Origin of the sequence: Mycobacterium sp., assembly GCF_002863225.1 — a bacterium.
Lineage (GTDB): Bacteria > Actinomycetota > Actinomycetes > Mycobacteriales > Mycobacteriaceae > Mycobacterium.
In genome coordinates, this window is sequence record NZ_PKEK01000006.1 from 1 (window position 1) to 42492 (window position 42492).

Sequence of the window (42492 nt, forward strand, 5' to 3'; positions counted from 1 at the left end):
GCGGCCGGTTCGGATGCCGGCTGTCGGATGAGGGCGTTGCGCTGGGCATTGCGATGCCGTGGCGGTGAGGTGCGGGATTCGGCGAGAAATCGCGTCGGCGCATATGCGGTGATGCGGTATGCGCATCGGTTGTCAAGCAAATGCGGATGGGGGAGGCGCTCGCCCTTAGCTTCCGCCTGGCGGCTTCAGCACGGCCGAGCGTATTCCCCCTGTCAAGCATTGGGCGAACATCGCGATGGCATACCCGCATATGCGTTATCAATTCGTTACATATGCGGATGTCGGGGAATCGGCGATTCACCCCGCATAGGGGGGTGTCCACAACGCCGTTTCCCCAGGAGGCCTGGCCGATGCCGCCCCAGCCGCTACGCCGTACCTACGCCGCAGTGCGCGCCTACTCCGATCAACTGCGCGAACTCATGGATCAGCTCGCCGCCGACCCCCTCGACGAGGCCAAGTCCGTGGCCGTGGTCGCTCACATCGTCAACAACCGGGGCATCGCGGCGCATCTGTTCGACGTCGTTGAAGACCACCGGTTGGGTGCCGCATGCTGACCCGAGCGTTCGGTCGGCTGACCGAAGACATCTTCCTCAAAGTCAGTGGCGGCGACGCCATCCGCGCCGACGAACTCCGCTCGCGCGCGACCGGCCTGTTTCTGAGCTTCGTGATGCTCAGCTACGTCCCACTCGTTGCGGCCGTTCCGCTGCTGGTGGTGAACCGGCCGGCGTCGGTTGATCAGACCGCCGCCGAGGATCAACTCACCGCAGTGTCGGCCTACGCAGTCCAGTACGTCGACGTCTACTTGAAAGACCCGTCCAACAGCGACGCGATCAAGGCGTTCTACACCGGAGAGGTACCGACCTCGGCCCTCGCGCCGGGGGGCCGTGCCCTGCGCGCCGCATCGTGTCTGCCGGGGGTGTTCAGCGACGGCTACCAGACCTACTCGGTGCTCGTCGACGCTGAAGTTCCCAAGGCCGCCCATGCCGCGGCGATGGTGGCGATGAAGTTGCAAGTCGACATCTCCGCCGACGCCGACAACCGGTTCCGCGCGTTCACCCTTCCGCATGCCCGCCCGGCGCGTAAGCCGGGTCGCAGTGTCGAGCTGGCCACACAGATGACGGTGTCCCCCGATCGGCCGGTGTTCATGACCGTCCGGGGATTCCTGGGAGCACTGCTGACACGGCAGGGTGATCTCGCACCGTTCGTCGCCGCCGGCTCCACGCTCACTCCCGAACCGGAGGGCCTGTACGCGACGTTGTCCGTGGAACGGGTCGCGGTCAATTCTGAGGCCGGCGCCGCCCAGGACGTACCCCAACACGCGGACGGACTTGAGGTGACCGCGCGCGCAATTGTGCAGACCGCCAGCGGGGTGTCGATGCCGATGGACTTTCCGCTCGTGATGTCGGTGGCCGGCGGTCACTGGCAGGTCGACCGGATCAACGACGCCCCGGGCATCGTGCCGCCTCCGCCCTCTGATTCCGCGCCCACGGATACGCCGTCGACGACGTCGTCACCGACCAGCTCTGTGTCGCACAACTACTCCAGCACCACAACGGAAGGAAATTGACAATGATCACCACACTGGCACCCTTGATGGCCGACCAGCTCGCCGCCGGCGGCGGCGCTCACGTCCGCGTCGTGGCGTCCCCAATCTGGGACATCGGCGCGGACCTCAAGAACCACGGCATCACCCTGGCGGTCTATCTGCTCATGGGTGGCACCGCGTTGGTCTCGGCGTTCGAGTTCTTCGTGACCAAGAACCGGACTGCCGCCTTGCGAGTCGCAGCGATTGGTGTCGTGCTGATGGGCATCGTCGGTGCCCTGCCGTCGCTGGGGGTGGTGTCCAAGGACACCCTCAACTCCGCGGTCCACGGCGGAACTCGCTGAGCCGCCATGTTTGTCGCGAAGTGGTACACCCGGGCCAGCCGTGTTCGCATCGTCATCGCCAAGTTCGACGGTCGCTGGACCATCCCCGGCGGGCCCTACCCGATTCCCGAACTGGTCGCCCTCGTCGGCGGGCTGCTGTGCACGCTGATGCTGCTCCCCCGGTTCGGTCATCCGTTTCTGACTCTGATCGTCGGCGTCGCAGGCACTGTCTGTGGAGTCGGCGCCATGCGTCTGATGCCGTACTCACCGGTCAGCTTCGGGACCCGCGTGCACCGCGTGATGCGGCTCTACACCAGCCCGATCAGCGCCACCGGCGCACTGGCCGGCGCCGCGGCCAACACCGTGTCCACGGTGCGGCCCGCCATCACCGTCCTCGAGGTCATCCCCGTCGCGGCGCCGGCGGGCCGGCATGCCCGCCATGCGGCTGCGCCTGTCGCGGCGCGCGGCGCCTGGGACGGGCTGTTCGAGCAGCCAGCCACCGCGGCCGCGGAACTCTTCGGCTGACCCCAACCACACCCTCTAGGAGAACCTGCGATGGCCAACGACCTCGACGCCAACTTGCAGCCCACCGTCTCGGTGATGGGCAACCTTCGCCGGATGCGCGACGGCGGGATCTGGGCGGACTATCAGATGACCGGCCTGGCGTACGGATACACCAGCGACGAAGTCAAATACGAGACGCTGATCCACCACAAGAACCTCATCCGGGCGCTGCCGAACAACTCGCTGATCGCCGGCGTGGTCGCGGCGATGAACCCCGACGAGATCATGGCCCGCGCGATCGCCGGTACCGATCTGCACGCCCACCCGCTGTGGCGCGAAGAGTGCGAAGGCAAGCACCGGTTCTTCAGCGAGGACGTCTTCGCCACCGAGCGGGTGTTCCTGCTGTCGTTCCCCGTGGTCAGCTCCGACAGAGTCAGCGACTTCACCGGAATGAGTGCGGGCAGCCGGCGCTCGGTGGAACGCAACCGCGTGGAGATGGGCCAGGCCGCCGGGTTGGCCGCCGAGATCGTCTCCAGGTTGCCGGGGGTGTTTAACTTCGCGCCGCTGACCGCGGCGCAGATGGTGTGGGGGTGGAACCACTCGCTGTCGCGCGGTGTGCCATGCGAGGTGTTTCCGCTGCCGATCGCCTCGAACGTGGCCTCCCCAGCGGGCGCGTTCGCCGCGGCGGAGTTCAACGAGGGCGAGCGGCGCGGTGAGCAGAAGCGGTGGCGGCCGAGCAGCTTTTCCCCGCTGGTGAAGATCACCCAACCCGGGCGGATCGGCGCCCCGGAATCGTGGCAGACCCTACTGGCGATCGAAGCGCTGCCTCTTGAAGGTCTGCAGTTCCCCGGATCGGAGTTCTTCACCATCGCCGATCGTGTCGACGGGTTCGACGTGGACTGGGCGGTGCGGGTGCACAAAACGGCCCGCGAACATGCGATCTCGCGCAACACCAAGAATCTGCGCCGACTCAACGAGCAGGTCGGTGAACGTGACAGCGAGGTGTCGTTCGCTCAGGACACCCTCAGCGAGCAGGTGATGCTGCTCGGTGAATACAACGGTCTGCTGGAAAGCAACGACGACGAGATCGAAGTCGCGTTGACCCCGATGTTCGCGGTCGCGGCCACCACGAAGGCGCGCTGCGAGGACGGCGCCCTGAAACTGGTCCAGGCGTTCGAACGCAACCGCATCAAAGTGGTAGCCCCACTGGGCGGTCAGCGGGAGCTGTGGGCGGCGATGAATCCCGGCGGCACCGGCCTGCGGGTCGTGACCGACTTCGCGCACGTGACGATGAGCGAATACGCCGCGGCGAGTGTGCCGTGCGCGACCGCCGCGGTCGGGGACCAAGCCGGACCGATCATCGCGCTGAACCTGTCCGGTCGGCGCAACCAGCCGGTGCACCTGGAGTGGTGGCGCGAGACCCTGAAAGACGCTTCCTCGGCGATCGCCATCGCTGGCGAGCTGGGCGCCGGCAAGACCTGGCTGATCATGTTCTTGCTGTTCTTGCTGCGCGACAACGGCGGTCAGTTCCTGGCCATCGACCGCACCGACTCAGGCGAATACGCCCGCCCTGCTGCGACTTTGGCCCGCCACGCCATCATCGACCTGATGCGGCCGCAGTGGTCGATGGATCCTCTGCGCACGTTCAACACCGATCTCGGTGTCGACGCGGCGGTGGAACTCCTGACACCGCTGTTCGAGTGCGAGGCGAACTCCCCCATGGGTATGACGTTGGGTGAAGTGCTGCGCCCCGAGTGGGGGGTCCGGTCGATCCCTGACCTGCTGGCGGTGCTGGAGCGCGGCGCGACCCAGGGGCATCTGCGTGACGGCAAGTCACTGCCGGCGGGCTGGGACGAGCTCTACCGCCACCTGGCCTATTGGTCGGGTCGCCGTTACGCTGCGGCCCTGTTCGACCCGAACCTTCCGGCGCTGGATCTGACCACCGACGGCATCGTGATCCGCACCAATCGGGTCGAGGTACCCACCGGTGAGGAGGCCGCCAGCGGAGAAGCGCTGAGCCCCAGCAAGGTGTTCGGCCGCGCCATCTACGGCCTGTCGATGGAAATGGGGCGCCAGGCATTCCAGCTCAATAAAGGCCGTCCGGCCGCGGTCGCACTCGATGAGGCCTACCACGTGACCTCGACGGCCACCGGCCTGGCCAGGACCGCGCGGCTCGCGCGTGACGGCCGCAAAGACAACATTTCGCTGATCTTGGGAAGCCACGACCCTGTCAGCGACTACCCGGCCGGCACCGCGCTGGATTTGATCCCGATGCGCATCGTGATGCGACACCGTGACGAAACCCTGGCGAGACGCTCCCTGAAATGGCTTGGGATTGATCCCGACGCCAACCCGCACATCCTGCGTGACCTGCGCACCAACACCTCCCCCAAGGGTGTCGACGGGAAGGTCATGTCCGGGCGCGAGGGCGAGGGCTACATGAAAGACGCCCGCGGCGCCATCGGCCGTATCAAAGTGCTGGGCCCGACGTCGCCGCACCGTCGTGAAGCCATGAGCACCACTCCCCCAGACCACGCCGCCGCCGGCGCCGTCGATGCCGCATAGACGAGGGACCGACGTGACCGCTATTGACGCCCCCGACGTTCAGGTGCAGGCCCGCCTGGATCGTCTCGCTGTCCGGGCCGCGTGGATTCGTGCGTGGACACCGGCGGTGCTGCTGCGGTGGTGCTGGCGGCACCGGCTGGCCGCGGTAGTCATCCTGGCCGGGTTCCTCGCGCTGATGATCGGGGCGGCGTACGCGATCGCCGACCCGGGCACCGGTGCTGACACCGGCGGCGGGGACGCGATGATCGCGTGGCAGGGAATCAAGGATTCCGACGGAGTGCCGGTCGCCAAATACACGCTCACCCTCAACCAGGGCGGCTGGGATGCCCCGATCTACGCCGCGTGGGCCACCATCGACTCGGCGGGATACGAGATCTACCTCGGGATCACCTCGACAGCGTTATGGCTCATCCGCTTCGTCATGACCTTCGAATGGCTCGGGCTGTTCACCGGACCGTTCAAAGCGATCGGGCGCGGTGTGGACGACGCCATGGACCAATTCGGTTTGGCCCCTATGGCTTTGGCCGTGCTGGCGATCATCGCCGTGGCGACCACGCTGGCTGGTCGCACCGCCAAAGCGGTGTCCAACCTCGCTATGGGGCTGATCATGGTGGGGTTGGCTGCCACCATCTTCGCCCACCCGCTCGGCGAGCTCGTCGGCCCGGACGGGCTGCTGGCCAAAGGACGCGACACCGGACTGCAGATCGCGACCTCGGTGTCCGATCACGAGATGTCTAGCAGAGGCGGATCGGCCAACGTCGACACCATGGTCGAGCGTCTGGCCGACCGGTTCCTGCGCAAGCCGACTCAGATGATCAACTTCGGTGAAGTCAGCGACTCCGTGTCACGCAAGTGCCGCGAGGCATGGAGTCGAGGCGTCAAACAAGGCCACGACGACAAACTCAAAGACGACATCGCCGGCTGCGACAAGGACAAAGGCCCAGCGATGCACCAGAAGTCGATGGGCAGCCCCGCCGCGGTGATCGTTCCGCTGATCATGTGCGGGCTGCTGTCACTGGTGCTGGTGGCCTTCGCCTGCTACTTCGTGTGGCACGTCGTACGCGCCGCGGTGCAGGCCATGCTGTATGCGGCGCTGGCGCCCCCGGCGTTCGCGATAGGCGTCATTCCCGGTGGGGCGCAAACGTTTGCGTGGAAAACGATCCTGGACGCGGCGATGGCGTTCACCGCGATGATCATCTACACCGTCGCCTTCGGCGGCTACAACGTGATCCTCGACCGGGTGTTCAAAGAGTCCAACGCCATCAAGGCGATCTTCTTGACCGCGCTGGTCCTCGCGTTCGGGTTCGCGTTCTTCTCCCCGCTGCGCCGCATCCTTGACCGCAGCCGCGACACCGTCGCCGCCCGCCTGTCCGGGGGATCCGCAGGCGGTTCTAACCGCACATGGTTGAACCGCGCCGCGGATGCCTCACGGGTCAAAAACGAAGTCGGACAGGCCTTCAAGCGCGGAAAGCGTGGGGGCGGACGTGACGCCGGCAAGATCGATTCGGAGTCTGAATCCTCAACGCGTGGCTCCGGTGCGACCACAGCCGCGACCCAACAGGCGCCAACGGTGTCCGGTTCGTCATCACCGCGGGCCGACGACTTCGTCGGCCAAGGCACCCCCGCAGGCTCCGGCGGCGGCGGCGGCGCCACCACCGGCAGTGGTGGCAGTCGGTCGACCGAAGCGACCGCGTCCTCGCCGGGCCACAACCGAGAACGGCTCGCCGAGGCGATCCGGCTCGCGCGCGCCGCCCGCGGCGGCGGCGGCGCGGCGTCGGCTCACGGATCAGGGCGCCACGCCTTGTCCGAGGCGGCCTGAGCGGCGGGCTGACTGGTGGAGCCGATGGAATGGATCACCGTCGGGCGGCTGGTGTGGGCGCACCGCCGCAAGCTGTACATGGCTGCGGCCGCCGTGATGGCCTTCGGTCTAGCGGCGGCGATGGTGTTGTTCTTGCTGCTGGGTGGCCCGGGCTCGCCGCCGGCGACGGCGGGAATGACCCAGCAGTGCCAGCAGCAGTTACAAGCCCAGGGCATCAGTGCCGACACCGGGGTGTCGTTTGGTCCGGGCCCGGTGAACAACGGGCGGGCCGTCATCGCCGCCGGTGTGCAGATGAAGATCCCCGAAAAGGGGATCATCATCGGGCTGGCAGTGGGCTTGGAGGAATCCGGGTTGCGCAACCTGGCCAACTCCAACGTGCCGGCATCCATGGCTATCGCCCACGAAGGGGTCGGCCACGACGGCCAATCCGTGGGCATCATGCAACAGCAGCCCTGGTGGGGAACGCTGCGCGATCTGATGACCCCCGGGGTCGCGGCCCAGAAGTTCTTTCGGGCCCTGCTCAAGGTCGGGGGTTGGCAGAACATGGCCCCGACCGTGGCCGCCCAAACGGTTCAGCAATCCCGGTTTCCTGACGCCTATGCCGCGTTCGTGGCCCAAGCCACCGTGTTCTACCGCCAACACGTCCATGAGGTGCTGGCCAGTTCCGGGCAGAGCACCCCGCCGCCGGCCGCTAGCGACGACAGCGGACGCGATGCCTGCGGCGTCGCGCGTTACGGCGGCCAACAGGCACCCACCAACCTGGGTCCCGGTACCGCTGCCGGGGTCGCCGCGGCCCGGGCCGCCGAAAAAGAACTCGGCCTGCCCTATGTGTGGGGCGGCGGCACGATCAACGGGCCCACCGGCGGCGGGTTCGACTGCTCGGGGTTGGTGCTGTTCGCGATCTACCAGGGATCCGGGCATCGAATTGTTCTGCCGCACTTGACCTATGACCAGGTCCACTACGGGCGCAGCGTGCCCCGCAACGCGGTGCAGCCCGGCGACATGCTGTTTTTGAACCCTGATTCACGCGGGCCAGGTCACGTCGCGCTGATCATCAACCCGACCACCATTATCGAGGCCCCCGACTTCGGCATCCCCGTCAAGTTGTCGCCGTTCCCGGCGCGCTTCGTGGCCATCAAACGAGTGTTGTAGAAGGAGATATCAGTTATGCCAACAGCATTGAGCACCTTTGCCCGTCGGGTACGACCGGTGCGGCGCCTGCCGTCCCGCGTCAAGGTGGGCATCGTGGTCGCGGTCGTCGCGGTGGCCGGCCTGGCGTGGGAGCATCACGGTCACAGCGAGAGGGCCGCTACGCCGGTCGCGCCGCCTTCGGCATCAGCGCCGGCGCCTGGTCCGGAGTCCACCAGCGGTGACTACGGCGATCAACCCAGCCAAGAGCAGCTGCCGCCGCCGACGGTGGCGCCGCAGGCGGCATCAATGGACGCCGCTCACGCTGTAGCGCAACGCTTTGCGAGTAATTTCGGCACGCCGAACAACAACCGAGACGACTGGTTGACTCGGATCGACGCCGATGTCTCGACGCAACTGCGCGAGCAGTATCAGCTCACCGATATCCGCAACGTGAACCAAGCCGCGGTGACCGGGCTGGTGGGCCCGCTGGATGTGCTGCCCGGGGCGGTGGCGTTTCGCGCCACCTACAGCGATGACTCGCAGATCCAGATGCACCTCGAGCTGTCGCTGGACGGCTGGAAAGTCGTCAACGTGGTGCCGGTGCGCGCCGGGTCGCTGGCCGCACCCGCTGCGCCGGAGGTGCGGTGATGGGCATCAGAGCCGGAGCCGGTCTGAAAAGTGAGGGCGCCAAGGCCGGCGCGGCGGGCCCGGCGCGGGCCTACGCCACCCACGGCGCCGAGCTCAACCGGCCGCCCGTCGCCGGCGAACGCAAGCATGCCGCCGAAGAAACATGGTGGATTCTGCTGGCAGGGGTCGGCCTGGCCGGGTTCTTCTGCTACACGCGGGTGTGGCCGGCGCTGCAGCATGTGTTGAACACGCCCTCGCCGGCGCGGGACTGGCTGCTGCCGAGCTCCCCGGATCCGCTGTACACCGTCGCCGGGGTCGGGGTGGGCTGGTTTTGGGTGCTGTTCATCGCCGCCCCGGTGATCGTTGCAGCGCTCGCGCTGCTGTGGTGGGCGATGCTGGCGTGGTCCAACCATCAGGCCCGCAGCGGTCACACCGGGCACCTACGGGCAGGCCAGGTGTGGGTCGGTGAGCAGTACCCGGTCGCCTCACTGGGGCTGGCCGGCCTCGCTGCGGACCTGGCAGCAAACGGAGCCCTGCTGCGGTGGTCAGGGTCTGCGGCGCAGACGGTGCCGGGCCGGCTGCTGGTCGTTGCGCTGTTGTGCGCCGGGGTTTTCGCGGTGTGGCAGCTCGCGCACTGGGCCTACGCGCGGGGCAAGATCACCGTCGCGATGAACCGAGTCACGTTCCTGGTGTCACCGACGCTGGGGTGGCCCGACCTTCGCGCCGGGAGGGTCACCGCGTCGCGCTGCCATGTGCCGCGAAAAGGCGCAGGGTTCGCGGGGATCGTCACGCTGCACTACAGCCAGCATCCCCGATCGGTCGGTGACGACATGACCGCCGAAGTGAGCGCTGTGCTGCTGGATGTGACCGGACAGAACTACGCCATCGAAAACCGGGTGCTGACAAGGACATTGGTAGCCACCCATCACGTTCCCGGCGAGGAGATTGAGACCGGTGATGACGCCGAGATCGTCCTGGCGCCGCTGGTGGCGTCCTGGTTCGACGCGGCCGCGCAGATCACCGCGGTAAGCGTCGATACGGCCCGCCCGGTCGTCGACGACACGCGCGGCGACATCGAGGCCGGCGGTGACCCCGCCGACGCCGACAACCAGGCCGCGTCTGCCACCACAGCCAATGATGTTGTGGCAGCTCGGATCAGAGAGTTCACCATCGGATTCGTCTACAACATCAAGGTCAGCTCGAACTATCGGCGCGGGATGATCGAAGGGATGGTCTCTGACGCGCTGGGCGGATCGTGGGAAGCCGAATGGTCCATGGCCTCGCGTCGGGTCCGGTTCGTGCGCTGCCCGGGCCTGCCGACCATGGTCGATCCGCCAATGGAGTTCCCCGAGGTGTCGCGGGCAAAGATCCGGGCGCTGTATGCCTCGACGACGATCCCGTTCGGTGTCGACGCCTACGGCAACGTCATCAGCTGGGACTTCAAAGCCTCCCCGCACATGTTGATCTGTGGGCAGACCTCCTCGGGTAAGACCTCAGCGCTGATGACGATCTCCACCCAGTGCGCGCGACGCGGGTACAACGTCGTGTGGGTCGACCCCAAGGGTTTCGACTCCCCGGGCATGCGGTCGTGGCCGAATGTGTCGCTGGTGACAGCGGGCACCAGTGAAGACGGCATGGTGGGTCATACCGCCGCGCTGCGGTTCATCGCCGACACCATGCAGGCCCGGCTGGATTCGGTGATGGTCAACCCCAACCGCGCCGACGATTTCGATCCGATTGTGGTCATCACCGACGAGTTCTCCAACCTGGTGGTCGCCCTGGGTGAGTTCTTCAAGAACTTCGGCGGCAAAGGTGTGCCCCCCACCACCAAGGACGTCGGCATCCTGCTGCGTACCGCGCGTGCGGTGGGCATCCATATGGCGATCGGTATTCAGCGTCCCGACACCTTGTTCATCGGTGGTGAAGCCCGTGACAACACCGCGTTGCGGGTGGCGATGGGGCGGCTGCGTTCCAAGGACGCCGCGATCATGATGTTCAACGACCCCGTGGCCGGGACCCGGGTGCAGCCCGGCATCAAAGGCCGCGGCACCGTGCAGTTGCCCGACGGGCGGTTCCGGGAGATGCAGGCGTTCTACACGCCGAAGATTCCGGCCACCGACCAACAGTGGGCGGCGCTGTCTGATCACGAGCGGGCCATCGTCGACGAGCTGCGCAACGTCGACAGCTTCTGGCCGCGGCGCGTGGTGGACAGCGCATTGCGCGGCTATGACCCCGACGATGAAGGCCAGGAGCCGATGACGTTCGCGCAGATCCGGCAGTCGCCCATCGTGTTGGCCGCGGATCGCCCCGACTTGGATCCGCTCAGCGAGCGTTACGTGCCTCCGGTGTCGCGGCACAAAGCGACTATGGACGACCAGGACGACGCTACGGGCGCCGCTGAAGGCGTTGCGCAGACTGGACCGGCGCCGTCGGCGGTGCAATTCGGCGGGCCAGTCGATGGGTTCGATGACGACTACCTGCCCGATATCGAGGACGAATACGGGCCGCCGATGTCGGTGCCGGCCAACGAAATCTCCCAGGGCGACCTGGTCGACGTTTCCATTGACGGTGTCATCGACTGGAAGTACGTTCACGCTGAGCCGTACCCCACCGACGATGTCGACGGTCACGACCGGCTGGTGATCCCGTACCGGGATCTCGACGACGGGCGCAACAACGCCGACATCGACGTCGACCTGTATGAGGTTATGCAGGTGCGCAAACTGCTTATGCAGTAACAATTTTCGGCCGGGCCGCGAAACTGGAGGGAGACCGGATGGCGTCGAAGAGGAAGGCCGGGCGCGCCGCCGCTGAAGCGGCCTACGCCGACCTGCTCAAAGAGAACACCAGCCTCGTCGGCGACGTCGGGGAAGCTTTCGATGACTTAGTCGCCAAGCTCGACGACGCAACCCACGCCCGCGACCGCTACGAGGACGCCCGCGCCGCCGCGGTGAAAGGCGGGGCGGTCACCAACGAGCAGCTCGAGCAGATGGGATACAAGAAGACCCCGAAGCTGCCCGCCCCGCCGCCGCGGGTCGCCGCTGGATCGCCAGGCGTCGCCGAGCAGGCGGCAAGTTCACTGTCCGAGGATGCCACCGGGGCCGAGCCGCGTGAGCCCGCGCTGGCCGCCGCCGGCACCCAATCAGAAAGCAACAGCCATGAGTAGCCCCATTGAGGCGTTGTGCGAGCAATCCCAAGAACAGCACCGCCGGTATCTGGATTTGTTCGGCACCAACCCGGTGCGCGGTGACGGCCTGCGGGAGGTGCGCGATCAATGCAGCGTGCTTGCCGAGCAGGCCCGCACGCTGCGCCAGAATGTGATCGACCTGGACTTCTCGACGGCGGTGACCGGGTGAGCGGCGGTCCTTTCGCGCAGGTCACCGGCCACGACCCGCTACCCCTCGACGGATTCGGGGGAGCCGCAGGTGACGGTGGAGCTGCCGCGGACAACAGCGCCCAAACCAACATCGCCGGCGCCAACGGAGTGGCCGGCAACGCCAACGCTGAGGCGCAGGAAATCGCGGCGGTGCCCAACCCGAACTCCCCGGAGGGCCAGGCGGCGATCTTGGCGATCATCGAGAAATACCAGGCAAAAAGCACCGGCACGGTCGAAGGGGCCGCCGCTGACGAGCAAGCCAACGGCGCAAAAGCCGCCGGCGACAGCAGCAGCGGGCACCACCACCACGGTGACGATGATGACGACGACGACTCCAAGAGCGGCGGCAGCGGCGGGCTGATGGACGTCCTCGGTCAGCTGCTGGGCGCAGGCGGATCCGGTCTCGGCGGTGGCGGAGGAAGCCCCTTCGGGGAAGGCGGATTCGGCTCCGGGATGGGCGCCGGCGCCAACCCCTTCGGCGACCCCTACGGCGCGCAAACCGCCGGGGCGGCGGCCCCGGCCGCCGACCCGTTCGCCACCACACCCGGGACGGCGCCTGCGCAAACCGCGGCCGCGACGACATCAGCGGATCCGTTCGCCTCCCCGCCGGCCGGCGCCACCAACGCCGAACCGGCCGCGAACAACAACGGCGCTTCCAACCCATTCGGGTCCGACGCCGGCGCGGGCACAGCGGGTGCCGCCGGATCCGGCAGCGGCGGCAAAGCCAAGAGCGGCGCCGGGTCCAGCGACGGCGGCGGGATAGACCCCGAGGCGTTCGGTGGCGGCGACGGCGGCGGTGTTCCCGCCGACCCCGCATCCGCCAACGGCTAAGCACCACAGGGACTTTCGTGGCATCATGACGGCGACACTCGGTAGCGCACCAGTCACCTCCCTGTGGTACGGGCAAGGCCGCGCAGTCGACGTGACCCGGCGGCTGGAGTCACTGACGGCGTTGCCGTCCCCACCCGGGCCGGCCGGGGTCATCACCGCCCGCCCCGACGACGTGACGGTGACGTTCGTCGAAGGACTGCGAGGACCACTGCCCCCGCCCTGGCAGGCCGAGGGTCGCGAAGCGCGCATCGGCTGGGAATCGGTACCCACCGGCGGCCCACCCGATCCCGAACACCCGGTGTATCTCGTGGTGTTCGGAACGACCGACGACGGCGCCCTCATCGCGTTGAACCTGGCGGCTTTCTCCCGTGTCCGCATCGGCGGAGACCCCGCAACCGCGGCGGCGGTCATCACGCGCTGGGTCCTGGAACTGCTGGCCACCCACCCCGACATCACCATCGGACTGACAGAAGATGTCTGGAGCGCGCCGTGGACCACCCGGGTCCGCCCGGTCGCGCCGGGCCACGTGCCCGCCGTCGACGTCCTGGTGTGCGGCTCGGCCCTGACCTACGCCGAACGCGCACAAATTGTGGCCGCGGCCTCCAGCCCCATCCTGCTCGACCTTGGCGACGACGCCGCAGTCACGGCGACCTGGTCGATCACCTGCGGAGCCGATCGCGAAGGCCAGATCGGCCGCGGCGCCGCAGGCAGGCCGATGTCAGCCACCCTGATCGTGCCAGGACCCGACGTCGTCGACCGGTGCGCACAGCTCATCACCGCCGCCGCCCAGCCCGCCGGCACACCCGATGCGGTCCCCCTCAGCAGCGACAGCGACGACAGTGCAGCGACCGAGACAGCTCTGCCCCACGCCGATCAGGACCCCGGAAGCGACAGCGCCGGCATCGACTTCTTCGAAGAACCCGGCGACGACCAATCAGTCTGGGACACAGAAGAACCCGTCGATGACGCTCCGCACTGGCGCACCGACGAACCCGCCGCCGCGGGCGTCGTCGAGAAGGTTACCGAACAACGGGCCGTCGTCGCGGAACCGCGCGACCGAGCACCGGCCCCGGTCACCGATTCCGTCACCGACCCTTTCGAGTCCGCCCCGCACCCCGCCGCGGTCACCGAACCCCCCCGCAGCCCGCAGCCCCCGCCCGGGCCGGCCGCCGCAGTCGACGCGCCCGCCGAGCCGGCACCGGCGCCGGCCGTGGCGCCGATATGGAACCGCATCCTGGGCAGGGTCACGTTGTCCCCGCCCTACCCCGGGGCAGAGCCTGGGCCGCGCGAGCGCAGGCTCAACGAGCTGCTGGTGTATCTGCAACTGCACCGCCTGGCCAGCACCGATGGCATCATCGCCGCCGTGTTCAGTGGGGCGGCCACCGAAAAGACTGTGACACAACAGATGTCGCTGCTGCGTAAACGCCTCGGCATCCTTTATGCCGCCGGCCCCAAAGCGCTGCCCCCGATGAGTGAGGGCACCTACAGCCTGGAGCGGGTCGTGTGCTCGGACTGGAATGAGTTCGACCGGTTGGTCGAAATCCTCGTTGAGGCGACACCCACCTCACACCTGATCGCGGCGATGGACCTCGTCACCGGCCCCGCCCTCGGTGGTATCCCCGGCAAGGAATGGCCGTGGGCGCGCAACCTGCGTGAACAGATGCGTGACCGGGTGCCAGGGGCGGCGGCCGTGCTGGCGCGCCGCCAGCGCGAGGCGGGCCACTTCGCGATCGCTGTTGACACCGCGCGCAAAGGGCTGTGGTACGACAGCGTCCGCCAAGACCTGTGGGAAATGGCGTTGTCCAGTGCCCTGGAGTGCCGCGACAATGAGACATTCCGTGCGCTGCGCTCGCAGTACCTCAACACCATCGCAGGGCCCGACCGGGATTCCGCGGTCCTGCACCTCACCGGACGATCAGGATAAGACGATGCATTCAATTGAGTTGAGCCAGTTCAAAGACGACGACGACGACATCATCACGACCGCGGAGACCGACCCCGAAGCGCTGTCGGTGTCGGTGCGGACCACCGGTGAAATCGTCGACATCGACGCCAAGCCCGACCGGGTACGTGCACTGGGCGCCGAGGGGTTCAAAGAGTTGTTCGTTAACTGCGCGCAGGCTGCGTTCGCCCACCGATATGATCCGCTGCTGACCCAGGAGTAAAGGCCTTAAACTTGTGTCACAAGACATCGTGGCGGTCCGGCCCGCCGGGTCACCGCCAGCCGCGCCTGTGAGGTCTTTGGTGCGCCGGGGCGCGGCGACGTTCGCGTAAGGCAGGTCATGGCACTCGACATCGATATCGACGGGTTTCGACGCACCGGACACCACGTTGCCGATGCCGCCTCGATGCTGCAGTACACCCCCGGCTCCGAAGTGCCGGCATGCGGTGCTGATCAGACCTCCCAAGCCATCATGGATAACCTCAACTCCCGGCAGAAATGGCTCAACGAGCACCTCGCCGCCGGTGCCGCGCAGGCCTTCCACGCCGCCGAAGGGATCGACGGCACCGCGACGGCCTATCAGCAGCAAGACGACGCCGGCGCGGCCGCCTACGTCGGCGGATCAGACTCCCCCGCGGCGCCATCGGCCCCGGTCAGTGCGGCCCCGCCGGCGCCCGCCGCGCCGCCGATGCTGACCGCGATCCCCTCGATCGCCGACCAGGACGGCGAGCAGATGGCCACCGACCTCGAAGGCGGCGCCGGCACAGGGCCGGCCATCCAGGCCGCCGCGCACTGGACCACGATCGCCGGGAAGGCCACCACGGCCAACGCGTCGCTGGCCGCAGCGCACACTCAACTCATCGCCTCCGGGCAGTCTCAAGTCCACGGCCCCCTGATGGCGCGTTTGACCAAAGCTATGGCATGGACCAGCGGGATCGCCGGACACGCGACCGCGCTGGCCGGCGGCTACACCGCCGCGGCCGATCTGCACACCACCACCAAGACAGCGGTGGGCTCCCCTGCGGTGTGGCGAGGCCGCAAGGAAGGACTGCGAGCCGCCCAGGCCGCGGGTCCTCCCGGAATCCCGGTGTACAACGCACGCAAAGCGGATTACACCCTCAACCAGGGGTTGGCCAGCTCGGCTGCCGAAAGCTACCAGGCCGGCGGCCACGGTGCTTCCACCCCGCCCGGCACACTGCCTGACCCTGGGCTGGATCCCAACACCAGCGGTGCCGACCCCGACAACAATCCCAACGATCCCAAGCAGCAACCGAAAGACGATGCCACGAAGGATCCTGACCAGCAGAGCTCAGGGATGCAGGACATTTTGAGTTCGATGATGGGCGCGCTGCAGCCGTTGATGAAAGCGGCGGGCAACCCCACCCAAAGCCTCGGTCAACTCGGTCAGCTCGCCCAGCAGGCCGGCAGCCTGGCCGGCATGGGTTCCAAAGGGGCGGCGCATTCCCCGATCAAACCCGCGGCGCTGTCGGGTGCGCATCCCGGCGCCGGTCATGGCGGTGGCGGTGGAAGCCCGATCAAAGGCGCGGGCCTTGCCGGTGTGCATCCCGCGTCGTTGAGCGGCAGCCCTGCCGCGACACCGGCGAGTCCACCGGCGAAGTCGGCCGGACCGGCTGCAGCGGCCGGCGCCAGCGGCGGCGGTGCGGGCATGATGCCCATGGGAGCCGGCGCGGGCCACGGGCAGGGCAAGGGCGGCAAGGTCAACCCCGCGGAGGCGCCGCTGCCCGACGTCGACGAGGCCGGCCGACCGGGTGTGGTCGGGCAGAGCGCGCCCGCCAAAGCTGCGCCCGTGGTGGATCCGGGCTCGAAGAACGCGGTCAAGGAACGGCTCGCCGCGCGGAAGAAAAACCTCGCCGGTGATGACGGCTAGGACAAAATTCCCGCAACTTCGTGTCCTACTTTTGTGCCACCCTGATGGCATGACTGATGTGGCCCCCGGTGACGCGTCGCGATGAACATGCCAGAAATCCCCCTGCACCCGCTGGTGACCGCAGAAATCGCCCGCGGCAGACAGTTCCTCGAGCAGATCCGCGCCGCGCGCCGCAACATTGAGCAGCTGCGCGTCACCGTCACCTGCCCCGAGGGGGACAACCAGATCGTGTTCTCCGGCGACGGGATGGTCACCGACGCGACGTTCACCGAGGATGTGTTTACCCGCCACCCGGGCGCCGCGTTGAGTGAGTTGCTGCTGGTGATGGCCGAAGAAGGTTATGCCCAAGTGTCGCAGAAGGTTTCGGCGCAAGTGAGCGCCATCGTGGAGCAGCGATGATCGGTGGTGACGGGCTGGAGTTGTTCGCCAGCAGCTGCGCCGCCCTCGGCGCCGAGGTGTACGGCCGCCGTCAGGTCGCTGACAAGCGTTCCGCGCGAACAGGATTCGAACGTCTCAGCGGCCAATATCCCGAGCAGTGCGACGGCTGGCTCGGTATCGCCGCCAGCGGTGCGCCCACCCGGGAGGTTCTCGAGGGCGCCTACCGTGCGATCGACACCTGCGGCGAGCTGATCGCCGCGACCGATGTCGCTGCGGACGCCCTCGATTTCGTGTTCGACTCCGGGATGTATGTCTCGCTGTACGCGCGCGGCGCCGACGGGCTGATCATCGCCACGGCCGCGGCACGTATCGGCGCCGGTGACCTCGCCGCCGCCCACGACCTGATCGAGCAGCGGCTCGGCGGCCGGCTGTCGAACGCGGCGAGCTGGGTGTTGGCGGTGTCCTACTACCGGGCCAAACGCTGGCATGACGTGCGCCGAGTGCTGGCGCCGATCGCCGGGAGGGTCGGTGAGGACCCTTACCTTCACCAGGCGGTGCAGGTGGCCAGCGGACTGGCCGGGGCCTACCTGGGGTTGTGGGAGCAATCCTTCGAACAGCTCAAAGATCAAGGGGGCGGCCCGATTCCGGCCGCCAACGGAGAGGCGCTACTGGGAGCGGCGCTGTGCGCGCGGGCGCTCGGGCGCGCCGACGAGGCGGCTGCGCTGCTCAACGAGGCCTACGGCGCCGCCGCCGACAACGCCGCGCTGCGCTCGACGATCACGAGCGCGCTGGCTGATCCCGGATTCGGTATTCACCCCACCACCGCGGCCCGCATCGACGCCCGCACCGATGTGTGGGACCCCGACACCGAGCCCGGCGAGCGGGATTTCGTTCGTTCCCTGGGCGCTGAGCGACGAGACGAACTCAAAGCCGAGGCGGCCGCCGAGCTCGCCGATTTCGTCGGCATGGACGACGTGAAAACCCAGATCGCGCGACTGGAATCCAGTGTGCGGGCCGATAAGTCCCGCGAGGCGCGTGGGTTGCCGTCGCGAAACAAGTCGCTGCACCTGGTGCTCAAAGGTCCGCCGGGCACCGGGAAGACGACGATCGCGCGGGTCATCGCCAAGCTGCTGTGCGCCGCCGACGTGTTGCCCTCGGACACCTTCGTCGAGGCCGGTCGCGCCGATCTGGTCGCCGATGTGATCGGAGGGTCGGAGAAAAAGATCGCCGCCATCATCGACCGCATCCTCGACGACGGCGGCGGGGTGCTGTTCATCGACGAGGCCTATGCGTTGACCGACACCGGATCCGACAACGACTTCGGCAAGATGGTCATCGCTGAACTGTTGCGTGTCATGACAAATCACTCCGACAAGCTGATGGTCATTGTCGCCGGCTATGCCGACAAGATGCAGGAATTCCTGGAATCCAACGAGGGCTTGCTGTCGCGGTTCACCCGCTCGATCACGCTGCCGTCCTACTCGGTCGACGAGCTCGTCGAAATTTCACTTCGCAAGGCGGCCAAGGTGAAAAGCATCATCGCCGACACCGAACCGCTGCGCGCGGCCTACGCCGACCTGGCCGCGGCCACCGCACAGGACTCCACTGGGCGCCGCCGGCCCGCCCTCGACGTGCTGGGCAACGGCCGCCTCTGTGAGAACTTGGTCGCTTTCGCCGAGGAGGAGCGCGATTTCCGCCTCGAAGACGAGGGCGTGGACTTCGATACCGCCAGCGAAGAGGTCGTGTTGACCATCACCGCTGCCGACGTTCGCGCCGCGGTCACCCGCGAACTCGACCGCGCCGCCAAAGAGCAGAACGTGACCTTGTCTCGAGGGGCTGCGGGCCCGGCCGGAGGTGGTGCACTGTGACCGCCCCGACCGGACTACCACCCCGGCGTGGATTCAAGTCCCGTAGTGCCGATCTCGGGCCGACGTCCTCACGTACCCGCCCCTGGGGATTCGTTACCCGCCACCAGATTTCGGGGTGGCGGTTCCTGATCCGCAGGATCAGCAACGGGGTGGCGCTGCGCGACACCCGGATGTTGACCAACCCGCTGCGCCGCCAAGGGCGGGCGTTGAGCGTCGGTGCGCTCATCGGTGCGGTGGTGCTCGCCGGGGCGTTCATTCTGTCGGTCCTCAAGCCGACCGGTAACGGCGGCAGCCACCCGATCTTGGCGGAGCGCTCCAGTAACGCGCTGTACGTCGTTGTCAACGACGTGCTGCACCCGGTGCTCAACCTGGCTAGCGCGCGCCTAATCGTCGGCAAGCCCGACGATCCGACGGTGGTCAAGGACAAGGAGATCGACCGATACCCGCTGGGCAACACCATGGGCATCCCGGATGCCCCGGCGCGCATGGTGCAGTCCACTGCCCGCGATGCCCGCTGGATGGTCTGCGACGCCGAGGGCGGCACCGAGGCCGGCACGACGGTGATCTTCGGTGACCCCATCGCAGGCAACGGGCACGCCGCGGCGATGGCCGGGGGCGCGGCCGAGTTGGCCACCAGCGACGGCGGGAAAACCATCTGGCTGATCTGGGGTGGAAAACGCAGCCGGATCGATTTGAACAACGCCGCGGTGACCGCGGCGGTCGGTATCAACGCCGACACCGCGCCGCCGCGCCACATCAACCGTGCGCTGCTGAACATGATCCCCGAGGCAGCGCCGATGGTGGTGCCGTTCGTGGGTAACGCCGGTGACCCGCCGCGGTTCGTGTGGCCGGTCCCGGGCAAGCAGGCTCCACCGATCGCCGCGGTTGTGGTCGACAAGGAAGACAACCAGACGCGCTACTACGTGGTGACTGCGGACGGGTTGCAGGCCATTTCGCCGGTCGTTGCGGCGATCCTGCGCGCCAACGACGCCTACAACCTGGTGGAGCCGCCAGCGTTGACGCCCGACCAGATCGCCAAAACGCCTAAGGCAAACGTTATTTCGGTGGATGACTACCCGGGCAGTCCGCTGCAGATCAGTGATCCCGGAACCGAGCCGGTCACTTGCAGCCAGTGGGTCAAACTGCATGATGCCCCGACGTCGAAGCTGAGCCTGCTGGTTGGGGCAACTCTGCCGGTTGCGGTGGACGCCAAGCCGTTGGCGCTTACCGCGGCCGCACCCGGGGCGGCCTCCAGGGTTCTGCTGCCGCGTGGCAGCGGCTACTTCGTCCAGGTGGTCGGCCAGGAACCCAAATCGCAGACCAAGGAGTCGGTGTTCTGGGTGTCGGATCTGGGTGTGCGTTACGGGCTGGAGCAGGAGCCGAACGAAAAGACGCCCCCGGCGCAGATCCTGGGCATGACCCACGATCCGCTGCCTGTCCCGTGGGCGGTGCTGAGCCTGTTCGCCTCAGGCCCCACGCTGTCGAAATCCGATGCGCTGGTCGCGCACTGACTGACTGAAGGAATCTGGTTATGCGAGAGCGGTTTCCGCAGCGGCGCCGGGTCGCCGGCCCGAAAAGCGCCACCAAGGACTTCATCTTCAACCCTCCCCCTGAGCTGCCGCGCACCATCGAGCAGAGCTGGGTGAAAAAGGCGCTGCCCTTCGTCTTCGGCGGCGCGATGGTCGCCATGATCGTCATGATGTTCGTGATGGGCGTCGGCCAGCTCCGCAGCCCGATGTATCTGTTCTTCATGGCGATGATGCTGATCGGGCTGTTTCAATCCGTGCAAGGCGGCGGCCCGAACAACGAAATGGCCAACCCCGAAGTCGATTCCGAGCGTGCCGAGTATCTGCGGTACCTGTCGGGCAAGGCCGAAGAGATCCGCACCGCTGCGGAGTCCCAGAAAGCTGCCGCTCAGTGGTCGCATCCCGAGCCGTCGGTGCTTGAGGCGGTGTTGGGGTCACCGCGGATGTGGGAGCGCGGTGCGACCGACCCCGATTATCTGCACGTCCGTGTCGGCTGCGACGACGTCAAACTGCTGGCCAAAATCAAAGTCAAGCCTGTTGATTCAGAACTCGACCTCGAGCCGGTCACCAAGACCGCGCTGCAGCACCTGCGCGCGGTGCAGCAATCAATCCCGCACTGCCCCAAGGCGATCGACTTCTCCGGCATCGGCATGATCAGCATCTACGGGCGCCGGCCGCTGTTCGCGGCCGCGGTGCGTGCTTGGGTTGCGCAACTGGTGTGCTGGCACACCCCTAACGACATCGCCGTCGCGGTGGCCTCGCCCTACCTGGAAAGCCACTGGGGGTGGACGAAATGGTTGCCGCACACCGAAAGTGCTGACATCGACGGCGCCGGCCCAGCCCGCTACCTCGGGCAGTCGATCGCCGACATCGACGCGATGCTGGAGCCGCTGTTGTCGGCGCGGGCGAAGGTCGTCGACGACAAAGGCGGTGTCGACGCAGCCTCAGTCACCAAGTCGCACAAGCATGTCGTGCTCATCGTCGATGACCCGGGCGCCGCGCAGCAGGCGGTACGCCGTATCAGTGCGCGCGACGGTGTCACCGTGATCGCCTACCGCGACGGCGCCGGCCCCGATCGCGAATACGCCCCCCATCCCCGCGAACTGGTGCTGCGCCTCGATGAGGCCACCGGGGCGGAGTTCGACCAGATGCAGCAGTGGACCGAGTTTCGGTGGAAGCCTTTTTGTGCAGAGCCTGACTCGCTGGACGGCCGCACCATGCGTCACCTGGCCCGGCAGATGTCGAAGTGGGACGCCGCCCCCATCGGGCGCCAGGACGCCGAATCGGCTGCAGCGCAGACGATGCTGTCGCTGCTCGGGATCTCCAACGCCGCGAAAATGGATGTCGCGTCGGTATGGGGCCCGCGCATGCTGCCGGTCGGTACCGGCGAACCCGTCGACCTCGAGCCGTTGCTGAAGGTGCCGCTGGGATTGCAGCCCAGCGGGGCCCCGCTGGTTGCTGATCTCAAAGACGAAGCCGACGGCGGTAACGGCCCACACGGGCTGATGATCGGCATGACCGGATCGGGTAAATCGACGGCGCTGCGCGCGATGGCGTTCGCGTTGTTCGCCCGGCACTCCCCCGATGTCGTGCAAGCGATCCTGGTGGACTTCAAGGACGGCGCCGGATTCGATGCCTTCGTCGACTACCCGCACGTGGTCGCGGTGATCACGAACCTGGAGGAAAAGCGTTCCCTGGTGGAGCGTTTCGGTGAAACACTGCACGGTCTGCTCGACCAGCGGGGCCGCATTTTTCATGATGCCGGCCACCAGGTCAAAGGGGCGGCGTTTGAGTCGCTGCGGGAATACAACGAGGCGCGGGCCACTCCGGTCGGCGCGCATCTGGAGCCGATCCCGTTCATGTTCGTGTGGGTCGATGAGTTCTCGCTGCTCCTCAAAGACCACCCCGACATGGCTGACGTGTTCGACACGGTCACCCGTAAAGGACGGTCCCAGGGGGTGTTTTTCCTGTTCGCAAGCCAGACGCTGGACGACGGGGTCATCAAGAACATTCCCAACAACACCCAGTACCGCATCGGGCTGAAGGTCGCAGCCGAAAACATCTCCCGCCGCGTGATCGGCAGCGGCGACGCCTATCACATCGCCGACGGTAAAAACGCCAAGGGCACAGGGTTTTTCGTGCGGGCGCCCGGGGCGGACCCGATGAAGTACAAAGGCTTCATCCTGCCCGATCGCTACGAACCGCCGACCACGCTGACCCGGCGGGTGATCAACGCCGCACCGCGGGCCCGAGTGTTCACCGCGGGTCGGGTGGAACCCGATCCTGACACGGTGATCGAGGAAGAGATCGCCGCCGAGTCGGTTATCGAGGGCCCCCCACGTTCGCTGGTGTTGACCGTGGGCCCGCAACTGGTGGATGCCTACGGCAAAAAGAAGCCCCAGCTGTGGTCGCCGCCGCTGGACGATCCGATCCCGCTGGATTCAATTCTCAAGCAGGCCAACGAGATCCCCGCCCGCCCCGGACAAGCCCCCTGGTGGCCGCTGGGTGAAATCGACCGGCCCCGCAAACTCAGCCACGGGTTGCTGACCTACAGCATCGACAACGGCAACTTATCGGTCACCAGCATGAGCAAAGAAGATGCGTCGATGGTGGTCCAGACCTTCGTCCTGTCGGCGGCTGCTCGCTACTCACCCGAAGAGGTCGGGTTCTATTTGATGAGCTACGGCGGGCCGGGGCTGGCCGCGATCAAAGACCTGCCCCATGTCGGCGCTATCGGCGGCAACGGCCGCACCGAGCTGAATCTGCGCGTGTTCGGTGACCTCGACGGACTCATCGCCCGCCGTCGCGCCCTATTCGATCAGTATAACGTCAACTCGCTCAACGAATTTCGCGCCCGCCGCGCTCAAGGGGAGCCCGGTCTCAACGACGGCTACCCCACCGACGTGTATCTCATCGTCGATGGCTGGGAGAACTTCTTGGCCGACAACACCTCACTGATGTACCCGAAGAATCCGGCCGTGAAGAATGTGGAGCGGCTGATCAGCATCGGGCGCGGTATCCACGTGATGATCACTGCCGCGGACTGGATCAAGTTCGGTATGGAGATCCAGAACCACGTCAACACCCACTACGAGCTCAAGCTCGCCAAGACTGCCACCTCCCAAGTGCGCAGCAACGTCGATGACAAGATGACCCGCCCGCAAGACCGCATCCCGCTGGATCAACCGGGTCGCGGCATCAACGCCGTCGGTGATGTCATCAGGTTCGCGGTGGGCCGGCTCGACGGTGCCCCCACCATGGATGACCTGGATAACAAGGTGCGCGAAACCGCGGCGACGATCGGCGAGCAGTATCCCAACGCCCGTCCGGTGCCGGGGCCGCAACTGCTGCCGCGGTTGGTGCCATGGGCAGGTCTCCCCCACGCCGAGCTGCACGGGGAGCGGCACATTCTGGGCCTGCGGGGAAGCGACCTTCGACCGATGGTCATCGACTTCGCCGCCGAGCCGCTGCTCGGTGTCTACGGAGACGACGGGCACGGAAAATCGACGCTGATCACCAACTTGATCAGAAGTGTCGTCGCCCGGCGGGCCCGCACCGAAGACGCGGTCGTCGTCATCTTCGACAAGAGCCGCAAGCTCAGTGACGAAACCCGGCTGCTGGCCGCGGGAAACGACTACTACGAAAATGACTTCTCGACCATGGCCACGCACATCGAAAGCATCGCCAACGTCTTGGACCGCCGCACCCCGCCCGCAGACCTGACGTGGGAGCAGAAACGGGCCTGGAAGCTGGAGGGCCCCACGATCTACCTGTTCGTCGACGACATCGATGCCATCCCCGCCCAAGTCTCGATTCATCAGCAGGTGGCCGCAGGCGCGCCCGCGCCGGCGATGGGCCCCCGCATGGCACAAACATGGCAGCCGCTGCTACGTCACCTCGCCAACGCCCGCGACGTCGGCCTGCGGGTGATCATGACGCACCGCGCCGCGGGCAGCCAGCTCGCCGAAATCAGCCCCGCCTCAGTCCCGGGCCAAATGGCCACCCAAGGCGCCAACCGGATTCTGTTGGGCGCAAAGACCACTACCGACAAAGTCGGCGGGGTGAAATTCGAAGACGGGCTCCCGCCCGGGCGCGGATTCATGCTCGCGGTGAACGGCGATAACGGCGGCTACCTGCAATTAGCCGCACCTGACGACGGTATGTAACAGCCATGTTAAAACTGCTGGCAGGCGATGTTGCTGTGCTATACGGGCGTGCTGCAATGTGTGACACGTGTCGCGCCGAAGCGGTACGGTATGTCCATATTGGTTGGGCGCCGGAAAATAGCGTAGGCATCACGCCAGGGTCTCGGCGATAATTCAATAGACACCTCCCGCGAAGACTAAAAGGGGACGCCATGGAACTCGATGTCAATCCCACCGCACTGGGCGCCGCATCCGCTCAGGTCGCCGCGCTGACCGGCCGCCTGCTGGCCAGCAACGCCACCCACCTGGTCGCCACCAGCGCGACACTGCCCCCCGGAGCGGACCTGGTGTCGGAGAAGACGTCACTGAGCCTGATCGCCGAAGGCCTCGAGCACCACCTCATGACTGGCATGGGCAGTGCGCAGCTTGGCCTGTCCTCCGAAGGGGTCGGCGAATCCGGAACCAGCTACGCCATCGGTGACGCCGAAGGCGCAGCAGCCTACGTCGCCAACGGCGGCGGCGCCCTCCTCTAGCCCCACAAGTCCAGGAACACGACTCATGACAGGTGATGCGATCGCGCCGCCGATGTGGGTGGCCGCGCCCCCGGAGGTGCATTCGACGCTGCTCAGCGCCGGCGCCACGGCTGCGTCGATGACCGCAGCAGGACTGTCGTGGACCACCCTGGGCGCCGAGTACATCGCCGCGCTCGCCGAGCTCGAAGGCATCATCGCCTCAATCCAGGCCACCTATTCCGGCCCGTCGGCCGAGCAGTTTGTCATGGCGCACCAGCCGATGCTGCTCTGGCTGGCCGACGTCGCGGCCAAAGCGGAGTTCACCGCCGCATCCCACGCCGAGATCGTCGCCGCCTACGAGGGCGCCGTCGTGGCGATGCCCACCCTCGGTGAACTGTTCGAGAACCACTTCGTCCATGGCGTGCTGATCGGAACCAACTTTCTCGGGGTCAACACCATTCCGATCGGTCTCAACGAGATGGATTATCACCGGATGTGGCAGCTGGCCGCCGATGTCATGTCCGGCTGGGATGCGAGCTCGACGTTGTCGGTCAACACGATTCCCCCCACCCCGATGTCACCGCTGACGTTGCTCCTCGGTGTCGGCGAATCCGGTTCGACCAGTGCGTCAGCGGCCGGAGCCGCCAACATCGCCCAGGCAAGCGCCGGCGGCGCCTCACTACAGGCTGCCACCGTCGGGGCGACGACGTTGCTGGGGCAGAAAGCCGGCACCAACGCCGCCGGTGACTCCGCCAACGCCGCCGCTCAATCCAACCAGGCACAAAACGCGGCCAACAAGACTGACAGCGCCGCCAACCCGCAGAACTCGGGTATGGACATGATCCAGCAATTCGCCTCGATGGTGCCCGAAGCGGCCAGCTCAGCGACACAAGGCCCTGGATCGATGCTCAGTAGCGCGCCCCAGACCCTGGCCTCGGCACCCCAGGAGCTCAGCAGCCTGCTGTCGAACATGGCGGGCAACTCCGGTGCCAGCGGCGCTCAGGCGATGCCCGTCGGGTTCTCCGGAACCGGCGCGATCCGCGGATTCAACCCCGCCGGGTTGACCAGCATGGCCGGTGGCGCGTTCGGCAGCGGCCCGTCCAAGCCGATGATGCCCTCGACATGGGGTGCCCAGCCGGTCACCGAATCGGCCAGCACTGCCCGCGCGATCACCCCGGTCGCGACCGGCATGGGTGGCGCCGGCGCGTCCGGCAGCGGCGCCGGAGGCGGCGCGATGGGCGCCGGCGCGCACGGCGCCAGTGGCCGCGGCGCCAAGAAAGTCAGCACGTACACCGATAACGCTGTCGACGGCGACGACGTCGACGCCGACAGTGACGAGGGGGCCTACGTGATGAGCCGCTGACCTGTTTGACCCGACCGATTCGAAATCAACCCGATTTCGTCGAAGGCCTACCGATAACACCCACAATGAAAGGATTGACCCCCATGGGACTTCTCGATGCGAGCCTCCCCCAGCTGCAGTCGTCGCACGCCAGCTTCACCGACCAGGCGACGCAATTCATGGCGCTGCTCCACCAGCAGGAAGCGACCGCCCAGCAAGCGCTGGCCGTCAACGGCGGCTCCAACTCGTTGGCCTACCAAGGAACGATGGCCCAGATGTATGACTCTGGAAACCAGCTGCAGGCACTCCTGCACACCGCCGGCACGAACATCGGCGACGCCCAGGTCACCTACCTCACGCAGGACGCCAACGCGGCCGACGCCACCTCCGGTATCGGCGGGATGATCCCCGGTGGTGGTGGCGGTTCCATGCCGACGCTGAACGTCTGACCAGTTCATTTTCGGTTCACTCACAACTCAACCTGACACTCTGACGAAAGGAATTGGCCATGGATAGCAGCCAAGTTCTCTACAACTACCCCGGAATGATGGGCACGGTCGGCGAGATGCACGGCCAGGGCGCGGGTCTTCGTGCCATCGCTGAGGCGATCACCAGCGAAAACGGTGTCCTCGCCTCCGCGTGGAACGGTGACACTGGTGGATCGTTCCAAGCGTGGGCCCAGGTGTTCATGCAGACCTTCGAGCAGTTCAACAACGCTCAGTACCAGCTGACACACACCCACGAGAACAACACCCTCACCATGGCGGCACGCGACATGGCCGAGGGCGCCAAGTGGTGCTGAGCCACCCCGCATGACCCTCTGTGGGGCGGCCACCTTTACGGTGGCCGCCCCACAGCTTTTCGGCATGGCTTTCTGCCGGGGAGGCTGGCGTAAGTCTGTTCCCGCGCCCACCTCATGATCGACGCCGAGGCCGCCGCCCCGCTGCTTGGCGGCGAAATCAGCGTTGTTGACGCGCCGAACCCTCGGGGACAATGGATCTCAGCAGCGATCACCGAGAAGGGCTGAACTGTGGAACAACTCAACGTCAATCCCGCAGATTTGCTGCACACCGCAGATGTGTACCGTGAGCTCGCCGGTCGCGTTGGCGCTCTGCCTCCGCAACTGGCCGCCGAGGCGCAACGCGTGGCCGAGACCCACGGCCCAATGGGATATCCAGTCGCAACCGGTATTTCAGCCGGCCTGGCGACCGCCGATGAACCCGTCAACGCCAAAGCCGCCGACTTTCAAGACTATTCGCAGAGATTCACTGAGCACGCTGCCACCTACACAAAGGAAGACGACCAGGCCGCGCGACGCTACCGTGGGCCCGGCGAGCCAGATCAGCAACCCAACGGGCGGCCTCACATTCAAGCCGCCGGCTACGGAACCGGCGATCCACCGCAAGGTCCGGCCTACGACCGGGTCGGCCCGCAACTCATCGATCCCAAAAACCCGCTGATCGGAGATGAGCGTTTTGGGCATTGGGAGCGATATATCCCGCCGCCCTACACCGGAGACACCCCTCCCCCGCCTCCTACCGGACACGTTGACTTTCCGCCGGGCATGCCGGCGAAAACCGGTGGCCCCTCTGGGTTTTACACACCTGGTCGCACCTGGGTGACCAATGATCAAGCCCCGCTCGCGTCGCTATCTGAACAGTACAAATTCAGGATCTCCGGGCAGGACCTGACGTCCTACACCCGCACCGAGATGGTGAACGGACAGCCCGAGCTGCAACGATGGGTCGCCAATACCTATGAGGCACAACAAACTACGCAAATCAATATCAGTGGCCCTGCGTGGGCCTCGACCGAACCAAACGCCGTGGAGGGCACACTGGGTGGGGTGACGACCGGCGGCTTGGCGGGAATCACTCCCCCACCGATCTTTCATGACTGGGAGCCGATGACACCTCAACAGATGGCTGTTCTGTCCGGCGCGAATCCCACGGTCACGTATTACGTTCCCGACGGCTGCGGCGGCCAGTTCACCATTCAGAACGGCGTCCCGGTGGGCGGCATGGCACCACCGCCCATGATTCCCATCCTGACGCGCGCACCAGGGTCCTGAAGACCACGGCTACGGGCCTTTTCACCCATGAGGTGTCACGTTTCAACACGTTGGTCGCAGAAGTCCATTACCCAGGTGTCGGGATCGCACCGCCACCGGACCTTTCATCCTTCGCTGAACTTGCCCTCGGCATAGCGCTTTACAGCTCAGATCCGACCGGGTGCTTCAAGGCTTGTGAGGTCAGCACCATGTCGACGGCAGTGCAACACCAGACGTCGTCGTCGATATGGCCGCGTCGAACCAGCACTCGGCCTTCGGGTGCGGGTCTCCAGTAGTCCGAGTAATCAGTCCCAAAACTACGGCTCGGCTGCGTCACGAAGCTCCCCTCTCGCCGGCATGCCGCCAGCCCACGAAGCACCACCACTAGGCGCTGCGCCAGGGATGGTTCTCGATCATCAGGGTGATGACTGCGCCGGCTTCGACGGCCCGGTCGTCGTCGCGGAAGTTGAGTTGCTGTGCAGCGTCGGCGATGCGCTGCAAGATTGCGCCGTAGGCCGCCGCGACCGCATTGGTGTACTGCTCGGCGACCTGGGCTTGCCAGCGGGTCGTGCATCGGGAGGGAAGCTCCTGCAACGCCGTCGAGAGGTCCTCAGCCTGGTCCTGCACGGCAGACGCCAGTCGTCGCACCAGATCGAGGTCGACCGAATCCTGTTCTGTGAGGCCGGCTTCCACAGCCTGGTCGAGGTCCAACGTCGTGGTGAGCGCGTCGTCGATCTGGCCGGTGAGCGCCCGTAATCCGGCCGGAGGCAGCGGGATCGACACGAGCTGTCGCGAGATCTGCGGGTCGATCTCGGCGGCCTGCTCTCGCGCCGCCGACACTTCGCTCGCCGCGTCGATTCGCACGCGCGCCAACAAGGTGCGGAGCTCGGCCACCTCGTGCTCAGCGACCGTGACCGCGGTGTTGGCTTCCTGGCGTGCGGCGGCGACGTCAGCGGCGGCCTCGGCGCGGACCCTGTTGACCTCGGCGCGCATGTCAGTGACCGCGGTGTGGGCAGCAGTGGTTGCGCCCTGCGCCTGCTCGCGGGCCGCGGCGACTTCAGCGTCGGCGGCGGCGCGGACCGCCTGAAGCTCGGTTTCAGCTTCAGCCAGAGCACGCTGGCCGGCTGCCCGCTCCGCGGTGCGTTCCTCGGTTCGCTGCTGAGCGCGCTGCTCAGCGGCGCGGACCTGCTCGAGAGCAATGCTGACCTTGTTGGCGGCATCAGAGCTCACCCGGGCCATCTCAGTGCGGGCCTCCTCAAGCCCGCGTTGGGCGGAGGCCCGCTCGGCGATGCGCTCCTGGGTGCGCTGTTCTGCGCGCGCGTTGGCAGCGTTGATTTGTTCTTGCGCTGCAGCGAAATCGGCGGCGGCGTCGGTGCGGGCCTGGTCGAGTTCGGCGTTGACCTCATCGAGCGCCCGCTGCCCCCTGTGGCGTTCCTCGGTCAGGTCGGCGGCAGCCTTGACGCGGACCCGATCAAGTTCGGCGCTGACCTCGTTGAGGGCGCGCTGCCCCTTGAGGCGCTCGTCAGTCAGGTCTGCAGCGGCTTTGGTGCGCGTCTGGTCGAGTTCGGCGCCGAGCTCATCGAGCGCGCGTTGGCTCGTTTGGCGCTCTTCGGCGAGGTCGGTGGCGGCATCGGTGCGGGCCTGTGCGAGCTCAGCACGTATCTCGTCGAGTACGCGCTGCCCCCTATCACGTTCCTGGTCGAGATCCGCGCCGGCTCGGGTGCGGATGGCAGAAAGTTCCGCGCGTACCGCGTCCACGGCGCGCTGCCCCCGGTGGCGCTCTTCGGCGAGGTCGGTGGCGGCGTCGGTGCGGGCCTGGTCGAGTTCCTCGCGTAGCTCGTCGAGATCGTGCTGGGCTTGTCGTCGCACTGCGGCGATCTCAAGGTCTTTGTTGGCGACACGGTTGTCGGCCGCGCGGGCCTGCTCGCGGGCCAGCTCGGTTTGTCGAGCTGCGTCGGCGGCTTGTTCGCGTGCGGCGTCGGTCTCTGCGCGAGCATCCAGAGCGTCTTGGCGGGCGTGTTCGGTATCGGCTTCGGCCAGGGCGCGCCGATGGTCGGCGTCGATGAGAAGCATCGCGGGGGAACGCGGGGAAGGGCTGTCGCCAGATTTGGTGCGCTGGTCGGCGAGCTCGCTTTCGCTGGCGGCGGCCACCGTGACAAGGTCATCTGACGGGCGTAGACCGCGCGCGGTCGCTGCCTGTACGGCTGCTTGTGCGGAGCGTTTGGTCAGCGCGGCCCAGGCCTCAGGGGCGAGGTCTTCGATGTGCTGGCGAGTAGTGGTCATCAGTTGCGCCGACGTGATCGCGTCGCGGTGGGGGCGGGCGTGTCAGCAGGGGTCGTCGCCATATCCGAGTTGGTGGGTGCTGGCGCTCCAGGGGTCGTCTCGGGGCTCGCAGGTGTGGCGGTCGTGTCCTTGGCAGCGGCCGCGGGATTGGTGGCGGCGGCGCTGGTCGACGTACTGGTGGGCAGGGGCCCGGCTTGATGTGCCAAAACCAGCGACAGCTGAGACAAGTGCACGGTGGCGGCGTTGCCGAGTGCCTCATCGCCCAGCCGGTCGGCGTCGGCAAGGATGCCCCGCAAGACCTCGCCCGCCAGCTCGGGGCCCAAACCTAGCGTGATGCCTTGACTTGAGGCCGGTTCGAGGCCGGCGGTGTCGACCACCCACTGCAGGCGCTGCCAGGCGCGTGTCAGCGCGTCGGAGCGGCGCTGCTCGTCGCGGATCGCGTCGTGGTGATGGGTGAGCTCCTCGAGGTGGTGTGCATGGTGGTGACGGTTGTTGCGGGCGATCACCAGTAGCGCCACTGTGAGTATGAGCGCGGCCAGCAGTGTGGCCGCGCCGGCGAACCCTGCCGAGGTGAGGAAGTCCCGCCCCGGGGGCAGGCCGGCGTCTGCGTTCAGCGACACCGGTTGTGCCGCAATTGATCCGTGAAGAATGTTCGACATCAGTTCATGAACCTCGCTTATCGATTACGGCTACCCGCGGAGCGGGTGCTCAGCTTTTGCCGTTCGTTGGCAGTGGTGATGAAAAACAGGTCGGGGTTGTTGACGTCTTGGGTGATGACGATGGTGGTGGCTGGCGCCTGGGCTGACTGTGGCCGGCGCAGTGCCACGGTGATCGCGGCGCCGTCGGGGACGGGGCCGCTGCCGTCGCTGACCACGATCGCCTCGGCGGGCAAGGTGTGTGGCCGCAGCTGGAACTGCTCAGGTGCTGCGTGGTTGGCCAGGGAGCCCCATTGGCGGGGTTCAGCGGTGTAGAGCGCGACCGGCAGTCCGGACAGCGCCAGGCGGGCGATGACACCGACGTGGAAGGCGCGGGTGCCGGTGACGGTGATACGCACCGGTTCAGGGGAGGCCAGGCCGAGGTACACCGGCTGGCGGCGGGGATTGAACCCGATCGGGACGCCCATCGCCGAGGTGGGCCACCGCAGAGCCGCGAGGTCCTCGATGCCGATCTGCGTTGCGGCCAGTTCGCCGGCGGGCAGCCCGGAGTGGTTGATCGACAGAGCAGGGACCAGGTGGCGGTGTGTGCCGTGGAAGCCCCGCAGCCCGGGCAGCGGGTGTCGGGGTGGGCGTGATGCGGTCACAGTGCCGACGGCAGCCTCGATGGTGAGCGGCTGGTTGCCGTGGGCGCGGATGGTGGCAACTACCCAGGTGGATTTGGTGTTCAGGGTGGGCAGCTCTTCGAGCACGTCGTTCAACGCGTCGGGGTCCACGGCGTAGACCGACCGGAAGCCGTCGGAAAACTCGGTGCCGGTCCAGATTTCGCGGCGCAGGGTTGCGGTGTCAGGAAAAAATGCTGGCGTCGAGTTGCTGTCAGTTTCCACGGTGGCCAACCAGCCCCGCTCACGCAGCTCGGCGATCAAGCGCCGAGCCGTGGTATCGGCCAACCCGGTGTGATGGGGCTGTCGCGACTCTTCGTTCGACGAGTCATCACCCGTGTTGCCCATCGTGGTGCGACGCGCAGCCAGCGCACCCACGTTGTTCTCCGCGCGCAACGTGTAGGTCAACCAGGTGTCGTGATGCTGGGTGTTGCGGCCGCCAAGCAGCGGACCTGAGTCGGCGCGCAGCCCGCTGGCCAGTGGTGTTCGGGTGACCGAGCAGATGGTCAGATCGTCAGCACGGATGCCGTAGCGGTGCAGCCAGGCGGTGATGAATTCCCACGGCAATTGGTCGGCGCGGTCATCGGGTGTCGTCAACGCATGCGGGTGAGGCCGCAGATGAATCACGATGCGCGCCTGCAACGGGCCCTGCTTGATGAGTGCGGGCCGATGACGCTGGCTGCCAGTGTCATTCGTGGCGCGCTTACGGCCGCTGCGTTGCGAACGAGCCCGACGGTTATGCAACGCCATCGGCACCCAGCGGCCCGTCACAGTGGACAAGTGCTGGCTATGCCATGAGCCCAGAAAGGTCAGGACTAGGACGGCGGCGACGACGTAGTGCCACCACTGCGGTCGGGTTCCGACCGGCAGCAACAGCGCCCAGCCCAACAGCAGCAGCGATATCAGCATCGTCAGGCGACGCCAGCCTGGGCGTGCGGGGGCGAACCGGGAGTCGGCGGCGTTAACTGCTGCGGTCACGGCGCATTCCAATCACGGAGGCGGCGATGGCGGCCGCAGCGATCGCGGCGAAGCCGACACCGAAGGCGATCAGGCGAGGCAACCGGTTGTCCGGCGGGGCGGGTGCCGGTGGCGGCACGTGCACGATGGGCATCTGCGCGGGCAAGCGGTCGCCGGCGGGGATGTCCCAGGTCAGCGCGGCGACTGGGTCGACGACCCCGGCGCCCACGGTGTTCGACGGTGCGCGGGCACCGTTATGCGCTGACGCCACAAGCCGATTGACGACCTGGCGTGCACTGAGATCAGGGAATTTCGAGCGCACCAATGCCGCCGCACCGGCGACATACGCCGAGGCGAAGCTCGTTCCGTTGATCGCCACGAGCGGTTCCTTCGTGGAGGGCTGGCCGTTGACCAGTCCTGAATTCGGGGCGTTGCCCAGCGACACGATCTGTTCACCTGGACCGGCGATGCCGACCCAGGGCCCACTCATCGTGAAGTGCGAGGGTTGACCCTCCGGGGTCAACGACGCCACCGACAGCACGTACGGCTGCCAGTACGACGGGGTGGAAATCGTGGTCGCCCCTGCCCAGTTGCGGGGGTCTTTCGGGTGGGCAGGGTCAGTCAAAGGGTTGTTCGCGCAACGGTTATCGCCGGTGTTGCCGGCCGCAGCAACCACCACGATGTCTTTGTCGATCGCGGCGTAGCGCAACGCTGCCCCCAACGCGGCCTGATCGACCTGCTTGTAGACCGGGATGCAGTCGATGGTGGACATGTTGATCACTCGCACCGCGGGCATGTCGGCGGCGTGGCGAACGGCGCGCGCCAGGCCGGCGATGTCGCCGGCGGTGCGCGCCTGCTGCGGGTCTTGGCCGCTGGGCGCCTTGGGTGTCCACACCGCGGAGCTCTGGCGTATCGACACGATCGCGGCGTCGGGCGCCACCCCGGAAAACCCATCGGACCCAGGCGATCCGGCTATCAGCCCAGCGACGGCTGTTCCGTGACCGTCGCAGTCGGTCAAACCGTTGGCCGGCGGGTCGATGTAGTCGCCGCCGGCCACCAGGTGCGGTAGCCGAGGCTGCGGGGTGACCCCGGAATCGATCACCGCGACCGCCACTCCCCCACCGCGCGACGATTTCCACGCCTCGGGAAGGTTCATCATCGCCTGGCTGGGCGGCGGTACCGCGGGGTCGAAGCCGGGCAGCGCGCCGTTGAGGATGCACGGCCCGTTCTCCCGCATCGCTTCAGGCGGGGACGGAGGCCCGTCGGGGGGCACTGCGGCGGGGTCGACCACCGGGATCGCCAAGGCGCAGGCCAGCGGCGTGGGAGTGCACATCACCAGCAGCAGCAGGGCTGCGGCCATGGACAGCAGTCGGCGAAACATCACAGTGCACCCCGGTTACGGATCAGGCTGACCACACCGGTGAGCCACAGCATGGCCGGGGGGATGGTGATCAGCAGCGCGTTTTCGAACATGTCCAGCCAGCGGCGTTGCGGGATGGTCAGTTCGCGCGGTTTGGCGATCGAGGCAAGCAGCAACATGCCGGTCAACGCCGCCAGTGCGCCGGCGGAAATCGTTGCCGCGACAAAGTGATTCGAGGCGGCGAAGGACACGCTGAGCGCGGCGGCCACCAGGAAGGGGGTGGCCAGGAACCACAGCGCCGGCAGCGCGGCATCCCAAATCCGCATGCGCAGCACAGTGACGGTGGTGACGGTGGTGACCAGCCACCACGCCAGCCAGCCCGGCGCGCCGGGCAGCCATAAGACCAGTGCGCAGCCGATGACCGACAGCAGGACCGAGGCCGCGATCAGGCCCGTCTGATACGAGTTCGACGTCGCGGTCTTCAGGGGCAGCGCTTCGATTTCGGCCAGCGTCGACGGTGGCGGTGTCGGTTCGCCCGGTGCGGGCACGTTCGGCAGCGGATAGCGCGCCCACATCGCGGAGACGGTGGGCGCGTTACTGGCCACGAGCAGCGACACCGCCAGTACGCCGCAGCCCAACGTGATGTACGGGAAGTGGATCAGGGTGCGCGTGGCTGCGGTGATCGCGACGGTCGCGGCGATCACTACGGTGGCGGTGTGCAGCGACACCCAACTGTTGGTCATGATCAACAACAGCAGGGTCCAAGCCAAGACGAGGGCGGCGGCGAGAAACACCCGCGGCGCGGCCGCGTCCCCGGGCAGGGCCGCCGCACCGGCCAACGCCAACGGCAGGCTTGCGGCGATACCCACACGGCCTGCGGCCTGGTCGTGGCCGCGGCGGTGCAGCAGCAACGTAGCCGCCAGCAACGCCAGCGCCGGCACCGCCATCGCGGCGCCTGCCCACACGTTGTAGCCGCGGTGCCAGGCGAAAATGCCCAGCCCGCAAGCCAACACATCCAACACCGCCACCACGGCTTGGACCAGACCGGCCAGCATGGTGTGCTCGAAGGGTTTGAACTGGTTGGCTGAGTGAATCGCCGAAGCGTCGGCGATGTCTTCGACAACCGGTGGCGCCGTGGGCCCGGGAGGCAGCTTGCACAAGATGAGCTGTTCGCCGTCGTCGATCGCCAACGTCTCCAAGGTGGCATCGAGGCTAAACGGTGTTCCGCCAAGGGGGGCAAGCGAATACGGGCGCAATCCATTGCCGTCGCCGTTGTCGCTGACCAGTTCGTCGTCGTCGCGGCCAGACGCCAAAGTGGCGCGGATCCGGGGAATCAATTCTCGGATCTGCAGCGTGGTCGGCAACGCCAGATCCACCAGCGCGCCATCGCCGACGATGGCCACCCGGACCTGGCCGGTAGCAGCAGCGGGATCCATCCTCAGAAGCCTCCAGATTCGCTCGAGCGGCGCTGACCGCGCACGGGGTAGTGTTCGGCGATCGCCCCAGCCAATGAGATCAACGCTTTACGGGTCCGGGACTTGAGTGCGTCGAACTCGATGTCACCACCCTCGGCGAGGTGGACGTCGTAGGGCACCCGGATGACCTTGACGTCGGGAACCTGTTCGCGGAACAGGCTTTCGCTTTCCTCAAGATCGACGAGTGGCTTACCTTTTGACGGTGCGTTGACCGCTACCACGGTGCGCGGCAGCAGTGCGCTGAAGCCGTGTGAGTGCAGCCAGGTCAGAGTCGCCCACGCCCCGTTGAGGCCCGGCGGGTCTTGGGAGGCCACGATGACCAGGGCGTCGAGCTGCTTAGCGATCGTGGAAAACAGCGGTGAGGTGATCGCGGTACCGCAGTCGAGCAAGACGACGTTGTAATGCAGTCGCAGGATCCGCATCGTGGTTTCGAAATCCTGGCTGTTAAGGGTGTAGGAGACACGCGGATCATTCTGCGAGCCAAGCATTTCCAGGTCGGCGTCGTTTTGCACCATGAACCGACGAACCGTGGGGTAGGCGCTGGGATCTTTCAGAGACGCCAGGGCCTCAATGTTGGCAGTCGGGCCACCCTTTTGGTGGAAGCGGGACGACAAATTGCCCAGGTCGGTGTCGACATCGACAGCGATGACGCGGTCTCCGCGCAGCTTGGCGGTCGCGCTGCCGGCGCCCACGGTGATCGTGGTCTTGCCGACCCCGCCCTTGGCGTTGACGAACGCGACCACGTAAGTGTGGTCCAGCGGGCTCTTGATCAGCTGGATCAGCTCGTCGTAGGCCTCCTGCTTGGCGCTAGGACCCGGATTGATGGCCCCGAAGGTCATCTTCGACACGACACGTCGCCAGCCGGTCGCCGCCGGTCGGCGGCGCGTCGATCGCACTTTGTCGGCCGCCCCTGCACCGCTAGCGCGTGCGCCGAACCCGTCAGCACTCGACGACGGGCGGGGCAGACTCTCCTGGCGCCCAGTCGGCGCCGGTTCAGCCGGGGCGCCCCATGGATCGAGGTCGTCGTCAGCGGCGGAGCTGTCGGTGAAGAAGTTGTCGAAGCCTGGTGACGGTGGCGGGCGGAAGCCCGGTGTGGCGCCGGGGCGCAGGTCGGTGGTGTGGCCCTCGTCGTCGACGCCGCTATCAGGGCCGCGCTGTGCGCCGGTGAAGTCCGGTCGTCCCGGCTGCTGGCGTGGCCAACTGAACTGTGGCCGTTGAGGATTGCCCGGATGCTGCGGGCCCAGATGCTGAGGCGGCGGACCCGCGGGCGGTTGCTGCGGTGCCGCAGGCTGCGGCGGGGGTCCCGCCGGCGGGTGCTGGGGGCCGGCCGGTGGCGGAGCGCCGTGGCGGGGGCCTTGTTCTGCCGCGGGGTGGCGCGGCTGGCCCGTCGCGGAATCGCGTTGCGCGCGAGCATCTTCGATCGCGGCGCGAGCTGCGGGGTTGAGGGCACTGAGGTCCAGGACCGAGGTCTCATCTCCGGTGAAGCGTGATTCGTCACGAGGCGGAGTCTCGGGCGGCGAGGTCGGCCAGGGCACCCGGGCGTGAGAGGCCGGCGCCTGAGGGCGTTCGGGCTCAGGGTTGTTGGAGGTGGCCTCGTCGTCGGGGCCGGAGGCGTCAGAAGGTGTGCTCATCTGTTCGATTCCACTTTCGTGTTGGGACATCAGATACTGAAGTTCTCTTCGGGAAACCAAGTGCCCGAAGGCAATCGGTCGGTCAGCTCTCGGACAGCCATGGCGACTGCGAAGGGGTCCGCTGGTGCAAAAATCGACGACCCGCCTTCGCGGGGTTCCCCGGGCGGCGGAGCAACCAGAATGGATCCGACTTGGGTGCTGATGACGTTGACACTGACGTCGGTGCTGTTACGGGCACCGTTGGTGGCCTCGTGGGCGGTCAGCTCGATGGTGATCCGCTCCCCCGTGCGGGCAAGCTCCATGATCTCGGCGTCGCGCTCAGGCACACCAAGATCGACCAGAGCCTCGACGAGGTCAGCGCCGCGGCCGACCCGCTCGTCGATGGCTTTACCGGTGTCCATCGGGATCGAGAACTCCTCGAAATGGGCGGGCCGCGCATCCTCGGGCAGGCCCGCAGTCACGATCGGCACCAGCGATTCGCTGCCGTTGAGCTGCAACGGGGTGAACGTCACCATCTGCGCGTAACGCAGCACCACCACCGCATCTGGCGGTGTCGTACGTGCCAGCACACCCCGCAGGATGCGGTCGGAGTCAATAATCGTCAGCCACTGCAGCCACTGGCGAGCCTGGCACGCAGTCTTGACAGCAGCAGCGATCGCCGGCTGAACAGCACCGTTCTCGTCCAAGATCCGTGCCTCGGTCAGCTCAGCGCGGCACTGCTCCTCGAACTTCGGCTTATCCCCCAGGTCGGCATACGGTGCGGTAATCGCCAACGACCAGGGGTAGGAACCGGCGTGAAGCATATCGGCGACAAACCACGCCTGATGAGCGGTCATCTCGGCCGCGGGGAAACTACTCGCCATCATCGCTGTCCTGATCACCAGGCGGTGTGGCGGCTTCCAGTTCCTCAAGAGCAGGTTGAACGGCTTCATCGACGATGTATGACATCGACGTACTCCACCGTTTCTCCTGCGCGCGCAGCCTTTTCAACGTTCTGCGGCGAAGCCGAAGCGTTGTGGGGACCTTATCGTCCGCAGCCAAAGCACGGGCTTTGAGCTCCTTCACCAGATCCGATTCAGCCATCGACTTCCCCTTTCACACTGGGCCAAGCCCTGTGTGATTCGCAGTAGAGCACACAAGGTGGACACGACAAATAGATTGTCGATCGCGCTAGGCGGTGGTGACTACACCAATATGTGTGAGCATGCCGCGCGCGTCCTGAGTGCGCTACGGAATAGGCGAAGCCGATGCGCTGAGCGCGGTATGGCGGATGCGCATAGCGCATCAGCAGGTATGCGGTGATGACATCACAACATATGCCGGGATGCGTGGCGCGGACACCCAAGGCCTGGCCGTCCCCGGGGCGGATCACCTGGCAGTGATGCACTGTGCATCACTGTCCCACCACTGACAGAGTGGTGCTGACACTGTTTTTCCGGCACTCCCCCGACACGCCGCCGAATATCTTGCCGGTGTCACACCCTCCAAATACCCTTATACCGGTATTCGAGAGGAGACCTTCGTGCCCGACGCGACGTCAGTCCGGACCGCCCGCCGACCCAAAGCGGGTGGCCGCAAGACCAACAACAGGTTCGCCCGCCTCGCCGGCGGAGAACCGGAAGCCACGCAGGACCTCTCCCCCAGCTCTGACGCCGCCACCTCCCGTGAAGAACCATCCGGTCTGATCGGTGGCTTGTCCGCAGTCGCCGCCGACGAAGCCCACCGCGTAGTCCAGATCCCGGTGAGCGAGATCGCGCCGCACCCATTCAACGACGGCGCACGATCCCAGCCGCAGCCTGGAGAACCCAAATGGGAGGAACTTCTCAACGGCGTGCGTGCCAACGGCGTACGACTCCCCGTGCTCGTCGTGCCCCGCGGCGTCTTCATCGCCAACAGGCCCACCGCCTCCGCGCAGATCCCGCAGGACGCGCGCTACGTGCTGATCTACGGCCACCGCCGCCGCGCCGCAGCCCTCGAAGCCGCCCGCGAGACCATCCCAGCCGTCGTCGACGACTCCATCATGGCCGACGACGGCGATCTCGACGCGATGGCCACTGAGAACCTCGGCCGCCAGGACCTTTCCGACCTCGCCGAAGCCAACCTCTTCGCCCGTTACTCCGAGATCGGACTCTCGCAGCGGGCCATCGCCGAACGCCTCGGCATCGACCAGGCCACCGTCTCGCGACGACTCGCGCTCCTACTGCTCGCCCCAGGCCTATGCGAAGCGATCGACGACGGGACGCTGCGCAGCGTCGATGCCGCCGCGCTGTCCGGAGCTCTGCCGTATGGCCCGCCGCGCCGTTGGCAGAAAACCAAAGACCCTCTGCAGGACACCGATCAACGCGCTGCCGAGCAGGCTCAGGCACTGCAGTTGATCCTGGACCGCGGCATGTCGGCCACCCGCGCCGCCGAGCGCGTCATCGCAGAACGTGACGCCCGCGCCAAAGCCGCTGAACTCGGGATCACCATCGTCGACGACCCGCGGGCCGAACTGGGGGAGAACTGCCACCAGTTCAGAATCGCCGCCTACGAGCCCGGCGCCGACGTCATCGGCGCCATCAACTCCGGATCAGGAACGCTGGACCTCTACACCCGCCCCGCCGACAACGCCCCAGCGATGGACGACGACACCGTCGCCGGCGCCGTCCGCGGCGTCGAGGAAGCGGACGCCTCGGACCGAACCGACACCGCCCGCGAAAGCCAAGAGCCGGCGCCGGATCCCGTCGATGCCGCCGAGGCCAGCGCGGAAGCCGCCGCAGCCGAGCAGCGCAACGCCGAGACAGCAGCGGCCAGTGATGCCCAAATCCACCGCCGTCAGTCCTGCGCCGTCCTGATCACCCAGCAGCCCTCCAACACCGACCTGCTCAAAATCCTCGTCGGCCAATATCTGTCCGGCGTCGCAGCCCGCAGCGGCACCTCTGCGGTCACCGCGCTGCTGCGTGACTGGGACGCCACGGCCGACGGAACAGGGGAGAAGGCCCGCAACATCCGGGCCTGGCACCGCGCCGTCGCGGCCGCGGAACTGCACACCGCCGAACTGAAAGGCACAGCTTGGGACGACGACGCCGTCGCCCACCTCGAACTACTCATCACCCGGGTCGGCTACCAGCCCACCAGCTGGGAACGACACCAACTCGACGCCGCAAGCGCGTGATGCACCCTGCATCAAGTCGCACATCCGCTACCGGTGATGCAGCGTGCATCACCGTCCACTGACCCCCTAGCGACAGGAGAGGACTATGCCCACCTACACGGTCGCCAACATGTCCGGCAGTGTCGGAAAGACCACCACCGTAGTGACCACCGCGGTCAAGCTTGCCGCCGCCGGCCTGCAGGTCCGCGTGATCGATCTCGATCCCCAAGCCAACGCCAGCACGTGGCTGGGTCACCCCAACATTGCGGGCCCCACCATCGCCAACGTGCTTCGGCTGGAATCAACGATCAACGACATCTCGAGGCCGGCCCGGGTGCTGCAGGACTTCACCGATGACGGCGAGCCCGACTACAGAGATGATTCCGGTGTTGACGTGGTGATCAACAATCTCACCGTCGTGCCCGCCGCCCGCGCGACCCTTGACAAGCTGATGGTCGAACTGCCCGCAGTGACCGGGGGAGTGATGCGATTGCGCGATGCGCTCGAGGCGGCCGCGCCGGTCGACATCACCCTCATCGATTCGCCCGGCAGCAACAACGCCCTGGTGACCGCCGCGCTGATCGCCGCTTCGGTCGACGAGGACAGCCCATCCGGGTCATGGGGTTTAATCACCTGCACCAAACCCGCGGGCAAAGAATCCGAAGGCATCCAAGCCCTCCTTCAGGAGCTGGCAGTTATCAAAAAGACTTTCCGGATCGACATCCCGCTGCTGGCGATCGTGCCGTGCGCCGTACCTGCCACCGGCGCGGTCTATGCCGAGCAACTGGAATACCTCCAGGAAGGCTTCGGTGACCGTGTGACACCTGTCGTTCGGCGCAGCTCAATCGTTGACGAGGCCTACACCAACTACACCCCGGTCCCGCTATACGGCTACCGCGCCAAAGACATCAGTAACGACTACACGGCGGTGATCGACCACATGAAGCGCCTCGGAATGTTCCGCCCCGCGGCCATCAATGCCTAACACTGACGACCACCCCAAACCGGGAGAGGTCACCAAAGCCAACATTCCCACCGAACTGCACCAACGCTCGCGGGCCGCAGTCCGCATCGTCGAACGCGTAACCGGGCGCCGTTACACCCTTGCTCAATTCCTGCGTGAAGCGATAACCGCGCAATTATGGCTCATCGCAAGAGATTACAACGACGGAAACGAAATTTTCCCCGACTCGCGCCCTCTAGAACGGGGGCGTCCCTAACGTTGCAAAAGCCTCTTCTTCGTCGTCCCACGCTCGCTGCGAATTGCCGGCTTCAGACCTCTTGACGCCGCTCTCATTTTAGTAGCCGAAAGTGGGTGAGGGAAGACCTATTTCGCTTTGGGTCACGCTGCTCGATTGGTGCCCCATGGATGGGCTCGCTGTCGCCGGAGTGATCGGGTCACCTAGAACGGGTGCGCGACAGTGCTTTTCGGCGCTGATACGGTATCCCGGTAACCCCACCGGGCGCGGGCCGTTTGGTCCACGCCCGTCGCCTGCCTACTGCTCGGCCCGCTGTCCACCAGCGGTCACGACAAGTGGGCTTTCGGTCCTAATAGCCGACTGATGGGCCGGCGGGCCGTTGAGGCGCCGACGCCCTGGGCCAGCATCGATCGCGCTGCCCAGTCATCGGGCGGTAGCGCGCCTAGGCAGATCTGCAGTAACTCGGTCGCATCGGGGTCTTCTAGGGCGGCACTGATATTGGGCCAGTCGGCGGATTGGGCGGCGACGGCGGGCCACAGGTCGCCGCGGTCGGTTCGGGTGAGGGTGAGGGTGCGGCATTCGGCGATCGCGTCGTCGACGAGCTTGGCAGAGCGTTGATCTGTGCTGGGTGACCATTCTTCGAACGCCGGCCGCAGCAGGGTAGTGATACTGATGCGGCGATCGTTTGCGGTGCGCGGGATCTGATATCGCCACATGTCGGCTGCGCGTTGCAGGTCTTCGGTGGTGTAGCTGCCGGGGATTCGGGAAC

The 42492-nt window shown here is 66.7% G+C and carries 35 protein-coding genes; 26 read left to right on the forward strand and 9 right to left on the reverse strand.

The features are described 5' to 3' along the window. The first annotated feature begins 350 nt into the window (after positions 1-350). The 24 genes from CYU59_RS00775 (at position 351) to CYU59_RS00890 (ending at position 28391) form a co-directional block, all read left to right on the forward strand. Complete coding sequence (locus CYU59_RS00775) at positions 351-554, forward strand: hypothetical protein (RefSeq protein WP_292974818.1); 204 nt, start codon at positions 351-353, stop codon at positions 552-554. Continuing rightward, a complete protein-coding gene (locus CYU59_RS00780) occupies positions 548-1567 on the forward strand; it encodes a hypothetical protein (RefSeq protein ID WP_292974819.1) in 1020 nt (339 codons plus the stop codon). Before CYU59_RS00775 ends, CYU59_RS00780 begins: the two co-directional genes overlap by 7 nt. Positions 1568-1569: 2 nt before the next feature. After that, entirely contained in the window at positions 1570-1887 is a 318-nt protein-coding gene (locus CYU59_RS00785; RefSeq protein ID WP_292974820.1) for a hypothetical protein, read from the forward strand. 6 nt (positions 1888-1893) lie between these two features. Further along, a complete protein-coding gene (locus CYU59_RS00790) occupies positions 1894-2391 on the forward strand; it encodes a hypothetical protein (protein WP_292974821.1) in 498 nt (165 codons plus the stop codon). Positions 2392-2421: 30 nt separating this feature from the next. Continuing rightward, positions 2422-4935, forward strand: coding sequence for an ATP-binding protein (locus CYU59_RS00795; RefSeq protein ID WP_292974822.1), 2514 nt, complete (start codon positions 2422-2424; stop codon positions 4933-4935). Between the two features lie 13 nt (positions 4936-4948). After that, complete coding sequence (locus tag CYU59_RS00800; protein WP_292974823.1) at positions 4949-6754, forward strand: hypothetical protein; 1806 nt, start codon at positions 4949-4951, stop codon at positions 6752-6754. 24 nt (positions 6755-6778) lie between these two features. Then, on the forward strand, positions 6779-7906 hold the full coding sequence (locus CYU59_RS00805; RefSeq protein ID WP_292974824.1) for an NlpC/P60 family protein: 1128 nt from the start codon (positions 6779-6781) through the stop codon (positions 7904-7906). A 15-nt stretch (positions 7907-7921) separates the two neighbouring features. Then, on the forward strand, positions 7922-8533 hold the full coding sequence (locus CYU59_RS00810; RefSeq protein WP_292974825.1) for a hypothetical protein: 612 nt from the start codon (positions 7922-7924) through the stop codon (positions 8531-8533). Next, positions 8533-11250, forward strand: coding sequence for an FtsK/SpoIIIE domain-containing protein (locus tag CYU59_RS00815; RefSeq protein ID WP_292974826.1), 2718 nt, complete (start codon positions 8533-8535; stop codon positions 11248-11250). Before CYU59_RS00810 ends, CYU59_RS00815 begins: the two co-directional genes overlap by 1 nt. Before the next feature lie 38 nt (positions 11251-11288). Continuing rightward, positions 11289-11678: a hypothetical protein gene (locus CYU59_RS00820; protein ID WP_292974827.1), complete on the forward strand. Its 390-nt coding sequence runs from the start codon at positions 11289-11291 to the stop codon at positions 11676-11678. Continuing rightward, positions 11671-11868 (forward strand): hypothetical protein, encoded by a 198-nt coding sequence (locus CYU59_RS00825; protein ID WP_292974828.1) that lies wholly within the window; start codon positions 11671-11673, stop codon positions 11866-11868. The genes CYU59_RS00820 and CYU59_RS00825 overlap by 8 nt, the downstream gene beginning before the upstream one ends. Next, positions 11865-12719 carry a hypothetical protein gene (locus tag CYU59_RS00830; protein WP_292974829.1) on the forward strand — a complete coding sequence of 285 codons (855 nt, stop codon included), beginning with the start codon at positions 11865-11867 and terminating at the stop codon, positions 12717-12719. The genes CYU59_RS00825 and CYU59_RS00830 overlap by 4 nt, the downstream gene beginning before the upstream one ends. 25 nt (positions 12720-12744) lie before the next feature. Beyond that, positions 12745-14643, forward strand: a complete 1899-nt coding sequence (locus CYU59_RS00835; RefSeq protein WP_292974830.1) for a bacterial transcriptional activator domain-containing protein — start codon at positions 12745-12747, stop codon at positions 14641-14643. A 4-nt stretch (positions 14644-14647) separates the two neighbouring features. After that, positions 14648-14884: a hypothetical protein gene (locus tag CYU59_RS00840; protein WP_292974831.1), complete on the forward strand. Its 237-nt coding sequence runs from the start codon at positions 14648-14650 to the stop codon at positions 14882-14884. A 117-nt stretch (positions 14885-15001) separates the two neighbouring features. Further along, on the forward strand, positions 15002-16549 hold the full coding sequence (locus tag CYU59_RS00845; RefSeq protein WP_292974832.1) for a Fis family transcriptional regulator: 1548 nt from the start codon (positions 15002-15004) through the stop codon (positions 16547-16549). An 81-nt stretch (positions 16550-16630) separates the two neighbouring features. Further along, a complete protein-coding gene (locus CYU59_RS00850) occupies positions 16631-16948 on the forward strand; it encodes a YbaB/EbfC family nucleoid-associated protein (protein ID WP_292974833.1) in 318 nt (105 codons plus the stop codon). Then, positions 16945-18795 carry a type VII secretion AAA-ATPase EccA gene (gene eccA, locus CYU59_RS00855; RefSeq protein ID WP_292974834.1) on the forward strand — a complete coding sequence of 617 codons (1851 nt, stop codon included), beginning with the start codon at positions 16945-16947 and terminating at the stop codon, positions 18793-18795. Before CYU59_RS00850 ends, eccA begins: the two co-directional genes overlap by 4 nt. Then, a complete protein-coding gene (gene eccB, locus CYU59_RS00860; RefSeq protein WP_292974835.1) occupies positions 18792-20306 on the forward strand; it encodes a type VII secretion protein EccB in 1515 nt (504 codons plus the stop codon). Before eccA ends, eccB begins: the two co-directional genes overlap by 4 nt. Positions 20307-20326: 20 nt before the next feature. Further along, positions 20327-24487, forward strand: coding sequence for a type VII secretion protein EccCa (eccCa, locus tag CYU59_RS00865; protein ID WP_292974836.1), 4161 nt, complete (start codon positions 20327-20329; stop codon positions 24485-24487). Between the two features lie 191 nt (positions 24488-24678). Further along, on the forward strand, positions 24679-24999 hold the full coding sequence (locus CYU59_RS00870; RefSeq protein WP_292974837.1) for a PE family protein: 321 nt from the start codon (positions 24679-24681) through the stop codon (positions 24997-24999). 25 nt (positions 25000-25024) lie between these two features. Further along, on the forward strand, positions 25025-26341 hold the full coding sequence (locus CYU59_RS00875; RefSeq protein ID WP_292974838.1) for a PPE family protein: 1317 nt from the start codon (positions 25025-25027) through the stop codon (positions 26339-26341). Positions 26342-26424: 83 nt separating this feature from the next. Further along, positions 26425-26769, forward strand: coding sequence for a hypothetical protein (locus tag CYU59_RS00880; RefSeq protein ID WP_292974839.1), 345 nt, complete (start codon positions 26425-26427; stop codon positions 26767-26769). Positions 26770-26828: 59 nt separating this feature from the next. Beyond that, positions 26829-27122, forward strand: coding sequence for a WXG100 family type VII secretion target (locus tag CYU59_RS00885; protein ID WP_292974840.1), 294 nt, complete (start codon positions 26829-26831; stop codon positions 27120-27122). A 228-nt stretch (positions 27123-27350) separates the two neighbouring features. After that, positions 27351-28391 (forward strand): type VII secretion target, encoded by a 1041-nt coding sequence (locus CYU59_RS00890; RefSeq protein ID WP_292974841.1) that lies wholly within the window; start codon positions 27351-27353, stop codon positions 28389-28391. A gap of 363 nt (positions 28392-28754) precedes the next feature. On the opposite strand, the gene CYU59_RS00895 is transcribed toward CYU59_RS00890, so the two are convergent. From CYU59_RS00895 to CYU59_RS00930, 8 genes are read right to left on the reverse strand one after another with little or no spacing between them, the layout of a single operon-like run. Further along, positions 28755-30653 (reverse strand): hypothetical protein, encoded by a 1899-nt coding sequence (locus tag CYU59_RS00895; RefSeq protein ID WP_292974842.1) that lies wholly within the window; start codon positions 30651-30653, stop codon positions 28755-28757. After that, entirely contained in the window at positions 30653-31312 is a 660-nt protein-coding gene (locus tag CYU59_RS00900) for a hypothetical protein (RefSeq protein ID WP_292974843.1), read from the reverse strand. Before CYU59_RS00900 ends, CYU59_RS00895 begins: the two co-directional genes overlap by 1 nt. 17 nt (positions 31313-31329) lie before the next feature. Then, a complete protein-coding gene (locus CYU59_RS00905) occupies positions 31330-32946 on the reverse strand; it encodes a hypothetical protein (protein WP_292974845.1) in 1617 nt (538 codons plus the stop codon). Further along, complete coding sequence (mycP, locus tag CYU59_RS00910; protein ID WP_292974847.1) at positions 32930-34306, reverse strand: type VII secretion-associated serine protease mycosin; 1377 nt, start codon at positions 34304-34306, stop codon at positions 32930-32932. The genes CYU59_RS00905 and mycP overlap by 17 nt, the downstream gene beginning before the upstream one ends. Beyond that, on the reverse strand, positions 34306-35721 hold the full coding sequence (gene eccD, locus CYU59_RS00915; protein ID WP_292974849.1) for a type VII secretion integral membrane protein EccD: 1416 nt from the start codon (positions 35719-35721) through the stop codon (positions 34306-34308). Before eccD ends, mycP begins: the two co-directional genes overlap by 1 nt. Positions 35722-35723: 2 nt before the next feature. Then, positions 35724-37391 (reverse strand): MinD/ParA family protein, encoded by a 1668-nt coding sequence (locus CYU59_RS00920; RefSeq protein WP_292974851.1) that lies wholly within the window; start codon positions 37389-37391, stop codon positions 35724-35726. Between the two features lie 29 nt (positions 37392-37420). Further along, the gene (locus CYU59_RS00925) at positions 37421-38254 is read right to left on the reverse strand and encodes an ESX secretion-associated protein EspG (protein ID WP_292974853.1); all 834 of its coding nucleotides are present in this window, start codon (positions 38252-38254) and stop codon (positions 37421-37423) included. Continuing rightward, positions 38244-38474 carry a hypothetical protein gene (locus CYU59_RS00930; RefSeq protein ID WP_292974855.1) on the reverse strand — a complete coding sequence of 77 codons (231 nt, stop codon included), beginning with the start codon at positions 38472-38474 and terminating at the stop codon, positions 38244-38246. The genes CYU59_RS00925 and CYU59_RS00930 overlap by 11 nt, the downstream gene beginning before the upstream one ends. 439 nt (positions 38475-38913) lie before the next feature. On the opposite strand from CYU59_RS00930, the gene CYU59_RS00935 reads away from it, so the two are divergent. Both CYU59_RS00935 and CYU59_RS00940 read left to right on the forward strand, forming a co-directional pair. Further along, positions 38914-40545 carry a ParB/RepB/Spo0J family partition protein gene (locus CYU59_RS00935; protein WP_292974857.1) on the forward strand — a complete coding sequence of 544 codons (1632 nt, stop codon included), beginning with the start codon at positions 38914-38916 and terminating at the stop codon, positions 40543-40545. A gap of 85 nt (positions 40546-40630) precedes the next feature. Next, the gene (locus tag CYU59_RS00940; protein ID WP_292974859.1) at positions 40631-41509 is read left to right on the forward strand and encodes a ParA family protein; all 879 of its coding nucleotides are present in this window, start codon (positions 40631-40633) and stop codon (positions 41507-41509) included. A 540-nt stretch (positions 41510-42049) separates the two neighbouring features. On the opposite strand, the gene CYU59_RS00945 is transcribed toward CYU59_RS00940, so the two are convergent. Continuing rightward, positions 42050-42492: hypothetical protein (locus CYU59_RS00945; RefSeq protein WP_292974861.1), on the reverse strand; the 443-nt coding region annotated here is incomplete at its 5' end.

What these genes read in the sequence shown, in the direction of transcription:
- CYU59_RS00870 (WP_292974837.1), top strand. Translation starts at nt 24,679, where the DNA reads ATGGAACTCGATGTCAATCCCACCGCACTGGGCGCCGCATCCGCTCAG.
- CYU59_RS00785 (WP_292974820.1), top strand. Translation starts at nt 1,570, where the DNA reads ATGATCACCACACTGGCACCCTTGATGGCCGACCAGCTCGCCGCCGGC.
- CYU59_RS00815 (WP_292974826.1), top strand. Translation starts at nt 8,533, where the DNA reads ATGGGCATCAGAGCCGGAGCCGGTCTGAAAAGTGAGGGCGCCAAGGCC.
- CYU59_RS00840 (WP_292974831.1), top strand. Translation starts at nt 14,648, where the DNA reads ATGCATTCAATTGAGTTGAGCCAGTTCAAAGACGACGACGACGACATC.
- CYU59_RS00845 (WP_292974832.1), top strand. Translation starts at nt 15,002, where the DNA reads ATGGCACTCGACATCGATATCGACGGGTTTCGACGCACCGGACACCAC.
- CYU59_RS00900 (WP_292974843.1), bottom strand. Translation starts at nt 31,312, where the DNA reads ATGTCGAACATTCTTCACGGATCAATTGCGGCACAACCGGTGTCGCTG.
- CYU59_RS00850 (WP_292974833.1), top strand. Translation starts at nt 16,631, where the DNA reads ATGAACATGCCAGAAATCCCCCTGCACCCGCTGGTGACCGCAGAAATC.
- eccA (WP_292974834.1), top strand. Translation starts at nt 16,945, where the DNA reads ATGATCGGTGGTGACGGGCTGGAGTTGTTCGCCAGCAGCTGCGCCGCC.
- CYU59_RS00895 (WP_292974842.1), bottom strand. Translation starts at nt 30,653, where the DNA reads ATGACCACTACTCGCCAGCACATCGAAGACCTCGCCCCTGAGGCCTGG.
- CYU59_RS00775 (WP_292974818.1), top strand. Translation starts at nt 351, where the DNA reads ATGCCGCCCCAGCCGCTACGCCGTACCTACGCCGCAGTGCGCGCCTAC.
- CYU59_RS00930 (WP_292974855.1), bottom strand. Translation starts at nt 38,474, where the DNA reads ATGGCTGAATCGGATCTGGTGAAGGAGCTCAAAGCCCGTGCTTTGGCT.
- CYU59_RS00835 (WP_292974830.1), top strand. Translation starts at nt 12,745, where the DNA reads ATGACGGCGACACTCGGTAGCGCACCAGTCACCTCCCTGTGGTACGGG.
- CYU59_RS00825 (WP_292974828.1), top strand. Translation starts at nt 11,671, where the DNA reads ATGAGTAGCCCCATTGAGGCGTTGTGCGAGCAATCCCAAGAACAGCAC.
- CYU59_RS00885 (WP_292974840.1), top strand. Translation starts at nt 26,829, where the DNA reads ATGGATAGCAGCCAAGTTCTCTACAACTACCCCGGAATGATGGGCACG.
- mycP (WP_292974847.1), bottom strand. Translation starts at nt 34,306, where the DNA reads ATGTTTCGCCGACTGCTGTCCATGGCCGCAGCCCTGCTGCTGCTGGTG.
- CYU59_RS00940 (WP_292974859.1), top strand. Translation starts at nt 40,631, where the DNA reads ATGCCCACCTACACGGTCGCCAACATGTCCGGCAGTGTCGGAAAGACC.
- CYU59_RS00790 (WP_292974821.1), top strand. Translation starts at nt 1,894, where the DNA reads ATGTTTGTCGCGAAGTGGTACACCCGGGCCAGCCGTGTTCGCATCGTC.
- CYU59_RS00780 (WP_292974819.1), top strand. Translation starts at nt 548, where the DNA reads ATGCTGACCCGAGCGTTCGGTCGGCTGACCGAAGACATCTTCCTCAAA.
- CYU59_RS00880 (WP_292974839.1), top strand. Translation starts at nt 26,425, where the DNA reads ATGGGACTTCTCGATGCGAGCCTCCCCCAGCTGCAGTCGTCGCACGCC.
- eccCa (WP_292974836.1), top strand. Translation starts at nt 20,327, where the DNA reads ATGCGAGAGCGGTTTCCGCAGCGGCGCCGGGTCGCCGGCCCGAAAAGC.
- CYU59_RS00875 (WP_292974838.1), top strand. Translation starts at nt 25,025, where the DNA reads ATGACAGGTGATGCGATCGCGCCGCCGATGTGGGTGGCCGCGCCCCCG.
- CYU59_RS00920 (WP_292974851.1), bottom strand. Translation starts at nt 37,391, where the DNA reads ATGAGCACACCTTCTGACGCCTCCGGCCCCGACGACGAGGCCACCTCC.
- CYU59_RS00925 (WP_292974853.1), bottom strand. Translation starts at nt 38,254, where the DNA reads ATGGCGAGTAGTTTCCCCGCGGCCGAGATGACCGCTCATCAGGCGTGG.
- CYU59_RS00820 (WP_292974827.1), top strand. Translation starts at nt 11,289, where the DNA reads ATGGCGTCGAAGAGGAAGGCCGGGCGCGCCGCCGCTGAAGCGGCCTAC.
- CYU59_RS00795 (WP_292974822.1), top strand. Translation starts at nt 2,422, where the DNA reads ATGGCCAACGACCTCGACGCCAACTTGCAGCCCACCGTCTCGGTGATG.
- eccD (WP_292974849.1), bottom strand. Translation starts at nt 35,721, where the DNA reads ATGGATCCCGCTGCTGCTACCGGCCAGGTCCGGGTGGCCATCGTCGGC.
- CYU59_RS00810 (WP_292974825.1), top strand. Translation starts at nt 7,922, where the DNA reads ATGCCAACAGCATTGAGCACCTTTGCCCGTCGGGTACGACCGGTGCGG.
- CYU59_RS00805 (WP_292974824.1), top strand. Translation starts at nt 6,779, where the DNA reads ATGGAATGGATCACCGTCGGGCGGCTGGTGTGGGCGCACCGCCGCAAG.